We start from the raw sequence: 54577 nt of genomic DNA, 5'->3' as shown, positions 1-54577 counted from the left end.
TGGCGCTTCGCCAAGACGTTAACTGCCAAATCAACCTCTCCGGAGGGGCTGGTCGGCTCCCCCAGCTTCATGCTAAAAGGCGCTCACTTTTCCGCCATTTCGGGCGGGGTGTAGCTCAGTCTGGTAGAGCGCTTGCTTTGGGAGCAAGAAGTCGCTGGTTCGAATCCAGTCACCCCGACCATAATGGTCAGACGAAATCACGAGGACGGCCCATGACGACCAAGGCCCGGATTTACCAGCCCACCAAGACCGCGATGCAGTCCGGGAAGGCTCGGACCCGCCAGTGGGTGCTGGAATACGATACCGCCGACAGCCGCTTTGTGGAGCCGCTGATGGGCTGGACGGGCGCCGCAGGCACGCTGGGCCAGCTGACACTGCGGTTTGACACCAAGGAAGAGGCGGTCGCCTATGCCGACAAGCGCGGCATTCCCTACGAGATTGAAGAGCCGCAGGCGCGCAAAATGAACCGCCGCGCCTATGCCGACAACTTCGCGTTTACCAGAATTCGCTAAGACCGATCCGGCGGGGTGCCCAAGCGGCCGGCCTCGCCGGCCGTTTTTCGTTTTGGGCCGCAATGATCACGGGTGCCCTTAGCTCAGTTGGATAGAGCAGCCGCCTTCTAAGCGGCAGGTCGGTGGTTCGAATCCACCAGGGCACGCCATTTTCCCATCATTATCACGGCATTGGGCGCTCCGGCGCATTGCCCGGCCCGAGGACGCTCCGCTATCCTCCGCCATCCCAGAACAAGAAACACGAGGAACACCTGAAATGAGCAGCAACAAGGTTGCCCTGATTACCGGCGCGGGCACTGGCATCGGCAGGGCTTCAGCCATCGCGCTGGCCAAGGCGGGCTACAACGTTGTGCTCGCCGGTCGCCGTCTGGAAGCGCTGGATGGCACGGCACGTGAATCCGAGAAGCATGGCGTGCGCGCCGTCGCGGTCGCCACCGACGTGGGCGATCATGCGCAGGTGAAGGCGCTGTTTGCCAAGACCAAGCAGGCCTTCGGTCGCCTCGATGTGCTGTTCAACAATGCAGGCATGGGCACGCCGGCGATGCCGCTGGAAGATCTGTCCTACGAACAGTGGAAGGCTGTGGTCGACGTCAACCTGACCGGCCCGTTCCTGTGCACACAGGAAGCTTTCCGCATCATGAAGGATCAAGATCCGCGCGGCGGCCGCATCATCAATAACGGTTCGATCTCGGCCTATGCGCCGCGGCCGTTCTCGTCGCCTTATACCTCGACCAAGCACGCCATCAGTGGTTTGACCAAGGCGAGTTCGCTGGATGGTCGCGCCTATAACATCGCCGTCGGCCAGATCGATATCGGTAATGCCGCGACCGACATGACCGAGCGCATGAAGAACGGCGTGCTTCAGCCCGATGGTTCGACCCGCGTCGAGCCGCGCATGGATGTCGAGCATGTCGCCAATGCCGTCGTGCATATGGCCAGCCTGCCGCTGGATGCCAACGTGCTGTTCATGACCGTAATGGCGACCAAGATGCCCTTCGTCGGCCGTGGGTGAGCAGGGCAGATCCCTTCGATAGCCCAGACCGCATGGGGGGCGAGCCGCGCTCCGGCCGGGTTGATGAGGCCCAGACCCATCGGCACACCGATGCAGGCGAAGTCCAAGCCGTCGAGATCGATTTTATCCACAGCCTCGAGGCGGTCGGACACCCTGATGAAGGTGGCGATCTCTACAAACAGCCGTTTTTGCCGGTCATCTTCGTGAATTGCGGGCTGGCTGCGGTCCGGCAGGGCTGCTCATGGGGATCGCTGCCCTGGGATGCGCCGTATTGGGCCACACAGGCACTCCCCACGCGGTTGTCGGCGCCTCCTACGCCTTTAGAACAGCTTGGCGTGGGGTCTGGAGACGTCTAAGAAGGCCTTGCCGGGTACCCGCCCCGATCCGGCCGGCCAAGGCTTACCCCCGGAGGAACGGTTTTGAGTGATGCGATTACCCAGATGCGGGAGCAGATCGGGAAGCTCCAGGAGGAAAAAGCGCGGCTGGAAGACAATATGAACAGTTTGGCCAAGAAACGTCCGGAACTGGACAAGGCCATTCTCGATATCCAGGCCGCCTTACGTAACGCCAAGGGTCCGTCACCCCAGTTGCAGGCCGATCTGCGCAACGCCAAGGAGGCGTCCCAGGGTGCTGCCGCCGGCGGACAGGCCGTAAAGATGAAAATTGCGGAACTGTCTGGGAAGATTGCGGAACTAGAGAAAAACATTAAGATTGTCGAAGATTTTATGCGGCCGAAGAAATAGGCTGTATCAGTGCTCAGGCTGAGGGGGCTCGGGTAATGAACCCGATGGAAGTGGAAAAGATGCTTGCGCGCCACCGGGAGTGGCTGCTGAAGCGTCCCCGTGGAGCCCGCCTGAATCTCTCCCTGGCCGATCTGCAGGGCTATGATTTTAGTGGGGCAGACTTACGTGCCGCGAAGATGTCGGGCGCGAACCTGTCTCGTTCCGTTCTGGTCGAGACAAATCTCTCCGAAGCCGATCTGTTCGCCGCCAATCTGGAGCGGGCGGACCTGTCCCGGTCCGACCTGACCAAGGCCGATCTGCGCGGCGCATCCATGCGCGGCGCGACCCTGGCTGGTGCCCGGTTGATGGGCGTGGATTTCCGCGGTGGCGCGCTGATGCAGGCCTCCGATGACGGCGTGGGCTTCGGCGCAGCGGACAGCGTCACCGGCAAGAAACCGAAAGCGAATACCGGTGGCGCCGATCTGGCAGAAGCCAATCTGCGTGGGTCGAACCTGACCGGCTCCAACATGAACGGCGTGAATCTCGCTGGTGCCAATCTTTCGCGCGCCAACCTGACGAAGGTTTCGCTGCGCAAGGCCAATCTGGCCGGCGCCGATCTCAAGGGCGCATGCTTGCGCGGTGTCGACATGTCGATGGCGCTGATCGATGGCGCCGACTTCCAGGGCGCTGATCTGAAGGGTGCGATCTTGGAAGACGTGGATATGGATTCCGCGAACTTCACTGGCGCCGAACTTTTCGTCGATGTCTCCAGCTTTGGTGACACCGTGGCGAGCATCCTTCAGGAACACGAAAAGTGGATCAAGACGGATGGTCGTGAAGGTACGCGCGCCGATCTCGCCGGTCTGAACATGGAGCGCATCGATCTCACCGGTAAGGATCTGAGCGGCGCGAACCTGAAAGGCGCCAAGCTCGCCGGTGCGAAGCTGCAGAACACCACGCTGGTGATGACCGATCTTTCTGAAGCCGATCTTACCGGTGCCAATCTGATCGGTGCGCTGGCGAATGGCGTGAATATGGCGCGTGCAATCCTGCAGAAAGCGATTCTGCAGCGCGCTCAGCTGGGACAGGTGCCGCTGCGCGGTCCCGACGGCAAGCCGATAGGCCGTTTCTGGTCGGCCAGTCTGGCGGCTTGCGATGCGACCGAAGCCGATTTCTCGGATGCGTTGCTGAAGGGTGCCAACCTGATCGATGCCAAGCTCAATCGAGCGCGGCTCGTCAATGCGAACCTGACAGATGCCAAGATGGTCAATACGGACCTTAACGGCGCCGACCTGACGGGCGCGCAAATGCCGCCCAGGGACTAAATCAAAAACCAAAGTTGTGCAGGGTGTGATTAAGCGGCGCCGTATCAGATGCAGCGCTCGCCCATCCGGATATCAGCCTTCCATATTACGCACGCGCTCCATGCGCATGCGGCCGGCATGATCGATTGATTCCTTGAAGGATTCGGGTGCGATTTCCAGCAGCTTGTGGTTCAGGTTGCGGGTCATCTGCCATTCTTTCTTGGGCTCTGTTTTGCTGAGCAGAGCTTTGGAATTGAGGTTGGACAGAATGCGCTCCCAGAGCGTCTCGGCACAGAAGACCAGCCGACCTTCACCCAACAGGCGATTGAGTTTTTCCAGAATGGGATCGGGCTTGGCCGGCATGGCCAGCTTGCCGGCGGAGAGTTCGGCGAGAGCCATCAGCGCTTCGGACAGGCTATTGCGCGGGCCGAGGAGATCCTGGATCAGCGTCGTGGCATCCAGGCATGACGCGGAGGCTTCATCCAGCAGCGGCGCGAGGCCGTTCATCGGCCGCTCGATCATGTCGGTGAGATACAGATCAAGCCGGCCGGCATAGCTGGACAGGCTCTGGGTGACCTTGGCGGTCTGGAAAAAGAACAGGAAGCGCAGCTGGTCGTCCTGCACGCGATGCGACAGCCGTTCGTAGAGGCGGGCAAAGTCATTGTTCTCGAATGCCGGCAGGCCTTTTTCCGCCATGGCATCACGCGTGAGCTGGATTTTTTTGTCGAAGAGGGCTTCCAGTTTCTTGCTGCGCTCGCCTTGGCTCGGCAATCCAGGTTCGGTCTGGGCTCCGGCAAGAGCATAGATGCCGGCACGCATGAAATTGCTCATGTCATTGAGCTTGCGCTGATGCTGCGGCGAATGAAGCAACTCGATCGCCGTGGCGTTCTGCTTGTCGAGAAACTCGCGGAACACGGCACTGAAACCTTTTGCGGCCGGCCGGCGGGCCAGGTCGTACGGCGTCGCGCAGACCGGGAAGGGGCCTTTGAACGGACGTGTGGCCATCACCTTGGGCCGCACCGTCGCCGTTTTGTTGAAGATCTCCGACTGCGTCGTAAAGCCGTCCGAACGCGCCCGTGAGCGCAGCACCTTGACCGCCTGATAGTCGCCGAGATTGAGCAGGGCGTTCGCCTGGGCGACGGCTGATTTCTCCAGTTGTTCGTTGGCATGCTGGGTCATGCTGGACTCGCCTTCCAGACGCTTGTCTAGACGCCAGCGACCATCGACCTGTACATAGATTTCAAAGGCGTAGGCACGTCCGCCGCCGAACATCGACCCAAAAACCATTTTTCCCCCGCCGTCCCCCGGCTTATACGCTGTTACTCTACTTGACCGAATCTTTGCTTTCCGGGCGGCTTTTGGCAAGCCTTGTCCCTGCCAATGACTTTTAATCCTGCTGTTCGCGCCGCTGTTTTTCCGCGATGGCGCGCTGTTCAATGGTCTGCAACTGCTTGGCAAAGCGCTCGAAAGCCTGCGCCACCGAAAGTACGAACTGCCGCTGCTGGGGGTCCGGCATTTCCAGGGCTGCTTCAGAGAAGCGGCGGGACTGCTGCCAGGCGAGGCCTGCAGCGTCACGGAAGGCATCCACGCGGACCTGTTCGAAGGTCGACAGGATGCAGTGTCGGGTAATGCTTTCCTCGACCGTCTTGAAAGAGGCTTCCTTGACCATGCCGTCCTTCAGCAGGTCGAAAACCAGAAGCGTCTCCTCGGAAATCTTGTTGATTATGCCATCGACGCGCTCACGGTCGCGCGGCGTCGGAGTCAGATCAGGCTCCGCCGTGCGTTTGGTTGCTCGTTTTACGACACTGCGCCACATGGCGTTGGAAAGACGGTCCTTTCTGGCATCCGTCGAAGTCACTGCCTGCCACTTTCATAGTGCGACACAACTCGGAGGTGCGCCAGTAATTTTGTATGCAAATGGTTGCCCAAGGCTTAACCGGGACAACGCATCAATGGAAATTAAGAGCTGGTAATGCGTTTTTAAAATGTTCCGGCCTGCAAAAAATGAAAAAAGGCCCCGGTTTCCCGGGGCCTTTCCAGTCCGTGGTGGAACAGGCTCAGCCGCGCTTGCGCTGAGACGCCGCGATCATGAAGTTGTCGAAGGTATTCTCCGAGACGCGGAACCAGCTGACCTGCTCATCGCGGAACTTGACCCAGCTGTCGAAGACTTTCTTGAACTTCGGGTTCTTCCCGCAGGTTTCCTCATACAGCTCGGTGGCGGCCTTGAAGCTGGCCTCCATGACCGGGCGGGGGAAGGCGCGCAGCTGTGTGCCGCCAGCCAGGAGCTTTTTCAGAGCCGCCGGATTGACTGCATCATATTTGGCCAGCATCCAGACATTGGCTTCGGCGCAGGCCGCTTCCAGGATGGACTGGTATTCCTTCGGCAGCTTGTTATAGGCATCGACGTTGGCGATGCAGGAGAGCTGCGGGCCGCCTTCCCACCAGCCGGGGTAGTAGTAATACTTGGCGACCTTGTTGAAGCCGAGCTTCTCGTCATCATAGGGGCCGATCCATTCGGCCGCGTCGATGGTGCCTTTTTCCAACGACGGGTAAATGTCACCGCCAGCGATCTGCTGCGGCACGACGCCCAGCTTGCTCAGTACCTGACCGGCGAAGCCGCCAACGCGGAACTTCAGGCCATTGAGGTCTTCAACGGTCTTGATCTCTTTGCGGAACCAGCCACCCATCTGCGCGCCGGTATTTCCGGCCGCGAAGGGAATGCAATTGTAGTCTTTGAAGAACTCGCGCATCAGCTGCTGGCCGCCGCCGAAACCCATCCAGGCATTCTGCTGACGGGCATTCAGACCGAAGGGAAGAGCGGTATCGAAGGCGAAGGTCGGATCTTTGCCCACGTAGTAGTAATTGGCGGTGTGGCCGATCTCCACGGTGCCGGCCTGCACAGCATCCAGCACCTGCAGACCCGGAACGATTTCACCGGCAGCGAAGGTACGGATTTGGAACTTGCCGCCCGTCGAGGCCTCCACCCGCTTGGCCACGATATCGGCTGCACCGAAGATGGTGTCCAGGCTCTTTGGGAAGCTGGAAGCAAGGCGCCAGCGGATTTCCGGCTGGCTCTGCGCCAGCGCCGGCATCGGGAAGTTTGCTGCTGCAACACCGATACCGCTGACGCCGGCCAGGCCGGCGCCCTTAAGGAACTTACGTCTTTGCATTTGTTCTTCTCCCTGTTTGACCTTCCGGTCGCGGGCCGGACTCTCGCGGCCCGATACCGGTCACTCTCACGAACTGACGCCGCGATGAATGATTGATTGGGAGATTACGGGATTCGTTCGATCAGCGACAGATAAAGAAAAGCCCCGCAATGCGGGGCTTTTCCATCAATACGTAGGCTGACGGATGAATTCCGATCAGCCGCCCTTCTTCGGGGTAGCAGGCTTGCGCTGGCTGGCAGCCGACATGAAGTTGTCGAAGGTGCCTTCGGCCACTCGGAACCACAGCAGCTGGTCGTCGCGGTACTTGGACCAGCTGTCGTAGATCTTCTTGAACTTCGGATTGGCGGCGGACACTTCGGCATACACCTCGTTGGCGGCGTCGAAGCAGGCTTCCATCACCGGACGCGGGAACGGACGCAGCTGCGTGCCGCTACCGACCAGCTTCTTGAGCGCAACCGGGTTCTGCGCGTCGTAGCGACCGAGCATCCAGCTGTTGCATTCCGCGCTGGCGGCTTCGAGAGCGGCCTGATACGGCTTTGGCAGGCTTTCCCACTGCTGATTGTTGACGTACAGCGAGACCTGCGGGCCGCCTTCCCACCAACCCGGGTAGTAGTAGAACTTGGCGACCTTGTTGAAGCCGAGCTTCTCATCGTCATACGGACCGACCCACTCGGCCGCATCGATGGTGCCCTTTTCCAGCGCCGGGTAGATGTCGCCACCCGCGAGCTGCTGCGGAACGACTCCCAGCTTGGTGAGGATCTGGCCGGCGATGCCCGCGATGCGGAACTTCAGGCCCTTCAGATCTTCAACGGTCTTGATCTCTTTGCGGAACCAGCCACCCATCTGCGTGCCGGTGTTGCCGGCCGGGAACTGGACGATGTTGTAGTCCTTGAAGAACTCACGCATCAACTCCAGGCCGCCGCCGTTGCGCATCCAGGAATTCTGCTGGCGCACATTGAGGCCAAAGGGCAGGCAGGCGTCGAAGGCGAAGGTCGGGTCCTTGCCGACGTAGTAGTAGCTGACACTGTAACCGGCCTCGACGGTGCCAGCCTGCACGGCATCGAGCACCTGCAGACCCGGGACGATTTCGCCAGCGGCGAAGACGCGAATCTGGAACTTGTTGTCGGTCAGTTCAGCGACGCGCTTTGCGAGCTGCTCGCCACCGCCATGGATGGTGTCGAGGCTCTTCGGGAAGCTGGTCGGCATGCGCCATTTGATTTCGGGCAGGCTCTGGGCAATCGCGGGGGCCGGGAAGCTGGCGGCGGCGCCAACGGCACCGGCGCCGGCAACGGCCGCACCGGAGAGGAATTTGCGACGAAGCATGGTTTGTAATTCTCCCTAGAAGGTCGATGGCCCGCGTTCGAACAAGCGCAGACGCAACACGTGAGTACACGGAGAATCCGCATACGGTGCTGGAAAATACCCCCGGGGAGGGCGGGACGCAAGAAACGGGGGGTCAGACCAAGGTTGCGGGCGACAGAGTCGCGGGTGCTGGCTCTGCGTCCGGATCGAGACGGCGCCAACCCTCCTGGGTTAGGGCTTCCAGCGGGCGGAAGCGGCTCTTGTAGGCCATCTTCTGGCTCTCGGAAATCCAGTAGCCGAGATACACATAGGGCAGGCCCAATTCGTAGGCATTCTGGATATGCCAGAGAATGATCATGCTGCCGGGGCTGCGGTTTTCGAACTCGGGATCGAAGTAGCTGTAGACCAGGGAAATGCCGTCATTCATTTCGTCGATAAGGCAGACGCCCAGCAGACGGCCATCTGGCATGCGGAATTCGGTCAGGCCGCTGCGCACCGGGCTGTCCTCGACCATGGCCCGGTAGTCGGCGAATTCCATGTCGGCCATGCCGCCGCCATCGTGGCGGGCGGTCACGTAGCGCCGGAAGACCTGGTAATGCTCGCGAGTGGCATAGGCTGGCAGGCGGCGCGCCATAATGCCCGTGTTGCGGCGCAGCACGCGGCGTTGCGGGTGGTTGGGCTGGAATTCGGCGACCGGAACCCGGACCGGCACGCAGGCATTGCAGTTTTCACAGGCTGGCCGGTAGGCCAGGTCCTGGCTGCGCCGGAAGCCTGCCTGGCTCAGGGCGTTGTGCAGGCCATCGGGATCGTCACCCGCCAGTAAGGTCACGACCTTGCGCTCCAGCCGTCCCGGCAGGTAGGGGCAGGGCGTGGGCGGAGTGGCGAAAAAGTGCCGTAGGGGTATCTGCAGGCGATGTTTCACGTCGCAGTCCATCAATGATTCAAAAACAGATTAGCGTAATTGCCCCGGTTGGGGAGGGGGATTCTGTGTTTAATCACGCCCGACGGACGACGAAGGTGCCACAGAGCAGGTCATGCAGGCAGCGCCGGCGGTTACTGAACAGGGGCCAGAGCAGGATCAGACCGCTGGTGAAGCCGACCGTGACATAGAAAACAACAGTATGAAGCAGGGCCTGCAGATAGCCTGGTTTCCCGCCACTCCAGACACGAACCTCGATACCGAACATCCGCATGCCCAGCGTGGCCGAAGCAGGGCCGCCGATGGTGAGGGTATGATAGGCGGTCGGGATTACGGCACTCAGCAGCAGCAGGGGGGCCGTCAGCAGACCGAAAGAGATCACTGAGAGCATCGCCAGGGCGAAATAGTAGACCATGAACAGGCCGCCCAGAATGAGCAAGTCGACCAGATAGCCGAAGGCGCGACGCCAGAGCAGGCCTTCGAAGCGGCCTGGATCAGCAAAGGGATCGAGCAATGGTGCGCCGGCTGGAACCGGCTGCGTCGAGGACATCTGGGACGAGTCTGCCACAGTGATCAGCGGGTCGGCAGAATACGAATGGCACCATTGCTGGGACCCGGTCCGCTCAGACCTGGTGGCAGTGGCGGCGGCGGCGGCGGATTGCGCAGGGCACCCGGACGCGCCGGTCCGGCCTGGCCGCCAGGCTGGCCGCTGGCGGAACCGCCTGAACCACCTGCAGCAGCACCAGCCTTCGGCACATCGCTGAGCAGCAGTACTGCAATACGGCGATTCCGCGGGTCAAGCGGATTGTCCTTGATCAGCGGATCCTGGTCGGCATTGCCGGTGACCTGGCGGATGCGCTCGCTCGGCACGCCAGCTTCGATCATGGCACGCCGTGCCGCGTTCGCACGATCAGCCGAAAGCTCCCAGTTCGAATAAGCGCCCTGGCCACGGAAAGGCTGTGCATCAGTGTTGCCGCTGATCGCCAGCTTGTTGGGCAGCTTGGAAACCACCTGCGCGACCTGCTGCATCAGGCGGCGAGCCTTGTCATTCATGCCAGTGCCGCCGGACGGGAACATGGATGACTGTTCTTCATCGACGAGCTGGATGCGGAAACCTTCCGGCGTGTTGTCAAAGACGATCTGCTTCGACAGTTCGGCGAGTTGCGGGTTGCTGGCGATCGCCTGGCGAATCTGTTCCTCGGCCTCGCGGAAGTTTTCAGCTTCGGCCTGTGCGACACGCTCGCGCGCAGCCTGTGCATCGATCTGCTGCAGGTCGGTGATCTGCTGCTGGTCGGAGGCGCCAAGGCCGCCTTGCTGCGCCTGTTCGCCTTCGCCTTGCTGGGCGACGGAATTGGGATCCTGGAAGCGATCGCCCTGCCTGCCAGGTGCTGGCGGCGGTTGACGTGAATCCGGATATTTCTGGTCGTACTGCGGTTGATCAGGCTGGTCGGATTTTTCAGATGATGGGCCGACGATCACGGTCGGTAGACCGAAGCTGGAGATTTTGCCGCCGTCTTCCAGAATGGTGCGGCCGCCCATCACGCCGCCGGCGCCCGAGAAGCTGCGGCTGACAGAGGCGGGCGAGAAGTAATCGGCAACACCCTTCTTCTGCTCGTCAGTGGTGACGTTCAGCAGCCACAGCAGCAGGAAGAAGGCCATCATCGCGGTCACGAAGTCGGCATAAGCCACCTTCCAGGCGCCACCATGGGCGCCCGCTGCGGTCTTCTTGACCTTTTTGACGATGATTGGGCGTTCGCCCTCAGCCGATGCCATAGCTCAGTGTTCCCGGCCGGTCAAACTGACTGGACCTTACTGGTCGCTTCTTCAACCTCGTAGAAGCTCGGTCGCACATTCGAGATCAGCGACTTGCGCGCGAACTCGACCGACACGGCCGGCGCATAGCCCTGCAGATGGGCGAGTAGACCAGCCTTCATGCAGAGCATGTATTTCGCTTCATGCTCCATGGTGGCTTTGGCAGCCGCGGCCATGGGCGATACGAAACCGTATGAAATCAGAATGCCCGCAAAGGTACCGACGAGCGCACCACCGATCAGCTTGCCCAGCACTTCCGGCGGCTCGCTGATCGAACCCATGGTGTGAATAACGCCGAGCACGGCGGCCACGATGCCGAGCGCTGGGAAGCTTTCGCCGAAGGATGACAGGGCATGCGCGGCCTGATGATCCTCTTCGTGATGGACTTCAAGTTCCATATCCATGAGGGATTCCATCTCATGCGGATTCTCGCTGCCCAGAGTCATCAGGCGGAGGTAATCGCAGAGGAAGTCCATCGCATGGTGATCGGACATGAACTTAGGGAACTGGGTGAAGAGCTTGCTCTCTTCCGGCTTCTCGATGTGCTGTTCCAGCGCCAGCATGCCCTTGCTCTTTGCCAGCTTGAATACGCTATAGAGCATCGACAGCAACTCGAGGTAATCGTCTTTCGTGTAGCGGGGTCCCTTGAAGGCCAGCTTGAAACTGCCCAGCGCCTTTTTCAGGACCGGCTTGGGCGAGCTGATGATGAGGGCGCCGATGCCGGCGCCGAAGATGATGACGAACTCGAATGGCATCCAAAGAACTTCAAGATGCCCGCCACCCGCGACATAGCCGCCGATGACACTTCCGAGCACGATGATCGCGCCAATAATTGTCAGCATCTCAAACTTCTCCATGCCCGCGCCTGGCGAATCCATCCCGGCGCGTCAACCCAACCCCTGTTTATCGTATGCGAGGGGTAAATAGAATATTGAAAAGAAGTAATGGTTTACGGGGCCTGACGGCCTGTCAGGCGTAGGCGGCCCAGGGCCCCGGCCTCGATATCCCCAGGACGCAGTGACATGGGGACATACTGGTTGCCGCTCCAGGGGCCGGCAAAGTCGCGGTAATTCGGTGACAGGGCATGGCCGGACTGGCCGGTCGAGTGGATGAATTGCGAGCGGTTCAGGTCAGCCAGGTCGTAGATGGCCCGCAGGGAGGCCCCGTGGCGGTTGACGAAGGGTTCGGCTTCGTTACCGAGGTCGTTCTGGCCCGCATTGACTGTGAATGTATCGCCCGGGGTCGGCACGTTGATCTCGAAGAACCGGCGCAGAATTGCAATATTACTGAAGGGCCGATGCACAGCCTTGGAGTAATGGGCATCGCCCCAGCGCCAGCGACCGAGATCGCCCCCGTACCGACTTTTGAGATCGGTTAGCGCCAGATCCAGGGCTTCGGCGATCAGGTCGTTGCAGGGGCTGGCAATGCCGGTGGCGACATTCGAGCACCAGCGCGCCTGGCCGTTCTGGTTGGTGAGAATGTTCTTCATCAGCAGCGGTCGGGAACGCCAGAGTGGCTGAAAGGTCTCGCCCAATTCGTCCGCCAGCACCAGCCGGGTCAGTTCACGATACCAAGCCTGGAAGATTAACGGCTCGGCCCGGTTCACGGCCATGTTACCGTCCCAGGCAGCCAGCATGGCATGGGTGGCCAGCAGTTCGTTATTTATGGGTGTCTGTTTCGACGGCGCAGCCAGCATGAGCGGCAGGATGTCGGTCGCCATCAGCGAAAGGGTGTCTGCCTGAATCTGGCGGAAGCTCTCGACGGAATGGACGGAGCGTTCATTCAGCAGCTGCTCGATCCGACGCGCGCGATAGGGTTCAGCCCATTCCGTCGTGAGGAAATGCGGATAACTGTCCGAGACGATCTTGTGATTGGCCGTCACCAGAATGCCGCGTGGCGGATTGTAGCTGCGAGGCAACTGATCGAAGGGAATGAAGCCGATCCAGTCGTAGCGGGTATCCCAGCCGGGCGCCGGGGCAAGGCCCTTGATGTCATTGTCCGGGCGACGCACCGGAATAGAACCCGGCGCCAGGAAACCGATATTGCCCTCGCGATCGGCATAAACGATATTCTGTTGAGGTGCGACATAGCGCTCGAAGTTGCGGACAAACCCGTTCCAGTCCGCCACGGTCTCCATACCCAGCAGGGAGTCTGCCGTAGTATCGTCATCGCGTAATGCCGTCCATGCAAAAGCCAGCACATACTCGGCGCCTATGGAACGCTGAGCGATCTCATGCACATCGGAAATAACCGGGCCATGGCGGGTTTCGCGCACGGTGATCGTGACATCGTTTTCACCGCGTAGCTTGATGGTTTCCTGGCGCGTCGTGAAAGCCGCGCTGCCGGTCGGCGTGATGTAGCGCGAGGAATCCGCCGGATCAATTTTCTCGATGTAAATATCCTGCGTATCCGGTCCGGTATTGGTGAAGCCCCATGCTACGCGGCCGTTATGACCCAGGATGATGCCCGGGATACCCGGCAGGGTCGCGCCGATGATGCCGCTCGTCGGGGTGGTGAGATGGGCGAAATACCATACTGCCGGCGACGAGAGGCCGAGATGTGGGTCATTCGCCAGCAACGGAAGGCCAGTAACCGTGCGCTTGCCGTTGATCACCCAGTTGTTGGAGCCGAGCCCTTCGGGGGGTGGCGGTGGCAGGGCTTTCATCAGAGCGTCGACATCGACTGCCGTTGCGACTTGTTGATAAAGGGCGTCGAGTTCGGCCAGTACGACCGGGCCGTCGCCAGGGTAGGGCGGATAGAACTCTTCGATCTGCTGTTTGCTGAGGCGTCGGGCCAGATTGAGGCGTGCCAGTTCGCTGCCCCAGTTGCCGCTCAGGTCCCAGGCCATCATTTTTAGCCAGCCCAGAGAGTCTGCCGGTGTCCAGGGTTCCGGAGTCAGGTCGAAGGCAAGGAATTCCGGCGGCAGCGGCGCACTGCGATGGGTCAGAAAGGCATTGATGCCGTCAGCATAGGCCTGCAGGTAGCTTTGCGTTTCTGGCAAGAGGGCGCCGAATGCTGCTTCAGCCTTGCGACGGACGCCCAGCGTACGCAGGAATTTGTCGGTGTTCAGCGCCGGTGCGCCGAATATCTCCGACAGGCGGCCAGCCGCAATACGACGCTGGGTTTCCATTTGCCACAAGCGGTCCTGTGCATGCACATAGCCAAGGCCGAAGGCGGTGTCATTGCGAGTGGCGGCGCGGATATGAGGAATGGCATGGCGGTCGCGGAGGATGTCAACCGGACTGGATAGCGTCCGTTCGACCTGGACCTCGCCGTTCACACTGGGCAGCGACAGGCGGGCAATGACGTAAATGCTTCCTCCCGCAAGCGCGACGAGCAGGACTGCTGCCATAACCAGTCTAAAGAACCAACGCATACGTTTCCGCCCGACTACAAGACACGAGCAGGATTAACAGATTCGCCGATTGTTTGCAGGTTTGAAATGCGCTGGCGGCAATGCAGCCAGAGATGGCCGGCCTATATCAAGCGATGGCCAGTTCGCGTGCGCCGACGAGGGTATTCTGAACGCTGGCGAAGGCAGCGGTGGCAGCGCGGGCAACGCCGGAGGCCGCGGGGGCCGGAGCACTGCCCGTGGTGCTGTCGCCCTGTCCAAAGGTCACAGCCGGGGTCTTGGCGCTTTCGGCAGCCTTATCCTCCGCGCTACCGATGATGCGCGGCGCGTTGATATCGCCTGAATCCTGCTGACCACCAGATGCCTGGTTCTCGACGCGCAGATCGGAGTCATCAGGCAGGTTCTGCGCGTATTCGCGCACGGCTCGCGGGCTTGGATACTGCTGCTGGACTTCACCGGTCTGGCTGTTGCGGATTTCAACAATGGCCAGACGGGTCTTGATATCGACCCGGATAAAGGGGCTGACGTAAACAGCTGCGATCTGGGAGGAGGAAACGTCCACTTCTTCGCCACCGGTCGTGCCACGACGCGACGAAGCAGCCGCAAACCCTATGGTTGCAGCAGACGAACTTTCCGTACTTCGAGCAGTATTGCGGGCAATCGCACCGCTACTGCCCGACGCGGCGTAACTGCCGATAGTGTCGAGCGGCATGATGGGCTTCTCCCACGCCAGATAAAGTAACTGTCTTTGTTTACTATGTTTCCACCTGTCCAGCAAGTTGAAATTGTATGTGTCATGCAATCAAAACGCAGTATGGGAGAGTGCGGAAGCTGAGGGGGGATGATTGCCCCCGCCTGCAGCTTGAGGCAAACTGCTCCATCAAATGGGGTTTTAACCCTAACTATTTCAATATTCAGGATTTTTAGGGAGAAACGAATGGCAAAGGTGGCATTTATCGGTCTGGGCGTTATGGGTTTCCCCATGGCCGGACATCTGGTCAAGGCCGGGCATACCGTGACGGTCTGGAATCGTTCCCAGGACAAGGCCGATCGCTGGGTGGCCCAGCATAAGGGGCAGAAGGCATTAACCCCGAAGGAGGCCGCCGCTGGCGCCGAGTTCGTCATGGCCTGTGTCGGCAACGACGATGACCTTCGCTCGGTCGTCTACGGGGACACCGGCATCCTGGCCGGCCTGGCCAAAGGCGCCGTCTTTGTCGATCACACCACTGCCTCGGCCGATGTGGCCCGTGAAATCGGTGAGAAGGCCAAGGCCGCCGGACAGAGCTTCATCGATGCGCCGGTCTCCGGCGGTCAGGCTGGCGCGGAAAACGGCCAGCTAACCATCATGTGCGGCGGTGATGCCTCGACCTATGAGAAGGTTAAGCCGGTCATCCAGGCCTATGCAAAAATGCAGAACCTGATGGGCCCGACGGGCAGCGGCCAGCTCACCAAAATGATGAATCAGATCTGCATCGCCGGTCTGGTGCAGGGCTTGGCCGAAGCACTGGCTTTTGGTCGTGCCTCGGGCCTCGACCTCACCAAGGCCGTGGAAGTGATCTCCAAGGGCGCGGCTGGATCCTGGCAGATGGACAACCGCCACAAGACGATGATCGAAGGCAAGTTCGATTACGGTTTCGCAGTCGACTGGATGCGCAAGGACCTTGGCATCTGCCTGGCCGAAGCGCGCCGTAATGGCGCCAGCCTGCCGGTGGCGGCGCTGGTTGACCAGTTCTATGCCGAAGTGCAGCAGATGGGTGGCAACCGCTGGGATACGTCCAGCCTGATCGCGCGTCTGGAAGCGACCAAGACCGCCAAGAAGTTCTGATTGCTAGTGGTGCCGGTGGCAGCAGCCGTCAAGGCTGCTTGCCATCGGTGATCATGCGCGCGACGTCGCGCGCGAAGTATGTCAGCACGCCATCGCAGCCGGCACGTTTGAAGGCGAGCAGGCTTTCAAAGGCAACCTTGGTGCGATCCAGCCAGCCGCGTTCGGCGGCGCCGGCCAGCATCGCGTATTCCCCAGATACCTGATAGGCGAAGGTCGGCAGGCGGAAGGCCTGCTTCACGCGCCAGCAGATGTCGAGATACGGCATGCCAGGCTTGACCATCACCATATCGGCGCCTTCGGCCACATCGAGCGCTACTTCGCGCAGTGCTTCATCGCCATTGCCGGGATTCATCTGGTAGGTACGTTTATCGCCAACGCCAAGATTGACAGACGAGCCAACAGCATCACGGAAGGGGCCGTAGAAGGCCGACGCATATTTTGCCGCATAGGCCATGAGCTGAACATGCTGCACGCCTTCACGCTCGAAAGCCGTGCGGATGGCGCCGATGCGGCCGTCCATCATGTCGGACGGCGCGATGATGTCGCAACCGGCGCGCGCCTGGACCAGTGCCTGCTGTACCAGCAGTTCCACGGTCTCATCGTTCAGAATCCGGCCGTCGTTCAGCAGGCCGTCATGGCCGTGGCTGGTATAGGGATCGAGTGCCACGTCGCACAGCACGCCGAGATTCTTGGTGGCAGCCTTGATGGCGCGCACGCTGCGGCAGACGACGTTGTCCGGATTGAGGCCTTCGCGGCCGTCTTCGGTCTTCAGTTTCGGATCGGTAGCCGGGAAGAGTGCGATGGCCGGAATGCCGAGGGCCTCGGCTTCCCGAGCGGCTGCCACAGTTGCGTCGATGCTCAGGCGCTCAACGCCGGGCATTGAAGGGATGGCGGCGTTGGACTTGCCGTCATGAACGAAAATCGGCCAGATCAGGTCGTCGATGCCGAGACGGTTCTCCGCCACCAGTCGCCGTGTCCAGTCGGACTGTCGCAGACGGCGTGGACGCGAAAGGGGGAAGGCGGGGGGCGGGGTAATCGGCTGGTTGCTCATTCACAGAGCTTTATCAAACCGTTCCTGAAACGCAATCCAGACCCAGGGGGATGTGCCAAAAATCCGGCCCAGACGCAGGGCAAGCCCGAAAGAGATAGGCCGTTCGCCGGACAGGACCAGCCTGAGCAGTTTGCGGGGAATATGGGCTTCGCGCCGGAAATCGTCAGGATCGGTGCCGCGGGCTACGATTGCCCGTTCGAGAAGGACGCCTGGATGTATCGGCAGCATGATCGGACCTCACATACCGTGACGACGGCATCGAGAATCATGCGCCCCGTTGGTTAATGTCCCGTAACACCGCCGCCATTTCCGCGCGGCGGTCGTCCGGCGAGACGGTCGAACTGGCTGACCAGATTGGTGACATCCTTATCGAGCGGCTCAGGTGGCAACAGGGTGACTGCATCGTTGGCCGGCGGCGGCGCGGCGGCCTGCTGTTGATCGGCCAGCTTGGCCGTAAGCTCCACGTCTTCGCGGCAGCGCACGGTGAACCAGAAGGTCGACCCCTCGTTTAGCGCGCTGACCACGCCGATCTCGCCGCCCATCAGATGCACGAGATGGCGACAGATCGTCAGCCCCAGACCGGTGCCACCATAGCGACGCGTCATTGAGGCATCTGCCTGCGTGAACGGCTCGAACAGCTTGCTCTGCTGGTCGGCCGCGATGCCGATGCCTGTATCCCGTATGGCGCAATGCAGCATGAACTCGCCATTCTGCAGTGGTGTCGCCGTCATCGTAATCGTGACGCTGCCGTTTTCGGTGAACTTGATGGCATTGCCGATCAGGTTGATCAGAATCTGGCGCAGACGCAGTGGATCGCCGATCACATGCTCCGGTACATTCTCGGCCAGGTCGAGAGTGATCTGATTGTTGTTGTCGCGAGCCCTTGGCGCCAGCAGCGCCATGACATTGTCGATGCTGGGGCGCAGATCGAAGTCGACTGCCTCGATATGCAGCTTGCCGGCTTCCAGCTTGGAGACATCGAGGATGTCGTCAATCAGGCCAAGCAGGTCGCGAGCGGACTGATGCGCCACTTCCGCATAGCGCTTTAGCGCTGGCTCCAGTTCGCTGCGATGGATCAGGCTCAGCATGCCTAGCACGCCATTCATTGGCGTGCGGATTTCATGGCTCATCATCGCCAGGAAGCTCGACTTGGCCCGGTTGGCGGATTCAGCCGCATCCTTGGCCAGCACCAGCGCTTGCGCGGTTTCGGCCAGCTTGACGGACTGCTCCTCCAGCATTTGGCGTTGCCATTCAAGTTCATTCACCTGGCGGCGGATCTGGTCGACATCCTCAAGGCTGCCGGTCATGCGAACTGGACGGCCTGTTTCATTGCGCGAGACTTCTGCGCGTCCGAGAACCCATATGTAGCGGCCGTCGGAGCGCCGGATGCGAAACTCGATATCATACGGCTTGCCGTAGCGAAGGCTGTCTTCGGCATGCTTCTGCAGCGTGACGAGGTCATCGGGATGCACCAGATTATTAAACGCCTGGATGCTGGTACGGGAGGCCAACAGGTTGTTGTCTTTGTCGTCCTGCAGGTAATTGGCGATGATCAGCAGGTTTCCGCTGGCCAGGTCCCAGTCCCAGATACCCAGACGACTGCTGCGCGCCGCGGCCTGGAACAGGTTGTTGCTGGCCTCCAGCGCTGCGTGCGCATTTTCCATGGCGCGCTGCTGAAGCATGACGCGCACAGCCAGCGCCATCAGACCAGCGATCATGTAAGTGGCCACGAGACAGGCCATGAAGGACAGCGCCGGCACCAGGCGGTCCGATGTCGTGGCGACATTCGCCTGCCATAACACGAATGAGGCCAGGATGCCGCCGATGATGATGCTGGCCTGACCGACCAGTAACGCTGCAGGCGCGATGGATGCGGATGGATGATAGGTGCGGGCAGCGCCGGCCGCGCCAAGCAGCAGCAGCATGATCGCGCCATCGGGCAGGGCGGCGGCGTGCAGTGTCCAGTTCGGGCTCTGCGGCAGGATATCCAGCGCGCCGATGGTCAGCGTGAGCGCCAGCGCCAGCAGGGTCATGGCATTCGACCAGCCCAGCGGCACATTGCTGACGGTAGCCCGGTTGGCGGCAGGCACATAAAGACGGATGGCAGTCATCAGGAAGCCGAAGGCGACCAGCGGCCCCATATGGCCGGACCAGAGCGTGCTTATGACCGGAGGAAGAAACTCGCCAGCGTGCCGCAGGTCCTGATGCTGCAGGAAGGCGAAGGTGCTCACAATGGCTAGCATGGCGAGCGCCAATGCCAGAAGACGCGACAGTCGTCCGGCTGTGTCGCGCGTGAGCAGAGACAGAGCGGCCAGCACGGTGCCGGTCGCGATGTCGATATGAACGGGGGGGCGTCCCGGCAGCCAGGCGATCCTGCCGGCATCGCTGAAGAAGGCCGTTGCCAACAGGATCGTTGACAGACCGAGCATCAGGCCAGCCATGCCATAGGCAAGGCTACGCATCGGCCAGCCGATACCGATACCGGTGCCGGTATCCGGTAAAGCTGGAGGGGATGGCGATAGCGGCATCAGCGTAAGTGTCAAAAGAAGCTGGTTTATCCTGTCGCGAAACTAGCATGCGGACCAATCCCATGCGACTCTGTTGCGGACTGTTGACGCTGCGGCGGTGGCGTTGACGAGCGCGGAACGGGCGATTAAGACCCGTTTAAAGGGAGAAAACAGAATGCTGTTCGAGCTTACGGAGGATCAGCGGGCCATACAGGACACGGCTCGGCGCTTCGCGGCCGACCGGATGCTGCCCAATGCCGCACGCTGGGACGAGAACAAGCATTTCCCGGCCGACGAATTGCGGGAAGCCGCGAGCCTCGGTTTTGGCGGCATCTATGTTCATGAAGACGTCGGCGGTTCCGGCCTCAGCCGTCTGGATGCGGCGCTGATCTTTGAGGAACTCGCTGCCGGTTGCACCTCGACGGCGGCCTATATCTCGATCCACAACATGGCGGCCTGGATGATCGACCGCTTTGGCGGCGATGAGCAGCGGCGGAAGTTTCTGCCCGACCTCTGCCGGATGCAGACATTCGCCTCCTATTGTCTCACCGAGCCGAATGCCGGGTCGGATGCGGCGGCGCTGCAGACCAGAGCCGTGGATGCCGGTGATCACTATGTGCTGAATGGCACCAAGGCCTTTATTTCGGGTGGTGGGCGCTCGGATGTGTATGTATGCATGGTGCGGACCGGCGAACCCGGTGCGCGCGGCGTCACCTGTCTGGTGGTGGAGAATGGCGCGCCGGGGCTGTCCTTCGGCGCACAGGAGCGTAAGCTTGGCTGGAACAGCCAGCCGACCGCCATGGTGATCTTCGAAGACTGCAAGGTGCCGAAGGCCAATCGCATTGGCGCCGAGGGCGAAGGCTTCCGCATCGCCATGGCCGGCCTGGATGGCGGGCGGATCAATATCGGCGCCTGCTCGCTCGGTGCCGCGAAGGCCTGCCTGACAGCGACGCGCGAATACGTCGCCACGCGTAAGCAATTCGGCAATGCCATTGCCAATTTCCAGGCGACGCAGTTCAAGTTGGCCGACATGGCCACTGACCTGACAGCCGCCCGGCTGATGATCCGTCAGGCCGCGGCCATGCTGGATGCGAAGAGCCCGGAGGCCACCATGCATTGCGCGATGGCCAAGCGCTTCGCCACCGATGCCGGCTTCGCCATCTGCAACGAGGCGCTGCAGCTGCATGGCGGATATGGCTATCTGAAGGATTATCCGATCGAGCGATACTTGCGCGACGCGCGGGTCCATCAGATTCTGGAGGGCACGAATGAGATCATGCGGGTGATCATTTCGCGTGCGCTGCTCTCCGGTTCGTTTCACGATTGATCGCTTCCAACTCAAGGTTCCCATGACTCAGGACATTCTGTTTTCGGTTCAGAACGGCGTCGGCATTATCACACTGAATCGACCCAAGGCGCTGAACGCGCTGACCCATGAGATGTGCATTCCGCTGGAGCAGACTCTGCGGGCCTGGGCATTGGATGCTGCCGTGAAGGCGGTGATCATCAAGGGCGAGGGCGATCGCGCCTTCTGTGCCGGCGGCGATATCCGCAAGCTGGCCGATCGCAGCCCGGAGGGCGCGATCTATCGTAAGCGGTTCTGGCATGACGAATATCGCTGCAATACTTTGATTGGCGAATATCCGAAACCCTTCATTGCTTTGATTGACGGCATCTTCATGGGCGGCGGTGTCGGCCTGTCGGCGCATGGCAGTCATCGCGTGATCAGCGAGCATGCGCACTTCGCCATGCCCGAAACCGGCATCGGCCTTTTCCCCGATGTGGGCGGCACGTATTTCCTGCCGCGTTGCCCGGGTGAACTCGGCGTCTATCTCGGCCTGACCGGCGCGCGCCTGAAAGGTGCAGATATCATCACGGCCGGTATCGCCACCCATCATGTACTGCGCGAGCAACTGCCGGCCCTGGAGCAGGCGCTGATCGCGGCGGCCCCGGCCGACAAGGCGGCCGTGGATGCTGTTGTGGCGACATTCGCCAGCGATCCGGGCTCTTCGCCGCTGGTCAACCTGAAGCCGCAGATCGACAAGCTGTTCGCCGGCCAGAGCGTGGCAGAGATCATGGCGGCGCTGGAGGCTGAGGCTTCGCCTTTCTCGATTGAGCAGGCATCAGTCATCCGGGGCAAGTCACCGACTTCGGTGAAGCTGACCTTCGCGCAATTGCGGCGTGGCCGGTCGCTTACGCTGCGTGACTGCATGAAACTCGAATGGCGCATCTGCAATCATGTGGCGCTGGGCCATGATTTCTACGAAGGCGTGCGGGCCGTGATCATCGACAAGGATCACCGACCGAAATGGCAACCGCCGAGGCTGGAAGATGTCAGTGATGCCGACATCGAGGCCTATTTCGCGCCGATCCCGGACGGCGACCTCAAATTTGACTGAACAAGAAAAAGACCAAGCGGAGGATATCATGGCGAGTATCGGCTTTATCGGCGTCGGCAACATGGGCGGGCCGATGGCGCGCAACCTGCTGAAGGCCGGCCATACGGTGAAGGCTTTTGATTTGGCTGCCGATCTGGTGCAGAAGGTGGTTGATGCTGGCGGTGTTGCGGCCTCTAGTGCGCAGGATGCTGCCAGGGAAGTGGATGCGGTGGTGACCATGCTGCCGGCCGGCAAGCATGTGCTGAGCGTCTACACGGGCGAGAAGGGCGTTCTGGCCGTGGCACGGCCGGGTACGCTGTTCATCGATAGCTCCACTATCGATGTGCGGTCGGCGCGTGAGGCCATTGCCGCGGCTGAGGCCAAGGGCATGCATATGTTGGATGCTCCGGTTTCGGGCGGCATCGCGGGTGCTGAAAATGCCGCACTGACCTTCATGGTCGGCGGCACAGATGCCGCCTTTGCCAAGGCTAAGCCTCTCTTGGAAGCGATGGGCAAAAAAATCGTGCATGCGGGCGGTGCGGGGAATGGCCAGGTGGCCAAAATCTGCAACAACATGGTGCTCGGCATCACCATGGTCGCCATCTCGGAAGCTTTCGTGATGGCGGAAAAGCTGGGCCTGTCGGATCAGGCTATGTTCGACATCGTCTCCAGCTCATCCGGCGGATGCTGGGCGTTGGCCAACCATTGCCCGGTGCCGGGTCCGGTGCCGACATCGGCTGCCAACCGTGACTACAAGCCGGGCTTTGCCGCTGAACTGATGTTGAAGGACTTGAAGCTGTCGCAGGAGGCCGCCCGCAGCGCCAAGGTGCAGACGCCGCTGGGTTCGGAAGCCACCGCGCTGTACGCGGAATATGTGGATAGCGGCAATGGCCAGAGCGACTACTCGGGCATCATCCGGATGATCCGCAATCTGGGCTGAACGGGTTTAACTGCCCTGACGTTTCGGCGGGGTGAATTTCGCAAGGCCGCGGAGTTCATCCTTGCTGAGCGCCGTGACGAAAAACGCATCCGTATCCTTGCGCTCGAACCGGACCTGCTTCCATTCGACCTCGACCTTGTCTTCGGCCAGTCCAAGCAGTTTGTCGACACCAATGATCAGCGAGATCACATGGCCCTCGCGGTCCATGATCAGGTTGTCGACAGTACCCAGGGCCTCGCCATTTTCATGGCGCAGCTTCGTGCCGATGACAACGACCTGCTCAGTGCTGAGCTTGGGCATGTTCTCTTCAACTGAGAAGTCCGGCGCTTTGGTTTTTTCGCCTAGCGGCACACCGGGCTCCGCATTAGGGCCGGGCACAGCTGCGCGCGGCTGGCGTGGCTCTGGGGATTCCTGCTGGGGCGCCGGTGCCTGGGCGAAAGCGGCAAGCGGCTGTGCCAGCAGAATGGCGGTGGCTACAAGCGCGGCGCGCATCAGCGGCGCTCCACCGTTGCATTGACCGTGACGATTTTCGGCATGCTGTAGGGTTGTCCGGTCTGACGCAGGTCGTCGCCCCACAGGCTGACGGTTTCATGATGGCGAGGCGCAGTCTGAAACCATTCGTTGAAAGCCACGAAAGGCAGGGCGGCGATGCAGGCGGCAAACAGGATGAGAATGGCTTCGCGCATGGTTCTTTCTCCCTTGGGAGCATGGTGCCCGTCAGCGGGCGGCCAAGTGTGAACCAAACGTTAATGCTCTGAAGCGGTTCCTGGAGGGGCTGCGACAAAACCGTGAGAAAAGCCGGCATCAGGCCGGGATAACGGCCGTCGCTTCGATTTCGACCTTGGCGCGGTCTTCCAGCAGGGCGGCGACCTGAACCAGCGTCATCGCCGGATAATGACGACCCAGGATATCACGGTAGACCTTACCCAGATCGGCATTGCGGGCCATGTAGTCGCGCTTGTCGACCACATACCAGGTGAGGCGCACGATGTGTTCAGGCCGTGCTCCGGCTTCTGCCAGCACACGAACGATATTACGCAGTGCCTGCCGGGTCTGATCGACCAGGTCGTCGCTTTCAAACTTGGCGTCCGCGGTCCAGCCAATCTGACCGGCGATGAAGATGAGGCGCCCCTCGGCAGCAATGCCGTTTGCATAACCCTTGGGTTTGGCCCATTCCGCCGGATTGAGACTCTTCATGCTATGCCTTCGCTGCGGTATAATTGTTTTATATATAAAATATTATTGCCGGACAAGCCGATTCACGCCGTTTGTTTCCCCCAGGGAACCAGGGGCGGGCGGGATTCGGTTCAACAGATCAAAGTTGCATAAAGCTTGAGCCGGGTTGCAAAGCGATGGTAACAGAGACGTTATGTCACACGCGACAGGGAGCGGTGGCGGAGATGCAATCATCGAATTTCGTCGCGTCGGGGCGGCGTTGAAGGTGATTGCAGTCGATCCGGCAACCGGCATGGAAGTATCTGTCATCGGCGACCCGAGAGTGTCGCAGCAGGAACTTGCACGGCTGGCAGTCCAGAAACTCCGTTACAGGCTGGCCAAGCAGCAAAGCGACAACGGGGGATAATGGAGTATTTTCTTCAACAGTTGATCAACGGCATCACCCTAGGCGCGGTTTATGCGCTGATCGCCATCGGATACACGATGGTTTACGGCATCATCGGCATGATCAATTTCGCCCACGGCGAAATCTACATGATCGGGGCCTTTATCGCCGTCATCGGTTTTTCAATCCTGGGCTTGGTCGGCGTCACCTGGGTGCCTTTCGCACTGGTGATCGTGTTGATTGTCTCGATGGTCGTCACCGGCCTGTATGGCTGGACCGTTGAACGCATCGCCTACCGGCCATTGCGGGGATCGTCGCGCCTGGCGCCGCTGATCTCAGCGATCGGCATGTCGATCCTGCTGCAGAATTACGTACAGATCGTGCAGGGTGCCCGTATCAAGCCGCTTCAGCCTATGGTGCGCGGCGGCATCGAGTTGATGAAGGGTGAGACCTTCTCGGTCACCTTAAGCTACCTGCAGGTCATCATTGTCGTCCTGACACTGGCGCTGATGGTCGGTTTTTCCTGGCTGATCGCGGCGACACCGCTCGGTCGTGCCCAAAGAGCTTGCGAGCAGGATCGGACCATGGCGTCGCTGCTGGGGGTCAATACTGATCGTACGATCTCGTTGACCTTCGTGCTGGGTGCCGTTCTGGCCGCTGTGGCCGGTGTGATGGTGTCGCTCTACTACGGCGTGGTTGATTTCTATATCGGTTTTCTGGCGGGACTGAAGGCGTTCACGGCGGCTGTGCTCGGTGGCATCGGCAGCCTGCCAGGTGCAATGCTGGGGGGGCTGCTGATCGGTCTCATCGAGGCTTTCTGGTCGGCCTATTTCAGTATCGAATACAAGGATGTCGCGGTCTTCGGCATTCTGGTGGTGGTGCTGATCTTCCGTCCCACCGGGCTGCTCGGTCGTCCGGAAGTCGAGAAGGTGTGACATGAGCATCGCTGAACGCCTGCGCGATGCCGTCATGGCGGCAATCGTCGCCGCCATCCTCGCCCTGCCGCTGATGGGTTTCGAAACCGTCGATACCGGCGGTCCGCTCGGTATCAAGATGCGCTTCGACTGGGTCGCCTATGCGGCCATCGTTGTTTTCATCGGCCGCTTCGGCATGCGTTATGCCCTCGACTGGCGTCGGGCCTATCGTGAGAAGATCGCCCAGGACATCGCACCGGCCGATGCCGTCACGCGCAAGTCGCTGCTCAGCGATCTCGGCCGTAAGGCGGACAAATGGCTGATGCCGGCACTGATCGGTTTTGCCATCATCCTGCCGTTCCTGCCATTCGCCAGCCGCACCGTGGTCGATCTCGCGACCGTCGTGCTGATCTACGTGATGCTCGGCTGGGGTTTGAATATCGTGGTCGGTCTCGCCGGGTTGCTCGATCTAGGTTACGTGGCTTTCTACGCTGTCGGCGCTTATACCTATGCATTGCTGTCGCAGCATTTTGGGTTTGGCTTCTGGGCCAGCCTGCCGCTGGCGGGCCTGTTCGCCGCCACCTTCGGTGTCATTCTCGGTTTCCCGGTTTTGCGTCTGCGCGGCGACTACCTTGCTATCGTGACGCTCGGTTTCGGCGAGATCATCCGGGTGATCCTGCTGAATTGGCAGCCGGTCACCGGCGGCCCGAATGGCATCAGTGGCATCCAACGCCCGTCCTTCTTTGGCATTCCCTTCACCAGCACGCCGCCTGATGGCGTGAAAGCCTTCCACGAGATATTCGGCCTGGAATTCAGCTCGATCCACCGCATCATTTTTCTGTATTACGTGATCCTGGTGCTGGCGCTGATCACCAATCTGTTCACCATGCGCATCCGCAAGCTGCCCGTGGGACGCGCCTGGGAGGCGTTGCGCGAGGATGAGATCGCGTGCAAGGCGCTCGGCATCAATCCGACCAACACCAAGCTGACTGCTTTTGCCATCGGCGCGATGTTCGGCGGTTTCGCAGGCAGCTTCTTTGCCACACGCCAGGGCTTCATCAGTCCGGAAAGCTTCAGCTTCATTGAATCGGCCGTGATCCTGGCCATCGTGGTGCTGGGCGGTATGGGCAGCCAGGCTGGCATCGTGCTGGCGGCAGCCTTCCTGACGTTGCTGCCGGAAATCGCCCGTGAGTTCTCGTTGTTCCGTATGCTCGCTTTCGGCGCATCCATGGTGCTGATCATGGTCTGGCGTCCGCAGGGCCTGCTGTCGTATCGCGAGCCGACGATCCGCCTGTTGCCCCGAACGGCAGCCGGGGAGGCCAAATCATGAGCGCGGCCATCCTGCTGAAGGTCGAGCATCTGACCATGCGTTTCGGCGGCCTGATCGCGGTCAACGACGTCTCATTCGATGCGATGCCGAACCAGATCACCGCGATCATCGGCCCGAACGGCGCTGGCAAGACGACGGTGTTCAACTGCATTGCTGGCTTTTACCGGCCGACAGTCGGTCAGTTGCTGCTCGACAATAACGGCAAGCATTTCCATCTCGAGCGTATGGCCGGCAACGATATCGCCGGCAAGGCGCGGGTGGCGCGCACCTTCCAGAATATCCGCCTGTTCCCAAAAATGACTGTGCTGGAGAACCTGATTGTCGCTCAGCATAATCGGTTGATGCGCGCCTCGGGCTTCACGCTGCTCGGCTTGGTCGGTTGGCCGGGCTACGCCAAAGCGGAAGCCGAGGCAGTCGAACGTGCACGCTACTGGCTGGAGCGCACCAACCTGACGGCCGCGGCCGACGAAGAGGCAGGCAGTCTGCCTTATGGCGGTCAGCGCCGGCTCGAGATCGCGCGCGCCATGTGTACCGATCCCGTGCTGCTCTGCCTCGATGAACCGGCCGCCGGCCTCAATCCGCGGGAGTCGGCTGAGCTGAATGCCTTGCTGCGGTTCATCCGCGACGATCACAAATGCGGTGTGCTGTTGATCGAGCATGACATGAGTGTCGTGATGGAAATTTCGGACCATATCGTTGTGCTGGACTACGGCAAGAAAATCGCCGACGGCACGCCGGATGCCGTGCGTAACGACCCGGCCGTCATTCGCGCCTATCTGGGCGAACCTGAAGATGGTGCGGCCTCGGCGAAGGGAGTGGCCTGATGCTTAAGGTCGCTGGCCTGCATACATATTACGGCGCCGTGCACGCCCTGAAAGGCGTCGATCTAAATGTGGGGAAGGGTGAAATCGTTGCCCTGATCGGCGCTAACGGTGCTGGCAAGTCCACTTTGTTGATGAGTCTGTGTGGCAACCCCAAGCCGCGTCATGGCACGGTCCACCTGGCCGGTGAAGACATCACCGGTGTTGCGACGCATACACTGGTGCGTCGCGGCATGGCGCATGCACCAGAGGGGCGGCGCATCTTTCCGCGCATGACTGTGCTGGAGAATCTGCGCATGGGCGCAGTGGCCAGCAATCCCGCCCATTTCGATAGCGACATCGAACGCGTTTTCACGCTGTTCCCGCGCCTTAAAGAGCGTCGTGAACAGCGGGGCGGCACGCTGTCGGGCGGCGAGCAGCAGATGTTGGCGATCGGCCGCGCGCTGATGAGCCGGCCGCAACTGCTACTGCTTGATGAACCCTCGCTCGGCCTTGCGCCCCTCGTGGTGAAGCAGATTTTCAGCATCATCGAAGAGGTCAATCGTGAAGGCATGACTGTGCTGCTGGTCGAGCAGAACGCCTATCACGCGCTCAAGCTGGCCCATCGTGGCTATGTTCTGGTCAATGGCCGTATCACCATGAGCGGCAGCGGCGCCGAGCTGCTGGCCAACGAACAGATCCGCGCCGCCTATCTCGAGGGAGGGCACTAATGCTCAACGCCATCCTGGGCGAGAATGTCTGGGTCTTCCTGGGGTTGACCGTGGTGTTGGTGGGCGGTTGCGCCTTCCTGATGGGGCAGGCGATTGCTGCCACCTGGCGACCGTACTGGCAAATTCTGCCCTACAGCTTTGTGCTGGCCGCGGCGAACCGCTTTTTGGCCTTCTCGCTGTTCAAGGAACAGTTGCTGGCCGTCATACCCTACTTCATCGGGGTTATCGTTGTCTGGGCACTGGCCACATTGGGGTATCGCCTTACCCTGGTCGACCTGATGGTGCATCAGTATCCGTGGCTCTATGAGCGCTCCGGCCTGCTCGGATGGCGCGAAAAGCAGGGGGCACCCTAGGTTGTTGCCGAGCCCGGCCGGACTGATCTAGACTTTCATTCAGGGTTTCATAACAGGGAGAAAAAGATCATGCGTAAACTTATGACTGGATTGGCGGTTGTGGCGTCGATCGGCCTGTTCGCCGGCGCGGCCTCGGCCCAGATCAAGGTGGCGCTGAACGGTCCGATGACCGGCCAGCTGGCCAGCTTCGGCGAGCAGATGAAGCGTGGCGTCGAGATGGCGGTCGCCGATCTCAATGCTGCCGGCGGTGTCAACGGCCAGAAGCTGCAGCTGGTGATCGGTGATGATGCTTGCGATCCGAAGCAGGCGGTGGCTGTCGCCAACCGCGCGGCCCAGGAAAAGGTGGCCATCGTGTTCGGCCATTTCTGCTCAGGCTCCTCGATCCCGGCGTCGGATGTCTACAAGGAAGAGAACATCCTGCAGATCACGCCGTCCTCGACCAACCCGCTCTACACCGAGCGCGGCTACAAGAACGTATTCCGCGTCTGCGGCCGTGACGACCAGCAGGGCATCGTTGCCGGCGACTACATCCTCGACAAGTTCAAGGGCAAGAAGGTCGCGATCCTGCATGACAAGACCGCTTACGGCAAAGGCCTGGCCGACGAGACCAAGAAGCGTCTCAATGCCAAGGGCGTGACCGAGGCCCTGTACGAAGCCATCACCCCCGGTGAGAAGGACTACTCGGCGCTCGTCTCCAAGATGAAGGCTGCCGGCGTGGAACTGATCTACCTGGGCGGCTATCATCCGGAAGGCGGCCTGATCGTGCGTCAGGCCAAGGAGCAGGGTCTGAATGCTCCGCTGATGGGTGGCGACGCGCTGGTCGACAAGCAGTTCTGGGCGATCTCGGGCCCGGCGGGTGAAAACACGCTGATGACCTTTGACGCCGATCCGCGTAAGAACCCGGCCGCCAAGCCGCTGGTCGACAAGTTCAAGGCTCAGGGTTACGACCCCGAGGGCTACACCCTGTACAGCTATGCCGCCGTGCAGGTCTGGGCCCAGGCTGTGACCACCGCCAAGTCGATCAAGACCGCGGATGTCGAGAAGGTCATGCGCACCAGCAAGTTCCAGACGGCGCTGAACGAGATTTCGTTCGATGCCAAGGGCGACACCACCTCGCCGGCCTACAAGGTCTATGTCTGGAAGAACGGTTCCTACGACTATGTGAACTGATCCCTGCCAGTAGTCAGGGTGAGGAAGGGGCCCGGCGGGATGACCGTCGGGCCTTCTTTTTTGGGCCAAAAGTTCTTTTTTTGTTCCACACTCTTTAAGTCAGCCCCGGAAGGGGATACAGGCATTTCCTTGGTGGTAGGGTTGGCACCAGCCACCGGATATTGTAGGGTCCGGCCGTCTTCCCCCGAGGTGCGCTGTCCATGTCCAAGCCCACGGTTGCCTTTGCCGCCGATCATGCCGGTTTTGAATTGAAAAACCTGCTGCGGGATGAGCTTAAGGCCCAGGGCTATGCGATCATTGACCTTGGCACCAATTCCTCCGACAGCGTCGACTACCCCGATTTCGGCCGCAAGCTGGGCGAGACTGTCGCCAGTGGGCAGGCCCAGTTCGGTGTAGCCGTTTGCGGCAGCGGCATCGGCATCTCGATTGCGGCCAACCGTATTCCCGGCTGCCGGGCCGCCCTGTGCAGCGACAGCCTGATGGCCCGGTTGTCGCGCCAGCATAATGACGCGAATGTCCTTGCGCTCGGCGCCCGCTTGATTGGTACCGATCAGGCGCGTGACTGCCTGAAGGCTTTCCTCGATACCGGCTTTGAAGGAGGCCGGCACCAGCGGCGCGTCGACAAGCTCAGCGCCGCCTGACCCATTCAAACGATCAAGATCCGGAGTAAGCCGATGTCCAGCACCGCCGCCAAGCCCACCGTGACCCATGCCGGTTTCTTCCAGCGCACGCTGCAGCAGGCCGATCCCGAAATCTATAAGTCGGTGACCGACGAACTGGAGCGTCAGCAGAATCAGATCGAGCTGATCGCCTCGGAAAACATTGTCAGCCGCGCCGTCCTGGAAGCACAGGGCTCGGTGATGACCAACAAGTATGCCGAGGGTTACCCAGGCAAGCGCTACTACAATGGCTGTGAATTTGTCGACGTGGCTGAGACGCTGGCGATCGAGCGCGCCAAGAAGATCTTCGGCTGCAATTTCGCCAACGTGCAGCCTCATTCCGGCGCGCAGGCAAACCAGGCTGTGTTCATGGCCGTGCTGAAGCCGGGCGACACCTTCATGGGCCTCGACCTTGCAGCGGGCGGTCACCTGACCCACGGTGCCGCCGCTAACCAGTCGGGCAAGTGGTTCAACGTGGTCAGCTACACCGTGCGCAAGGAAGACCAGCGCATCGACATGGACCAGGTGGCCAAGCTGGCGCAGGAACACAAGCCGAAGCTGATCATTGCTGGCGGCTCTGCCTATCCGCGCTTCTGGGACTTTGCTCGCTTCCGCGAGATCGCCGACAGTGTCGGTGCGCTGTTCATGGTGGACATGGCGCATTTCGCCGGTCTGGTTGCCGGCGGCACGCATCCAAGCCCGTTCCCGCATGCGCATTTCGCCACCACCACCACCCACAAGACCCTGCGTGGTCCGCGCGGCGGCATGGTGCTGACCAATGACGAAGGGCTGGCGAAGAAGATCAATTCGGCTGTGTTCCCCGGCCTTCAGGGCGGTCCGCTGATGCATGTGATTGCCGCCAAGGCGGTTGCCTTCGGCGAAGCGCTGACCCCTGAGTTCAAGTCCTATGCTCAGGCTGTGGTCGACAACGCCAAGGCCATGGCGGCGGCACTGCAGGAGCGTGGCTACGACCTCGTCTCCGGCGGCACTGACAATCACCTGATGCTCATCGACCTGCGTTCCAAGGGTCTGAAGGGCAATGTCTGCGTCGAGAGTCTCGAGCGCGCCCGCATCACCACCAACAAGAACGGCGTGCCATTCGATACCGAGAAGCCGACGATCACTTCGGGCATCCGCGTCGGCAGCCCGGCTGGCACAACGCGTGGCTTCGGCGTGGCGGAATTCCGCCAGGTCGGCAACCTGATCGCCGATGTGCTGGATGGCCTGGCCAAGCAGACCAATGACAATTCCGACGTGGAGCGTGCCGTGGCCGACAAGGTCAAGACGCTCTGCGAGCGGTTTCCGATTTACTGATTTCCAGTTATCGATCTAGGGCGGGGGAATTTGAACTATGCGTTGTCCGTTCTGCGGCAATGACGACACCCAGGTGAAGGATTCACGGCCGACCGAGGATAACTCGGCGATCCGCCGTCGTCGCTTCTGCCCGAATTGCGGTGCGCGTTTTACAACATTCGAACGCATCCAGCTGCGTGAGCTGACAGTCATCAAGAAGAACGGCATCAAGGCGCCGTTTGATCGTGACAAGCTGGCACGCTCAATCATGATTGCCACGCGTAAGCGGCCGATCGATGCCGATCGCATCGAACGCCTGATCAACGGCATCGTGCGGCGCCTGGAAAGTTCGGGCGAGAGCGAAATCAAGTCCGATACCATCGGCGAGTTGGTGATGGACGGCCTGGCGGCACTCGACAAGGTCGCTTACGTGCGCTTCGCCTCGGTCTATCGCAATTTCCGCGAAGCCAAGGATTTCGAAGAATTCATCGGATCTCTGGCTGGTCCAGGCAGTGAAGATGACTGACAAAGCCGCCGCCGCCCGCGACGAACGCTACATGCGTATCGCGCTGGGTCTGGCGGCGCGGGGGCTGGGTAATACTTGGCCCAATCCTTCGGTCGGCTGCGTCATCGTCAAGGACAAGCGTATTATCGGTCGCGGCTGGACGCAGGTTGGTGGCCGGCCGCATGCCGAAACCATGGCACTGCAGCAGGCTGGTGAGGCCGCGCGCGGAGCTACGCTCTATGTCACGCTCGAACCCTGCAGCCACCACGGCCACACTCCACCTTGTGCAGAGGCCGTCATTGCCGCGGGCATTGCGCGATGCGTGGCTGCGCTGGAGGACCCGGACAGCCGGGTGGCCGGTCGCGGGTTTGCGATGCTGCGCGACGCTGGCGTTGATATCAGCGTCGGGTGCCTGGCCGATACCGCCGCCGATCTGAATGCTGGCTTTTTGATCCATCGCGAGCGCGGCCGGCCAGCAGTGACACTGAAGCTGGCCGTCAGCTTGGACGGTCGCATCGGCACGCATTCCGGCGACAGCAAATGGATCACCAGCCCGATTGCCCGCATGCGCGCGCATCTGCTGCGGGCCCAGCATGACGCCATCATGGTGGGTAGCAACACGGCGCTGCAGGACGATCCCGATCTGACCTGCCGGCTGCCGGGCCTGCCCAGGCGACAGGCTATTCGTGTCATCCTGGACGGTCGCCTCCGGCTTAGTCTGACGGCCAAGGTGGTGACAACGGCCAAGCAGGCGCCAACCTGGATCGTGACCCGCGAAGATGTCGATCCGGCCCGGCGCGCGGCCTTTGAGGATTGCGGCGTGGAGATCATTGCCGTGCCGGCCGACCAGGCTGGCTTCCCTGATCTGGTACCGGCTTTGGCCGAGTTGGGCGAGCGCGGGATTACTCGGATTCTGGTCGAGGGCGGGGGTAAACTGGCTGCCAGCCTGATCCGGGCGGATCTGGTCGACCGCATGATCTGGTTCCGTGCCCCCAGTGTGATCGGTGGTGACGGATTGCCGGCGATTGCCGGTTTCGGGATTGATACCGTAGCGGAAGCGCCGCGGTGGCAGCGGGTCAGGGCCGATATTCTGGGTGATGACCTGCTGGAAACCTTCGTCCGGCCCCTCTAAAACTACAGACATGTTTACCGGCATTGTTACCGACATCGGCACGGTCGTCTCCCGCGAAACCCGCGGCGACACCCATTTCCGCATCCGCACCAGCTACGACACCGGCACGATCGCCATTGGCGCATCGATTGCCTGCTCGGGGGTCTGCCTGACCGTCGTGCAGAAGGGCGCCGACTGGTTCGCGGTTGACGTCTCGGCCGAGACCCTGTCGCGCAGCATCCTGGGAGGATGGAAGGATGGCAGCGCTATAAACCTGGAGCGCAGCCTGAAAGTCGGCGATGAACTCGGCGGTCATATCGTTTCCGGCCACGTTGATGGCGTCGGCGAGGTGACCGGTGTACAGCCCGAAGGAGAATCTCTCAGGATCAGCTTCAGGGCGCCGGATACGCTTGCCGCTTTCATCGCCGAGAAAGGCTCGGCGACCATCGATGGTGTTTCACTCACCGTCAACGATGTTCAAGGCGCAGTCTTTGGCGTCAACCTGATCCCGCATACCCAGCAGGTGACCACGCTCGGCAAGCTCAAGGCTGGCGACAAGGTCAACCTGGAAATCGATGTGCTGGCGCGCTACGTGGCGCGGCTGCAGCAGTGGAGCAAGCTGTCGTGAACAGCATGGATGACATCAAGCGCTATATCGCCTCTTCGGAAGAGATCATTGCGGAGGCCCGTCAGGGCCGCATGGTGATCCTGGTCGACGAAGAAGACCGCGAGAACGAAGGTGATCTTTATATTCCGGCCGAAATGTGTGATGCGGCCGCGATCAATTTCATGGCCAAGTATGGTCGTGGTCTGATCTGCCTGACGCTGACGCGTCAGCGCATCGAGCAATTGGGCCTGCCGCTGATGGCGCAGAACAACGCCTCGCGGCATCAGACGGCCTTCACGGTTTCCATCGAGGCCCGCGAAGGTGTTACCACCGGTATCTCGGCCGCTGATCGTGCTCAGACCGTGAAGGTCGCCATCGACCCGAGCAAGGGCCCGCAGGATATTGCTGTGCCGGGGCATATCTTCCCGCTGATGGCCCGTGATGGCGGCACTCTGGTGCGCGCCGGTCATACCGAGGCCGGCGTCGATATCGCCCGCCTGGCCGGACTTAACCCGTCGGGTGTGATCTGCGAGATCATGAATGACGATGGCACCATGGCGCGGTTGCCGGACTTGGTGTCATTCGCCCAGCACCATAATCTCAAAATCGGCACTATTGCCGACCTGATTGCCTACCGCCGCCGACATGACAACCTGATCCAGAAGGTAGTCGAGGGCGAGATTGATAGCGTCTGGGGCGGCAAGTTCCGGATGCTGGTTTATCGCAACCGGGTTGAGTACGCCGAGCACATTGCCCTGGTGAAAGGTGATGTTGGTGACGGAAAACCGGTCATGGTTCGCATGCACGCCATGAATGTGCTGGAAGACGTCCTGGGTGACCATGGCGCCCGGTCAGGCATGCTGCATGGTGCGATGCAGATGATCGGAGAGACGGGGCGCGGCGTAGTGGTGCTGATCCGTGAACCCCGGCCGACGGCCTTGTCCGACAAGGTCCGCCAGAAAATGGGCGAAACAGTTGAAAAGTCAGCACAACTCCGGGATTATGGCATCGGGGCACAGATCCTCATCGATCTGGGGGTGAAAGACATGATCGTTCTATCGAATATTGAACGCACCATTGTCGGGCTCGAGGGCTACGGCCTCTCGGTTGTCGAAACCCGCCGCATCAAGACAGGCAGGGAGATCTGAACATGGTGGCGCGTAAGCCGGCTGGCAAAAAGAAAGCGGCGAAGAAGTCTGCCAAGACGCAGACGTTCTCCAAGAGCAAGACCCAGATGATGGGCGATCTGACGCTTGAGATTCGCAAGCCGCGGGTCCTGATTATCGAGGCGCGCTTCTATGAGGATATCGCCGATGCCTTGTTCGAGGGCGCGAAGGCAGTGATCGAAGCGTCCGATTTCGATTACGACCGGATCGATGTTCCCGGCGCGCTGGAGCTGCCGGCGGCAATCCGCTTTGCCATGAACCGCAAGGGCGAACGTGCCTATGACGGATATGTGGCGCTGGGCTGCGTGATCCGCGGAGAGACTGCTCATTTCGATGTCGTGGTCAATGAAAGTGCGCGCGGCCTGCAGCACCTTGCCATTGAGCACCAGCTCTGCATCGGCAATGGCATCATCACCGTCGAGAATGAGGAGCAGGCCTGGGAACGGGCCCGCAAGGATCGTCAGGACAAGGGCGGGCAGGCAGCCCTGGCTGCCGTTGCCATGATCGGTCTGAAGCAGCTGTTTTCGATATGAGTGAGGGAGGGCAGCGCCGGGGAACACGCAACGATCGACCAGCAGGACGCCGGTCGGTTGCGCGGTTGTTTGCGGTGCAGGCTCTCTATGAAGTCGAATTCGGCGGTGCCAATCCTGAATCCGTAATCGTCGATTTCCGTACCCATCGCCAGTCCGAGGAAATTGAAGGCGTGCAGATGCGCGAGGCGGATGCCGACTGGTTTTCCGAGATCGTGCGTGGCGTCGTGCGGCGCGGAGACGAGATCGACAAGGTCATCAAGGATGCCATGCCACGGTCCGATGCCCTGGATCGCATGGAGATCATCCTGCGCGATGCGTTGCGTTGTGCAGCTTATGAAATCATTGCCCGTATCGATGTACCGGCAGCCACGGTGATCGACGAATATATTGGCATTGTGCGGGCCTTCTTCGGCCCGCGTGAAATCAAGCTGGCCAATGGCGTTATCGATGCCGTGGCGCGCAAGCTGCGCCCCGGCGAGTTTACGGCCTGAGGCGATCATGGCCGGGCCGCGCCTCGGCGAATTCGATCTGATCGCCCGCTATCTGGCGCCCCTGAGCCGGAAGGCCGCCGGCAGTTTCAATCTCACCGATGATGCTGCGATCATTACCGTGCCCGAAGGCGCGGAGCTGGTCGTGACGACGGATGCCATGATCGAAGGCGTCCATTTCCTTGCCAAGGATGGTGCCGAACGCATTGCGCGCAAACTCCTGCGCGTGAATCTATCAGATCTTGCCGCCAAGGGCGCCGTGCCGCTGGGCTACCAGCTGGTGCTGGGGCTGCCGATGATCGATGAGCCATGGTTGGCGCAGTTCTGCGCAGGATTGGCGCAGGAACAGAGGGCTTTTGACATCGCTCTACATGGCGGCGATACGGTGCGCACCCCGAGCGGGATCATGCTGAGCGTGACCGCCTTCGGCCATGTGCCGGCCGGCCAGATGATCCGGCGCGGCGGTGCGCAGGCTGGCGATGATCTTTATGTCACGGGCAGTATCGGCGACGCGGCACTCGGCCTTGAAGTGAAGCTGAACAGTCGGCTGTTTTCATCGGCCTCGATGATGATGTTCGATGCACGCCTGCATCTGCCCACGCCGCGCGTTGCTTTCGGTCAGAGCCTGCGTGGCGTGGCGCATGCTGCCATGGATGTCTCCGATGGTCTGGTCCAGGATGCGGGGCATATTGCGGCTGCCGCCGGGCTACAGGCGGTGATCCATGCAGCTGCCGTTCCGCTGTCGCTGGCGGCGCGCCAGGCCATGGCGGATGACACCGATCTTATACAAACGGTGTTGACCGGCGGCGATGACTACGAGTTGCTGTTCGCCGCGCCGCCGGAGGCAGCCGAGCGGATCGCCGCTCTATCGAAAGCGGCCGGTCTGGCCGTTACCCGGATCGGCAACCTGAAGGTGGGAGGGGGCGTAATCGTGCAGGATGGCCAGGGCCGGCCGATTCCCCTCGATCGCGGTGGCTTTCAGCATTTCGGCAGTACGATAGACTAAGGCCCTGATTCGGGAGCGCTGTGGTGCGCAAGATTGCACTGATCATTATTGGCCTGGTCGTGCTGCTTACCCTGGCGGGGGGCGGTGCCGCGGTATATTTCCTGATCGTCGCCCCGAAGAATCAGGATGAGGCCAAAGTTGATCCGGCCGATCCGCCGCCGCCGCCGGTGATCAAACGGCCGGCCTTCATTCCGCTTGAGCCATTTAGCCTGTATGTGCATCCGGAAGGACAGAAGCCGCGCGAGATCATGATCATCCTGCATCTTGAAGTACCGCCGGATAATGTTCCCTCGGTGAACGACAAGATGTACCTGTTGCGCGATCGCTATGTACGTGAGCTATTGAAGGGCGATCCGGTCGAGGTGCCGTCACGCTTCACCACGCGCGACCTGTATCCGGTGCGCGACAGGCTGCGCGGCCCCACCGACGAAGTTTTGGGCAAAGACGTGGTGACGCAGGTCCTGCTTCTGAATATTATTGGCCAGTTGAAATAAGTAGAATCGAACTGGTCCTTCTCCCATGACAGTATTATCGCCGGCCGCTGCGAAGCGGAATGTGTTCATCCTTGCCGCTTGCATGGCCCTGGCGAATTCGGCGGTGACATTGCAGGTCACGCTCGGTGGCCTCGTCGGCTATCTGCTGGTCGAGGACAAGGCGTTGGCCACGCTGCCGGTCACCTTCGTTGTCGGTGGCACGGCGCTGGCGACCATCCCTGCCTCCATGCTGATGCGTCGCTTCGGCCGCAAGCTGGGTTTTATGACAGGCTGCCTGTTTGCCATCACCGGTTCACTAATTGCAGCGCTTGGCATTTACCAGGCGCATTTCTGGCTGTTCTGTCTCGGGACGTTCATCTTCGGCGGCTCCACGGCTTTCGTGCAGCTCTATCGCTTCGCTGCTGCGGATATCGCGCCGCAGGACATGAAAAGCCGTGCGATTTCCTGGGTCATGATTGGCGGCCTGGTCTCGGCCTTCCTCGGACCCGAGTTGGCGAAATACACGCGCGAGCTGCTGTCGCCACACCTGTTCCTTGCTTCGTATCTTGTTGCAGCGGCGATGCCGGTCGCCGTGCTGGCCATTTTGTCGACCATCAATATTCCTGCGCCCACTATGGCTGAAGTGCAGGAGAAGGGGCGGCCGCTGAGCGAAATCATGCGACAGCCGACATTCCTGGTCGCCGTCATCTCCGGGATGTTCAGCTACGGCGTCATGAACCTGATGATGACGGCCACGCCGCTGGCCATGCAGATCTGCGCGCATCCCTTCGCGGCGGCTGCGACCGTGATCCAGTGGCATATCGTCGGCATGTACGCTCCGAGTTTTGTGACCGGCAGCCTGATCGCCAGGTTCGGTGCTTTGCGCATCATTCTGACTGGCGCATTGCTCAACCTGGTTTGCATCGGCGTGGCGCTGGCCGGCATCGAGGTGCTGAATTTCCAACTGGCGCTGCTACTGCTCGGGATCGGCTGGAACTTCATGTACATCGGCGGCACGGCACTGCTGACCGAGGTTTACCGGCCGGCCGAGCGGAACAAGACCCAGGCAGTGAATGACTTCCTCGTCTTTGGTACCGTGGCGCTCGCCTCGCTGGGATCGGGCAAGATGCTCTACCACTGGGGGTGGGACTTTGTACCGCTCTCGGGCCTGCCCTTCATCCTGATGGCAGGCATGGCGGCCACTTGGCTGCTGCTGCGCCGACGCCGGGCCGCGTCACCCGCATAAGTTTCGGAAAAATAAGTCTTATTGCGCCAAAAGCGCATCTCTGGCATAACGATTCCGTTCCGCCCCGCGTCGAGTCTGGGGCCAATAATGGTAGCAGTCGCGTAACCCGCATGGGGCAGCGATGCCCGGTCGGGTTTTGTCTCGATTAAATAATCAGAGGAACGAAGGGAAACGCTCATGACGGAGTTGTGGTTCGCCATCGCCTGTGGCGGTTTGGCGCTGTTGTACGGCATCTGGACATCACGTTCAGTGCTGGCTGAATCCGCTGGCAATCAGCGCATGCAGGAAATCGCCGCGGCGATCCAGGAGGGCGCATCTGCCTACCTCAATCGTCAATATCGCACTATCGGTATCGTTGGCATCGTGGTCGCGATCATTCTGGGCTTCACGCTCGGTCTGAAAGTGGCCATCGGCTTCATCATCGGCGCGGTTCTGTCGGGTGCGGCCGGCTATATCGGCATGAACGTTTCCGTTCGCGCCAATGTCCGCACCGCTGAAGGAGCGCGCAAAGGCATGGAGCATGCCCTGAGCATTGCGTTCAAGTCCGGCGCCGTCACCGGCATGCTGGTTGTCGGTCTGGCACTGCTCGGCGTCGCGATCTACTACGTCGTGTTGCTCAAGATGGGCGCTCCGGTTCGCGAAATGGTCGATGCGCTGGTGGCGCTCGGCTTCGGTTCGTCCCTGATTTCGATCTTCGCCCGTCTCGGCGGCGGCATCTTCACCAAGGGTGCAGATGTGGGCGCCGACCTCGTCGGCAAGGTGGAAGCCGGTATCCCGGAAGATGATCCGCGCAATCCGGCGGTGATCGCCGATAACGTGGGCGACAATGTCGGCGACTGCGCCGGCATGGCGGCCGACTTGTTCGAAACCTATGCGGTGACCATCGTCGCCACCATGGTGCTGGCGTCGATCTACTTCGCCGCTGATGCAGCCCTGATGGCGAAGGTGATGGCCTATCCGTTGGTGATCGCCGGCGCCTGCATCATCACCTCGGTGATCGGGACTTACTTCGTGCGCCTGGGCAGCAGCCAGAACATCATGGGTGCGCTGTACAAGGGTCTGATCGTGACCGGTATCCTGTCGGCGATCGCGCTTTGGCCGATCACCGATTACATGCTGGGCATGAACACGAAGATGACCGCTGGCACCGCCACCTTCACGGGTATGAACCTGTTCTGGTGCGGCATCATTGGTCTGCTGGTGACGGCAGCTATCGTCTGGGCCACGGAATACTACACCGGCACCAACTATCGCCCGGTGAAGAGTGTGGCGCAGGCCTCGACCACGGGGCATGGCACCAACGTGATCCAGGGCCTGGCTGTCTCGATGGAGGCCACGGCGATGCCGGCGATCTTCATCGTCATCGGCATCATCTCCACCCACATGCTGGCGGGCCTGTTCGGCATCGCCATCGCAGTGACGACGATGCTGGCGCTCGCTGGTATCGTGGTGGCGCTCGATGCCTATGGTCCGGTGACCGACAATGCCGGTGGCATTGCCGAAATGTCGGACCTGCCCAAGGATGTGCGCAAGACCACCGACGCGCTCGATGCGGTCGGCAACACCACCAAGGCCGTGACCAAGGGCTATGCCATCGGTTCGGCCGGCTTCGGCTCACTGGTGCTGTTCGCCTGCTACACTGAAGATCTGAAGTACTTTTTCAAGAGCGTGACGATCGATTTCTCCCTGAGCAACCCATATGTCGTGGTTGGCCTGCTGATCGGCGGTTTGCTGCCGTATCTGTTTGGCGCCATGGGCATGACGGCGGTCGGCCGCGCGGCCGGTTCGGTCGTCGTGGAAGTGCGGCGTCAGTTCAAGGAGATACCGGGCATCATGGAAGGCACGGCCAAGCCTGATTACTCCAAGGCTGTCGACCTGCTGACCAAGGCTGCGATCAAGGAAATGATCATTCCCAGTCTGCTGCCGGTGCTCAGCCCGATCGTGCTGTACTTCATCATCAACCTGATTGCCGGCCAGGCTGCTGCCTTTGCCGCGGTTGGTGCGATGCTGCTGGGCGTGATCGTCACTGGTATCTTCGTCGCCATCTCGATGACGGCGGGCGGCGGTGCCTGGGACAACGCCAAGAAGTACATCGAAGAGGGTCATCATGGCGGCAAGGGTTCGGATGCCCACAAGGCGGCCGTGACCGGCGATACCGTCGGCGATCCTTACAAGGACACCGCTGGTCCGGCCGTGAACCCGCTGATCAAGATCACCAACATCGTGGCACTTCTGCTGCTCGCCATCCTGGCGCACAGCTGAGGCCTGCGAAAGTCGACATGGACAGGGCCGGGGAAACCCGGCCCTTTTCTTTTTGCTAGACGGCGACCATGACAGCGCCGATGGTCAGCAGCACGGCGATCTCGGTCACCTGCTGCGTGGCGCCCAGCACGTCGCCTGTATGGCCGCCGATCTGGCGCCAGGCCAGCAGTGCCATCCCCAGGGCCAGCAGCGCGGCGGCACCCAGCACATAGGCGAAGGTGAAGCCTGGCAGCAGGATGACGGCCAGGGCGGCCGAGAGCAGGATGCCGATGATGGCGGAGGCCAGCGGCACCACGCCACTACCGGCTGCCAGACCGTCGCTGCGCGCCGGTGGCAGCAGATACCAGACCAGCCCCATGGCGGCGCGCGACACCGCGCCGGAGATCACCAGCGCAATGATGATCGCGCCAGTATGGCTGACTGTCTCGTCCATCTCGTCGGTCACCGACAGCAGGTTGCTGGCGAGTTCCTGCAGGGCGGTAAAGCGCAGGCCAAAGGCCAACAGCAGGGCGACGACACCATACGTGCCGATACGGCTGTCGCGCATGATCGTCAGCTTATGTTCGCGGTCCCGGCCACCGCCAAAACCATCCGCCGTATCGGCGAGGCCGTCTTCATGCAGGGCGCCGGTCATGACGACCTGCCAGGCCAGGGCCAGCACAGCCGAACTCGATATTCCCAGACCGATCCTGTTGGCGAGTAGGAAGATCACGCCGCCGCCCAGGCCGACCAGGATGCCGACAATCGGAAACACCCAAGCCGCGCGGGCCACATTCCCGAGGACTGGCTCTGCGGTACGGGGAAGGGGCAGGCGGGTCAGCAGCATCAGGGCGAGACGCAGATCGCCGAACCAGCGCTGACGGCTGCGGGGCTGCTGGGAAGCGGATTCTTGATCAGGCATGATGCATTGCGATGAGGTCTGGGGTGGCTTATAGCACGCAGATGCGATGACGCGAAGCTGGGCAGGTCTGATAAATCGATGACTGACGCATACCGGGATTTTACCGCTATCCGCGCCGCGCTTCAGACCCTGCCCTCGCCTGATGCCGCCGCCATTACCGCCGCCCGTGGACGGGATGCGGTCCTGACCAAACCCGCCGGCGCCTTGGCCCGCCTGGAAGACTGCGTCTTTCATCTTGCTGGCTGGCAGCGTAGGGCCATACCCCAACTGGATCGCGTCCGCATTGTCATCTTTGCGGGGAACCACGGCGTTGTCGCGCGTGGCGTCTCGGCTTATCCCGCCGATGTCACCGTGCAGATGGTTGCCAATTTCGAGCGGGGCGGTGCGGCCATCAACCAGCTGGCCCGCCTGCATGGCGCCGCCTTGTCGGTGATTGCGCTCGACCTTGCCCGACCGACAGCGGATTTTACGACTGCTGCGGCCATGGATATGCCGGACTGCCTCGATGCTATTAACCGCGGCATGGCCGCCGTCACAGCGGATACCGATCTGCTGATCCTGGGCGAAATGGGGATCGGCAACACAACGGCTGCGGCAGCACTGGCGGCGGCCTTGTATGGCGGCGATGCGTCGTCATGGGTGGGGCCAGGCACAGGCGTCGCTGGTGCGGCACTGGCCGCGAAGATTTCAGCCGTCGATGCAGCACTCGGATTGCACGCGGAAAGCCTGCAGGACCCGCTGGAGGCGTTGCGGCGGGTCGGCGGTCGTGAAATCGCCGCGCTCTTCGGTGCATTGCTGGCGGCACGACTGCGTGGCATTCCGGTGCTGCTGGATGGATTTGTGGTGGGGGCGGCGGCAGGCGTTCTCAATCGTCTCGGCGAAGATGGACTGGCCAACTGTCTGGCCGGTCATGTGTCCGCCGAACCTGGTCATCGACGCCTGCTGGACAAGCTGGGCATGACGCCGCTGCTGGATCTGGGGATGCGCCTTGGGGAAGGTTCAGGCGGGGCTGTCGCACTGGGGGTGCTGAAAGCTGCAATCGCCTGTCACACAGGCATGGCGACCTTTGCGGAAGCCAGCGTCAGCAATCGCGATTAGCGGCCACTCGGTAGATTGGGGGCCGCACCGCTTGAATTGAAGCGACCGAGATTGCCGAAGACTTGTTCGAGGAAAGTAAGCTCCTTGCCGCGCGTCGGCGTCTCGCGATCCACGAAGGCAATCGGCTTGCCATCCTTCAGGCCGTAGCGCTTGACCTCTTTGACCTTGTTATCCTTGTCGAAGGAAATCGCCACCACCTGCTGATCGATCAGTTCGGGCGCAAGGAAGGCGACCGTCTCGGTTTCGCTGGAGATGTAATAGTAGGTCATGCCCCAGTCGGGGAAAGTCGAGATGGTCGACGGCGAACCGAGCAGCGCGCCAACCTGGGCTTCGGTGCTCTGCCCCACCTGAACCAGCTTCAGCTTGTCTTCATCCAGCAGACTGCCACGGTAGTCCTGTCGCGGCGCGCAGGCCGCGATACCGAGAAGTAGCAGGGCGGTCAGAAAGACCTTGATCCGGGCTATTTGGAAGAGACGCATCGACATCGCTGAAGACTCGCTATAACGCGGGTCGCATATTATCTTCAGCCGCCCTGAAACGCAAACGGCCGCCATTGCAAGGCGCATTTTATAAAACGAGTGCAAATGCTTAATCGTCTTATTTCACTTTTCAAGGGAGGCGCGGCGGACGATACCGCCGTTGCATTGTACCGCCAGATTGTAGCTCAGGCGCGGCAACCGGGATTCTATCTTGAGCATGCGGTGCCAGACACCCTGGATGGTCGCTTCGACATGATCGTGCTCCATGCCTTCCTGACCATGCGCCGGTTGAAGCGCATCGAGGGCCCTGAGGCCCAGGGCCTGAGCCAGCGGTTGTTCGATCTGTTGTTCGCCGACATGGACAGTAACCTGCGGGAAATCGGCGTGGGCGACCTCGGCGTGGGCAAGCGGATCAAGAAGATGGGTCAGGCCTTCTATGGCCGGGTCGAGGCCTACGAGGCCGGCTTGGCGGCTGAAGGTCCCCATGCCCTGGCAGAGGCACTCCGGCGTAATCTCTACGGCACCACCCAGGTTGCCGATGAGGTACCGATCGCCATGGCGGATTACCTGCGTCGGGCGGATCAGGCCTTGATCGGGTTGGACGATGCCGGAGTCATGACGGGAAAGCTGACGTTTCCTGTCATTTAATTAATAATTTCAATAACTTGTAAGGCAGTTGACCGTCCGGCCGCTTGCACTTATGTTCCGCCGCCTTGGCTGCCAGGTCTGAGTCGGTCGGGCCGAAAGAGGATTCACCGTGGCGAAAGACGGAATTGGCAATGAATTCAGCCATATCGTCGAACTCGACCGGGTTGGTCCGCAGGGTCTGACGCTCAAGCTGCAGGCCGGCGAAGCCGAGCGGGTTGCCTTGGCCCGACGCCTGAAAATTCCGGCCGTGCTGGAATTGACGGCAGAGGTCCGGGTTTCGCTCGATCCGGCGCTGAACGGCCATTTTCGGGTCAAGGGACGGCTCGCCGCCCAGGTAGAGCAGACCTGCATTGTATCGCTCGAACCGGTGCAGCAGCGGGTGGAAGAAGGGTTTGAGCGGCTGTTTGCCCCGGCAGGCAGTCTGAAGCCGGCCGAGGAGCTGGGCGAGGACGAGGCCGAATGGCTGGATCCGGATGCCGAGGATCCGGCCGATGCCATTGAGGGCGACGCCATTGACGTTGGCGCCGTGGTGGCGGAAGAACTGGCGCTGGGATTAGACCCTTATCCGCGTAAGGGCGATGCCGGCCTGCCGCCGGGGTATAAGCCGGATGCGGAGGAAGAGGCGAAAGTCAGCCCCTTTGCGGTCCTGGCGAAGCTGAAAAAGGATTGAGGCGAAAGAGCTTGGTCCCCGGGCGCGCCGAGAGTATATAGGCGGGGATTCTGGGGTGGTGTGTTAACGCGGATGGCGTCCGCCCCGCGCGAATTTTTGAGAGAGACTGTGTCATGGCTGTTCCTAAGAAGAAAAAGTCCAAGTCGAAGCGCGATATGGGTCGTTCGCATCACGCCCTGGCGCCGAGCGCCCATATGGAATGCTCGAATTGCGGCGAACTGAAGCGCCCGCATCATGTCTGCGGCGCCTGCGGCCATTACGACGGCCGTGAAGTGGTTGCCAAGACGGCCGCTGCCTGAGCTGATGCTTGAACGGTTAAGGGCAACGGTGTGACCGCGGCCTTTACCATCGCGCTTGATGCCATGGGTGGGGATCATGCCCCCGATATGGTGATCAAGGGCACCGCAGCTATTTTGCCGCGCTTTCCGCTGGTGAAGTTCATTCTGTTCGGTGATGCCGCACGGATTGAGCCGCTGCTGCGTCAATTTCCCGCCCTGAAAGACCGTTGCGAACTTCGCCATACCGCCGAGAAGGTGGGCAGCGAGGACAAGCCGAGCCAGGCGCTTCGCCGTGGCCGCAACACTAGTATGCGCCTTGCGATCGACACGGTCGCCAGTGGCGAGGCCCAGGCCATCGTTTCCGCCGGCAATACCGGCGCGCTGATGGCGATGGCGAAATTCGTTCTGCGCACCTTGCCCGGCATCGAACGTCCGGCGATTGCATCCTTCCTGCCGACCATGAAGGGCGAGACGGTTGTTCTCGATCTTGGCGCCAATGTCGAATGCGACGCGCGCAATCTGGTTCAGTTCGCCGTCATGGGTGCGAACCTTGCGCATTCGGCGCTTGGCCGGCATCGCCCGCGCGTAGGTCTGCTGAACGTCGGCGTGGAAGAGCTGAAAGGGCACGAGGAAGTGCGTGGCGCTGCCGAGTTGCTGCGCAATGTCACCAATCCGCCGTTCGAATTCGTTGGTTTCGTCGAAGGTGATGACATCACCAAGGGTGAGACCGATGTGATCGTCACCGACGGCTTCACCGGCAACATCGCACTGAAGACCGCCGAAGGTACCGCGAAGCTGATGTCGGGCTTGCTGAAGTCGGCCTTCCAGCGTTCCTGGCTCACCAAGCTGGGGTACCTGCTGGCCCGCTCGGGTCTGTCCATGCTGCGTGATCGCATGGATCCGCGGTTTTACAACGGTGGCGTGCTGCTGGGCCTGAATGGCATTGCCGTCAAAAGCCACGGCGGTACGGATGATGTCGGGTTCGCTGCAGCACTGGAAGTTGCCATCGACATGGCGCAGGATCGCCTGATCGATCGCATCAAGGCTGATTTCTCTGGTGCCTTCGCTGAATCTCTGGCGGCGCAGACGGCCGCTGTGAACGAACAACAAGCGTCGAGTGCGAGGGCATTATGATTCGCTCAGTCGTGGCGGGTGTAGGCAGTTACCTGCCGGAGCGGATTTTGACCAATGCCGACCTCTCCAAGATGGTCGATACCACCGATGAGTGGATCATCGAGCGGACTGGTATCCGTCAGCGTCATATCGCTGCTGAAGGTGAAAAGACGTCCGACCTCGCCCTGAAGGCGACGCAGGATGCCCTCCAGCATGCTGGCATCTCGGCCCAGGATGTTGACCTCATCGTGCTCGCGACCGCGACACCCGACGAAACCTTCCCGGCCACAGCCTGCCGCGTACAGGCTGCACTGGGCATGACGCGCGGTTTTGCCTTCGATGTGCAGGCGGTATGCTCTGGCTTCATTTACGCGCTGGCGACGGCTGACAATTTCATCAAGGCCGGCCAGGCCAAGACAGCCGTCGTGATTGGCGCCGAAACATTTTCGCGCATTATCGACTGGACCGACCGCACCACCTGCGTGCTGTTCGCCGATGGCGCTGGCGCGATCGTGTTGAAGGCGGAAGAAGGGTCGGGGCAGAATACCGATCGCGGCGTGCTTACCACGCATCTGCATTCCGATGGTCGTCATCATGACTTGCTGTATGTCGATGGCGGTCCGTCCAGCACGCAGACCACCGGTCATCTGCGCATGCTGGGCAAGGAAGTTTTCCGCCATGCCGTCGTCAATCTGGCTGATGTCGTCAAGGAAACGCTTGCAGCTGTCGGCATGAAGGCCGAGCAGATCGACTGGCTGGTGCCGCATCAGGCCAACAAGCGCATCATCGACGGCACGGCCCGCAAACTGGGCCTGGGCACTGAGAAGGTGGTTCTGACGGTCGATCGCCACGGCAACACCTCGGCAGCCTCCGTGCCCCTGGCGCTGGCTGAGGCGGTCAAGGACGGCCGTATCAAGAAGGGCGATGTACTGCTTCTGGAGGCCATGGGCGGCGGTTTCACCTGGGGCAGCGCCCTGGTGCGCTGGTAATTCACCCACAGGGGGTGGAAATGCTTCGGCATCCCCGATTCGGCTTATCCTCCGGCTAAGGTCTTGTTGACGCCCGCTTTTCCTTAAGTTAGCGTGCCTGCTATAAAATTTAATAATAAGGGGCGTTGGCGATGAGCGAGAATACCCTGACCCGGGCGCAACTGAGCGAAGCGATCTACCAGGAGGTGGGTCTCTCCCGCAGTGAGTCTGCACAACTGGTCGAAACGGTGCTGAACGAAATTATCGACAGCCTGATCGCCGACCATATGGTCAAAATCTCGTCCTTCGGCACCTTCCAGGTGCGTTCCAAGGGCGGTCGCATGGGCCGCAATCCCAAGACCGGTCAGGAAGTGCCGATCGATCCACGCAAAGTGCTGGTTTTCCGCGCCAGCCATGTGCTGAAGGAAAAGATCAATGCCGGCATGCATGCGGTGTCGCAGCAGACCAAGGCCGGCTCGTAATCCCACATTTTTCTTGGTGAATCCGAGGCATGGCCGATCAGCCTGAGCTGCAGGACAAGACCATAAAAAGCAAGACCGGCGCGGCCTTCCGCACCATCGGTGAGGTCGCCGACAAGCTGGACTTGCCGCAGCATGTGCTGCGCTTCTGGGAAAAGAAATTCCATCAGATCCGTCCCGTAAAGCGCAATGGCGGTCGACGCTACTATCGTGTCGAGGACATCGCGCTCTTGAGCGAAATCCGCGCCCTGCTGCATGAGCAGGGCTATACCATTAAGGGCGTGCAGAAACTGTTGCGAGAAGGCGGACTGGCCAAGGCCGTCCGCGCGCGCGCGCAAAACGAGAAAGGCGCGGCGCCCGTCGCTGAAGCGACGCCGGCACGCAAGGTGGCAGACACCCGCCAGATCGGCATGCCCTTTGATCTGCTGAACGACATGGGCAACATGAAACAGGCGCTGAAGACCTGTCTGAAGGACCTGGAGTCGATCCACGCCGACATCATGGCGCGGCAAAACCGCTGAATTTGCGCTTTTTCCAAGGGTTTCGCGCGGTTGCGCGTGACGGGGGCGGTGGCTATAGTGCGCGCCGCTTCGCAGCGCCGCCTGCTTACCCGGTAGCCCTGCTAAGCCCGGTCGGACTGTAGCGCAGTCTGGTAGCGCACTTGTCTGGGGGACAAGGGGTCGTGGGTTCAAATCCCGCCAGTCCGACCATTTCTCTTTTCATTTTACGACCGGTCAGGCTTCCAACTGCTCCTCGGCGAGGCGCGGCAGATGCCAGATTTCATGTTCGACCATGATACCGACTTCATCGCGCCACCAGCGCTCATCTGCGGCCGCACGGCGGGCGCTGGCTTGGTTCTGGCGGCCTTGGGATCGCGTGCTGTGGTCGGCATGGCGTTTGGTCATGGCAGGCCTCGCTTGGGGCGGGGGAGGGATGCAAGCCTAACCTGGCTCGGGCGGGGTCGTTCCGCTGCAGTGCGGGATGTCTCGGCAATGCCACATGGGTCACACCGCTTTCACGGAATAACACCGCAGGTTTTGCAGTCACGTTCCCGCCACCACCTATCCGGCTAAGGTGAAAATTAACCATTCCAGCCTCCACTGGTCACGGGTGGGCAAACAGGCGTGGGGGTAGGTGGTGCATCAGCATGCGACCGAACGCGAGGCGGCCGTCCGTCTGGGCGAGAAAGCTGATTTCGTGGATATACGGGCCGAGAACGGCATCCTGACCATTGATCTGGTTGGCGCGCCTCACGGCGACCAGCTCTATATCGGCCTGCAGCAAGGATACGAGCGGGGCTGGATCAAACTGCGGATGCAAACCCTGATCGATGTGACGGCTTTCCAGGGCACCATTGACTGGAGCGCGGTCAAGGCCATTGCAAAAATGGCCAACTGGGGTGGCCGTAATCAGGCGCCGCAGCGCGTGGCCTATGTCAGCGCCGATCCGTTCTTCGTTTTCGTGATCAAGGCCATCAACGTTATCTTTCCGCAGTCGTCGCACTGCCTGTTTTCAGATCGTGCTGCGGCACTGGGCTGGCTGCGCGGCATCCATCACTAAAAGGCTAAAACCGCCTTAGATCTTGTCGCTTTCGACGATGCCATAGCCAGCGTCCCGGATAGCATTGCGCACCACAGCCTGGCGCTCGGCCGGCAAATCCTTGAACCGTACCTGTCGTCGCTGCAAGTCGACCTCGAAGGCGAGACCAGGGGCGGCGAGGCCGATGGCATTGCCGATCGCCCGTTTGCAGGCATCGCAGGTCATGCCTTCGATCTGCAGGATATGCATGGTGAAACTGCTCCCGGCTGTGCTGTCCCGATTATAGGACGAGGCCGCCCTAACGGCTATCCCGGCTGCTGCGACCTGACAGCGCAGGCACTTGATATGGCTGGGCTTTTACCCGCCTGAAAGCCGTCCGAAAGAGGGCGCGATGCTTGCTTTTGGGGCGTCCCCGGCTATAGTCCGCCTCTCTCGCCGGCGGCAGGTTTGCCGTCAGGCTGCACATACACGACAGGGAGCGTTTCATGCTGATTTCTGAGGCCTATGCGCAGGCGGCCGGTGGCACCACCGACATGCTGACCTCGCTGCTGCCGCTGGTCCTTATCTTCGTCGTCTTCTACTTCCTGCTGATCCGTCCGCAGCAGAAGAAGATGAAAGAGCACAAGGCCATGATCGAAGCCGTTCGTCGCGGCGACGTGGTGACCACTGCCGGCGGCATTATCGGCAAGGTGCTGAAGGTGCAGGAAGACGGCCTGGTTCAGGTCGAAATCGCTGACGGAGTCAAGGTGAAGGTACTCAAGGGCACGATCGGCGAAGTCCGCTCGAAGGGCAGCGATACCGATGCCGAGGACAAGAGCGAAGCCAAGGCCGGCTGATCTCCCGACTGTTGCGAACGGCGCCGGATCCTACGGCGCCGTTTGTTCTTGAACGATACGATCTGGTGTAACGGCAATGATGTATTTCGCGCCCTGGAAGATTGCGCTGATCGCCCTGGTCTGTCTGGCCAGCGTGATCTTCAGCATTCCCAGCTTCTTCCCGGCAGCCACGGTGGCGACTTGGCCGAACTGGCTGCCCAAGCGGCAGATCAGCCTAGGCCTCGACCTGCGCGGCGGTGCGCATCTGCTGCTGGAGGTGGATACCAGCGCGGTGCTGCGTGAGCGTCTCGAAGCCGTGGTCGAAGGGGCGCGCAATGAGCTGCGCCAGGCTCGCATCGGCTACACCAATCTCGGAGTCTCCGGCAGCAATGGCGTGCTGGTTCGTCTGCGCGATCCGTCCCAGACCGAACAGGCGCGTCAGTTGCTGACCAAGCTGGGTAACGCCGTGCAGAGCACGGCCGGCCTCGGTTTCGGTGCGACGCAGACTGATCTGCAGATCACGACCACACCTGATGGCCAGATCCGCATGACCCTTTCCGAGGCCGCGCTGCAGGAGCGCGCCCGCAATGCCGTCTCGCAGTCCATCGAGATCGTGCGGCGCCGTATCGATCAGGTTGGCGTTTCCGAACCGACCATTCAGCGTCAGGGCGATAGCCGCATCCTGTTGCAATTGCCGGGCGTAAGCGATCCACAGCGCCTGAAGGAACTGGTCGGCAAGACCGCCAAGATGACCTTCCGCATGGTTGATACCGGCGCCGATCCGAATGCGCCGCCGCCCGGTTCGGAAGTGCTGGAAGGCGACAAGGGGCGTGGTGAACGCTATGTCGTGCGCCGCAAGGTGGAAGTGTCCGGCGACAATCTGGTGGATGCCCAGCCGGGTTACGACCAGCGCGGCGGTCAGCCCATCGTGTCCTTCCGTTTTGATACTACGGGCGGTAAGCGTTTTGCCGAAGTCACACAGCAGTCTGTGGGCCAGCCCTTCGCTATTGTACTCGATAACAAGGTGCTGAGTGCCCCGGTGATCCGCGAACCCATTCTGGGCGGTTCAGGCCAGATCAGCGGCAACTTCACCGTGACCGAGGCGAACGATCTTGCCGTGCTGCTGCGCGCCGGTGCGCTGCCGGCGCCGCTGAAGGTCGTGGAAGAACGGACCGTCGGTCCGGATCTGGGCGAGGATTCCATTCGCGCCGGCCTGATCTCGATTGCGGTCGCTGCGGCCCTGGTCGTGGTTTACATGGTGCTTGCCTATGGGCTGTTCGGCCTATTCGCCGACGTGGCGCTGCTGATCAACCTAGTGATGACGCTCGCGGCCATGTCTCTGCTGCAGGCGACGCTGACACTGCCGGGTATCGCGGGCCTGCTACTGACGCTTGGCATGTCGGTCGACGCCAACGTGCTGATCAACGAGCGTATCCGTGAAGAGGTCAAGCTGGGCAAGTCGCCGATGGCGGCGATGTCGGCCGGCTTCAGCCGCGCCTTCAGCACTATTTTCGACGCCAACGTCACGACGCTGATCAAGATGGCGCTGCTCTATTCGCTGGGCTCCGGCACAGTGAAGGGCTTTGCCGTCACCATCTCGATTGGCATCCTGACGTCCATGTTTACCGCCACTGTCCTGGTCCGCCTGATGATGGTGACCTGGCTGCGTCAGCGTCGTCCGACGCTGCTGCCGGTGTAAGGAGGCGACCCATGTACAAGCTCCGTCTTATCCCGGATAACACCACCTATCCCTTCATGAAGGGCCGCTTCCTCGGCCTCGGCCTGTCGGCCCTGCTGTCGGTCATCTCGGTGGTGCTGTTCTTTTATCCGGGCCTGAACTACGGCATCGACTTCAAGGGCGGTATCGTCATCGAGGCGCGCCTGCAGCAGGAAGCCGATTTCCCGGCACTGCGCGGCCTGATTGGCAATCTGAATCTCGGTCATTCCGCCCTGCAACAGTTTGGCGGACCGAATGACGTGCTGATCCGTCTCGAACGGCAGGGTAACGAAGATGCTGCAGCGCAGGTCGCGGCCGACAAGGTGCGTGGCGCACTGACCCAGGCCTATCCCGGCACTGAAATCCGCCGCGTGGAAGCCGTCGGCGCTTCCGTCTCCGAAGGTCTGTTCCGCGATGGCATGCTCGCCATGGGTCTGGCCCTGGTGGCGATGCTGATCTACATCTGGTTCCGCTTCGAATGGCAGTTCGGCATCGGCGCCATCGCCACCCTGGTGCTCGACGTCACCAAGACGATCGGCTTCTACGTGGTCACCGACATCCAATTCAACCTGGTCGCCATTGCTGCGGTGCTCACCGTGATGGGCTTCTCGGTGAACGACAAGGTGGTGGTCTATGACCGCGTGCGCGAGAACCTGCGCAAGTACAAGTCGCTGCCGCTGCGTCAGCTGATCGACAAGAGCATCAACGAGACGCTCAACCGCACGGTCAACACCTCGCTGACGGTGTTCCTCTCGACCATTCCGCTGGCGCTGTTCGGCGGCGAGGCGGTGCGGGAGTTCGCGCTGGTGCTGCTGTTCGGTATCGTACTGGCGACATCCTCCTCGATCTTCATCGCCGCACCGATCCTGCTGTTCCTGGGCGAGAACCGCCTGCGCCGCGGCCAACCGGCCGAACAGCCCGAGGCCAAGACGGCCGCACAACGGCCATAAGGGTAGGAGGCAGCCATGGATTTGCTGCCCCGCATTCCGGTTGATCGTCAGGTGATCAACGCCTATGGCGATGGCGGCTTCCGCATATCGGGCAAGCACTGGACGGAATCCGTGCTGGTCTTTCCGGGGCAGACGCTGTCCTGGGGCATCACCGACATCAAGGGTATGACGCTCGCCTCGCTGGAGCCGGTCTTTGCTGCGGGCGCCGAGGTGGAAATCCTGCTGCTGGGCTGCGGACCCAGCATGGCCTTCATCGACAAGGCGCTGCGGAGCGAAGTTCGCGCGCGTGGCCCTGTGATCGAGACTCTGGATACCGGGGCGGCCTGCCGTACCTATAACCTGCTGATGGGCGAAAGCCGCCGCGTGGCTGCCGCCCTGATCCCGGTCTAGGGGCCAGATATCAGGGCAAAGAAAAAGGGCGGCTGGTGACAGCCGCCCTCATTCGTTTTGACTGGAGTGGCGCCTTACCAGGCGCCGCCATTCTGCTGGGCGACCATGCAGTACAGCATGGGGATCGACAGCACGAAGTTGGTGCGCGAGGCCAGCATGGCGAAACGCGCCGCCTTGGCCTTCGACGCGTCGTCGGTCGGGACGATGCCCAATGCCTTCTTCTGGTTCGGCCAGATCACGAACCAGACGTTGATCGCCATGAACAGGCCGAGATACATGCCGATGCCGATGGTGCGGCTACCTTCCTGCAGGGCGAAGGCCTGGTGGCCGTAGCCGTTCAGGATCGACAGCACCAGACCGGTGACGACGGTCGCGATAGCGGCCCAGCGGAACCAGAACAGAGCTTCCGGCGCGATGAACTTGCCCACGGCGGGCTTCAGCTCGGCCGGAATCTTCGGCATGGTCGGAATCTGCACGAAGTTGAAATACCAGAGCAGGCCGATCCACAGGATGCCTGAGAGTACATGGAGCCAGCGGACGAAGAAGCTGGCGAAGGCCGCGTCGACGCTGTTGCGATGGACAAGGAGGAAGACGACCAGCGCCAGGACGACGCCAGCGCCGAGCGCCTTGTAGAGGTTTTCCAAAATCTTTGCCATGATGCTGGTCCTTGTTGTTCTTGTTCAGGCGTTGCTTGATGCGGTCCGCGGATCGGGCGCCCCGGAGGCGGGGCAGGGATGGGGCGAATCGATGACCCTGATCTGCGTGCAACATTCCCCTGATTCGCTGGCCGAACCGTACCATAAAACCGCCATTTCCACATGACCGAATCGCCCGATGACCACTGTGCCCGCGAGCTGAAGCGATACGATCCTGATCGCTGGCTGACCGCATTGTTCGCACCGGATGATCGGCGCGCCGGCCTGTTCGCGCTTTACGCGTTCAATGCCGAAATCGCGCGGGCGCGCGAGGCCGTGAGCCAACCCATGATCGGCCAGATCCGCCTGCAGTGGTGGCGCGAGGCCTGGGATGGCATCCGAGCCGGTATGCCGCGCCAGCATCCGGTCGTGCTCGCCCTGCATGCCTATTGCCGCGATCTGGATATCGAACAGGTGACGGCGCTGATCGATGCGCGCGAGCAGGACATGGAAGAGCGGCCGCCGGCAGATATGGCGGCGCTGTTGTCTTATGCCGAGCAAACTTCCGCGCCGCTGATGCGGCTGGCTCTGCAACTGCTAGGGAGCACGGCCGATGAGGCGCTGATCCGCGATGCAGGCATGGCTTATGCGCTGACCGGCCTGTTGCGGGCGACGCCGCATCTGATCGCGCAGCAGCGTATTCTGCTGCCGGCAAACCTGCTAGGCGCGCACGGATTGAGTCCGGATGCACTGCATCAGATCGACTACAGTGCGAAACTGCCGGCCGTACTGACTGAGCTGGCTGTTGAAGCCAGGCAGCGGTTGCAATCTGCGCAAAAAGCCAGATTGCCCCGTGCCGCGCTGCCGGCACTGCTGCCGGCAA

64 protein-coding genes and 3 tRNA genes (2 of these 67 running past the window's edge) are annotated in these 54577 nt (G+C 61.2%); 46 read left to right on the top strand and 21 right to left on the bottom strand.

The features are described 5' to 3' along the window. The 7 genes from AC1RRT_RS18780 to AC1RRT_RS18750 all read left to right on the top strand — a co-directional run. Positions 1-22, top strand: the 3' end of a protein-coding gene (locus AC1RRT_RS18780; protein WP_493015413.1) for a DUF192 domain-containing protein. Its footprint begins 458 nt before the window's first position; 22 of the gene's 480 nt are visible here — the last part of the coding sequence; the start codon falls outside the window, past its left edge; it ends in the stop codon at positions 20-22. An 82-nt stretch (positions 23-104) separates the two neighbouring features. Next, positions 105-181 (top strand) — tRNA-Pro (locus AC1RRT_RS18775). A gap of 31 nt (positions 182-212) precedes the next feature. Further along, a complete protein-coding gene (locus AC1RRT_RS18770) occupies positions 213-512 on the top strand; it encodes an ETC complex I subunit (RefSeq protein WP_493015412.1) in 300 nt (99 codons plus the stop codon). Between the two features lie 72 nt (positions 513-584). Beyond that, positions 585-661, top strand: a tRNA-Arg gene (locus AC1RRT_RS18765). Between the two features lie 107 nt (positions 662-768). Continuing rightward, complete coding sequence (locus AC1RRT_RS18760; RefSeq protein ID WP_493015411.1) at positions 769-1524, top strand: SDR family oxidoreductase; 756 nt, start codon at positions 769-771, stop codon at positions 1522-1524. A gap of 419 nt (positions 1525-1943) precedes the next feature. Further along, positions 1944-2267 (top strand): hypothetical protein, encoded by a 324-nt coding sequence (locus AC1RRT_RS18755; RefSeq protein WP_493015410.1) that lies wholly within the window; start codon positions 1944-1946, stop codon positions 2265-2267. A 35-nt stretch (positions 2268-2302) separates the two neighbouring features. Beyond that, entirely contained in the window at positions 2303-3571 is a 1269-nt protein-coding gene (locus AC1RRT_RS18750) for a pentapeptide repeat-containing protein (protein ID WP_493015409.1), read from the top strand. A 72-nt stretch (positions 3572-3643) separates the two neighbouring features. Here the strand turns inward: AC1RRT_RS18750 and AC1RRT_RS18745 are convergent, their stop codons facing one another. From AC1RRT_RS18745 to AC1RRT_RS18700, 10 genes are all read right to left on the bottom strand, one after another. After that, positions 3644-4837, bottom strand: a complete 1194-nt coding sequence (locus AC1RRT_RS18745; RefSeq protein ID WP_493015408.1) for a hypothetical protein — start codon at positions 4835-4837, stop codon at positions 3644-3646. Positions 4838-4937: 100 nt separating this feature from the next. Further along, positions 4938-5366, bottom strand: a complete 429-nt coding sequence (locus AC1RRT_RS18740; RefSeq protein ID WP_493015407.1) for a hypothetical protein — start codon at positions 5364-5366, stop codon at positions 4938-4940. Between the two features lie 241 nt (positions 5367-5607). Then, positions 5608-6720, bottom strand: coding sequence for a TRAP transporter substrate-binding protein (locus tag AC1RRT_RS18735; protein WP_493015406.1), 1113 nt, complete (start codon positions 6718-6720; stop codon positions 5608-5610). A gap of 195 nt (positions 6721-6915) precedes the next feature. Then, positions 6916-8043, bottom strand: a complete 1128-nt coding sequence (locus AC1RRT_RS18730) for a TRAP transporter substrate-binding protein (RefSeq protein ID WP_493015405.1) — start codon at positions 8041-8043, stop codon at positions 6916-6918. Between the two features lie 133 nt (positions 8044-8176). Continuing rightward, on the bottom strand, positions 8177-8956 hold the full coding sequence (locus AC1RRT_RS18725; protein WP_493015404.1) for an arginyltransferase: 780 nt from the start codon (positions 8954-8956) through the stop codon (positions 8177-8179). A gap of 61 nt (positions 8957-9017) precedes the next feature. Beyond that, a complete protein-coding gene (locus AC1RRT_RS18720; protein ID WP_493015403.1) occupies positions 9018-9491 on the bottom strand; it encodes an RDD family protein in 474 nt (157 codons plus the stop codon). A gap of 23 nt (positions 9492-9514) precedes the next feature. Continuing rightward, entirely contained in the window at positions 9515-10714 is a 1200-nt protein-coding gene (locus tag AC1RRT_RS18715; protein ID WP_493015402.1) for a flagellar motor protein MotB, read from the bottom strand. A gap of 20 nt (positions 10715-10734) precedes the next feature. After that, positions 10735-11595 (bottom strand): flagellar motor stator protein MotA, encoded by an 861-nt coding sequence (gene motA, locus AC1RRT_RS18710; protein WP_493015401.1) that lies wholly within the window; start codon positions 11593-11595, stop codon positions 10735-10737. 107 nt (positions 11596-11702) lie between these two features. Beyond that, positions 11703-14105: a penicillin acylase family protein gene (locus AC1RRT_RS18705; RefSeq protein ID WP_493015400.1), complete on the bottom strand. Its 2403-nt coding sequence runs from the start codon at positions 14103-14105 to the stop codon at positions 11703-11705. Positions 14106-14235: 130 nt separating this feature from the next. Then, entirely contained in the window at positions 14236-14817 is a 582-nt protein-coding gene (locus AC1RRT_RS18700) for a hypothetical protein (protein WP_493015399.1), read from the bottom strand. Positions 14818-14946: 129 nt separating this feature from the next. Here AC1RRT_RS18700 and AC1RRT_RS18695 point away from each other — a divergent pair, with 129 nt between their 5' ends. Beyond that, positions 14947-15930, top strand: coding sequence for an NAD(P)-dependent oxidoreductase (locus AC1RRT_RS18695; protein WP_493015398.1), 984 nt, complete (start codon positions 14947-14949; stop codon positions 15928-15930). Between the two features lie 28 nt (positions 15931-15958). On the opposite strand, the gene hemB is transcribed toward AC1RRT_RS18695, so the two are convergent. From hemB to AC1RRT_RS18680, 3 genes are read right to left on the bottom strand one after another with little or no spacing between them, the layout of a single operon-like run. After that, a complete protein-coding gene (hemB, locus tag AC1RRT_RS18690) occupies positions 15959-16981 on the bottom strand; it encodes a porphobilinogen synthase (RefSeq protein WP_493015397.1) in 1023 nt (340 codons plus the stop codon). Further along, positions 16982-17209: a helix-turn-helix transcriptional regulator gene (locus tag AC1RRT_RS18685; RefSeq protein ID WP_493015396.1), complete on the bottom strand. Its 228-nt coding sequence runs from the start codon at positions 17207-17209 to the stop codon at positions 16982-16984. It abuts the gene before it with no gap. A 53-nt stretch (positions 17210-17262) separates the two neighbouring features. Then, positions 17263-19443 (bottom strand): PAS domain-containing protein, encoded by a 2181-nt coding sequence (locus AC1RRT_RS18680; RefSeq protein WP_493015395.1) that lies wholly within the window; start codon positions 19441-19443, stop codon positions 17263-17265. 220 nt (positions 19444-19663) lie between these two features. On the opposite strand from AC1RRT_RS18680, the gene AC1RRT_RS18675 reads away from it, so the two are divergent. From AC1RRT_RS18675 to mmsB, 3 genes are read left to right on the top strand one after another with little or no spacing between them, the layout of a single operon-like run. Further along, positions 19664-20815, top strand: a complete 1152-nt coding sequence (locus AC1RRT_RS18675) for an isobutyryl-CoA dehydrogenase (RefSeq protein ID WP_493015394.1) — start codon at positions 19664-19666, stop codon at positions 20813-20815. Positions 20816-20837: 22 nt separating this feature from the next. Beyond that, positions 20838-21887 carry an enoyl-CoA hydratase/isomerase family protein gene (locus AC1RRT_RS18670; protein ID WP_493015393.1) on the top strand — a complete coding sequence of 350 codons (1050 nt, stop codon included), beginning with the start codon at positions 20838-20840 and terminating at the stop codon, positions 21885-21887. Positions 21888-21915: 28 nt separating this feature from the next. Beyond that, a complete protein-coding gene (gene mmsB, locus AC1RRT_RS18665) occupies positions 21916-22806 on the top strand; it encodes a 3-hydroxyisobutyrate dehydrogenase (RefSeq protein ID WP_493015392.1) in 891 nt (296 codons plus the stop codon). Positions 22807-22812: 6 nt separating this feature from the next. Here mmsB and AC1RRT_RS18660 read toward each other — a convergent pair whose 3' ends face one another. The 3 genes from AC1RRT_RS18660 to AC1RRT_RS18650 all read right to left on the bottom strand — a co-directional run bounded on the left by AC1RRT_RS18660 (position 22813) and on the right by AC1RRT_RS18650 (position 24003). Then, on the bottom strand, positions 22813-23298 hold the full coding sequence (locus AC1RRT_RS18660) for a PRC-barrel domain-containing protein (RefSeq protein ID WP_493015391.1): 486 nt from the start codon (positions 23296-23298) through the stop codon (positions 22813-22815). Beyond that, on the bottom strand, positions 23298-23492 hold the full coding sequence (locus AC1RRT_RS18655; RefSeq protein ID WP_493015390.1) for a hypothetical protein: 195 nt from the start codon (positions 23490-23492) through the stop codon (positions 23298-23300). The genes AC1RRT_RS18660 and AC1RRT_RS18655 overlap by 1 nt, the downstream gene beginning before the upstream one ends. A gap of 118 nt (positions 23493-23610) precedes the next feature. Then, positions 23611-24003: a RidA family protein gene (locus AC1RRT_RS18650; RefSeq protein WP_493015389.1), complete on the bottom strand. Its 393-nt coding sequence runs from the start codon at positions 24001-24003 to the stop codon at positions 23611-23613. A 172-nt stretch (positions 24004-24175) separates the two neighbouring features. Here AC1RRT_RS18650 and AC1RRT_RS18645 point away from each other — a divergent pair, with 172 nt between their 5' ends. The 19 genes from AC1RRT_RS18645 (at position 24176) to AC1RRT_RS18555 (ending at position 41014) form a co-directional block, all read left to right on the top strand. After that, the gene (locus AC1RRT_RS18645; protein WP_493015388.1) at positions 24176-24388 is read left to right on the top strand and encodes a DUF6898 family protein; all 213 of its coding nucleotides are present in this window, start codon (positions 24176-24178) and stop codon (positions 24386-24388) included. Then, entirely contained in the window at positions 24388-25302 is a 915-nt protein-coding gene (locus AC1RRT_RS18640; protein ID WP_493015387.1) for an ABC transporter permease subunit, read from the top strand. Before AC1RRT_RS18645 ends, AC1RRT_RS18640 begins: the two co-directional genes overlap by 1 nt. A gap of 1 nt (position 25303) precedes the next feature. Then, entirely contained in the window at positions 25304-26611 is a 1308-nt protein-coding gene (gene livM / locus AC1RRT_RS18635) for a high-affinity branched-chain amino acid ABC transporter permease LivM (protein ID WP_493015386.1), read from the top strand. Continuing rightward, positions 26608-27435 carry an ABC transporter ATP-binding protein gene (locus tag AC1RRT_RS18630; protein WP_493015385.1) on the top strand — a complete coding sequence of 276 codons (828 nt, stop codon included), beginning with the start codon at positions 26608-26610 and terminating at the stop codon, positions 27433-27435. The genes livM and AC1RRT_RS18630 overlap by 4 nt, the downstream gene beginning before the upstream one ends. Next, positions 27435-28142, top strand: coding sequence for an ABC transporter ATP-binding protein (locus tag AC1RRT_RS18625; protein ID WP_493015384.1), 708 nt, complete (start codon positions 27435-27437; stop codon positions 28140-28142). The genes AC1RRT_RS18630 and AC1RRT_RS18625 overlap by 1 nt, the downstream gene beginning before the upstream one ends. Further along, complete coding sequence (locus AC1RRT_RS18620; protein WP_493015383.1) at positions 28142-28495, top strand: DUF6867 family protein; 354 nt, start codon at positions 28142-28144, stop codon at positions 28493-28495. Before AC1RRT_RS18625 ends, AC1RRT_RS18620 begins: the two co-directional genes overlap by 1 nt. Positions 28496-28564: 69 nt before the next feature. Next, positions 28565-29665: a branched-chain amino acid ABC transporter substrate-binding protein gene (locus tag AC1RRT_RS18615; protein ID WP_493015382.1), complete on the top strand. Its 1101-nt coding sequence runs from the start codon at positions 28565-28567 to the stop codon at positions 29663-29665. A 200-nt stretch (positions 29666-29865) separates the two neighbouring features. Further along, positions 29866-30306 (top strand): ribose 5-phosphate isomerase B, encoded by a 441-nt coding sequence (rpiB, locus tag AC1RRT_RS18610; RefSeq protein ID WP_493015381.1) that lies wholly within the window; start codon positions 29866-29868, stop codon positions 30304-30306. 33 nt (positions 30307-30339) lie between these two features. Next, positions 30340-31638 (top strand): serine hydroxymethyltransferase, encoded by a 1299-nt coding sequence (gene glyA, locus AC1RRT_RS18605; RefSeq protein WP_493015380.1) that lies wholly within the window; start codon positions 30340-30342, stop codon positions 31636-31638. A gap of 37 nt (positions 31639-31675) precedes the next feature. After that, entirely contained in the window at positions 31676-32143 is a 468-nt protein-coding gene (gene nrdR / locus AC1RRT_RS18600; RefSeq protein WP_492983220.1) for a transcriptional regulator NrdR, read from the top strand. Further along, positions 32136-33254, top strand: coding sequence for a bifunctional diaminohydroxyphosphoribosylaminopyrimidine deaminase/5-amino-6-(5-phosphoribosylamino)uracil reductase RibD (gene ribD / locus AC1RRT_RS18595; RefSeq protein ID WP_493015379.1), 1119 nt, complete (start codon positions 32136-32138; stop codon positions 33252-33254). Before nrdR ends, ribD begins: the two co-directional genes overlap by 8 nt. A gap of 10 nt (positions 33255-33264) precedes the next feature. Then, positions 33265-33861 (top strand): riboflavin synthase, encoded by a 597-nt coding sequence (locus tag AC1RRT_RS18590; protein ID WP_493015378.1) that lies wholly within the window; start codon positions 33265-33267, stop codon positions 33859-33861. A gap of 5 nt (positions 33862-33866) precedes the next feature. Beyond that, a complete protein-coding gene (gene ribB / locus AC1RRT_RS18585; protein WP_493015673.1) occupies positions 33867-34988 on the top strand; it encodes a 3,4-dihydroxy-2-butanone-4-phosphate synthase in 1122 nt (373 codons plus the stop codon). 2 nt (positions 34989-34990) lie between these two features. After that, positions 34991-35539, top strand: coding sequence for a 6,7-dimethyl-8-ribityllumazine synthase (locus tag AC1RRT_RS18580; protein ID WP_493015377.1), 549 nt, complete (start codon positions 34991-34993; stop codon positions 35537-35539). Further along, positions 35536-36030, top strand: a complete 495-nt coding sequence (nusB, locus tag AC1RRT_RS18575) for a transcription antitermination factor NusB (protein WP_493015376.1) — start codon at positions 35536-35538, stop codon at positions 36028-36030. Before AC1RRT_RS18580 ends, nusB begins: the two co-directional genes overlap by 4 nt. Positions 36031-36037: 7 nt before the next feature. Next, positions 36038-37033 carry a thiamine-phosphate kinase gene (gene thiL / locus AC1RRT_RS18570; protein ID WP_493015375.1) on the top strand — a complete coding sequence of 332 codons (996 nt, stop codon included), beginning with the start codon at positions 36038-36040 and terminating at the stop codon, positions 37031-37033. A 23-nt stretch (positions 37034-37056) separates the two neighbouring features. Further along, a complete protein-coding gene (locus AC1RRT_RS18565; protein WP_493015374.1) occupies positions 37057-37527 on the top strand; it encodes a flagellar basal body-associated FliL family protein in 471 nt (156 codons plus the stop codon). Positions 37528-37588: 61 nt separating this feature from the next. Next, positions 37589-38752, top strand: a complete 1164-nt coding sequence (locus AC1RRT_RS18560) for an MFS transporter (RefSeq protein ID WP_493015373.1) — start codon at positions 37589-37591, stop codon at positions 38750-38752. A gap of 177 nt (positions 38753-38929) precedes the next feature. After that, a complete protein-coding gene (locus tag AC1RRT_RS18555; RefSeq protein WP_493015372.1) occupies positions 38930-41014 on the top strand; it encodes a sodium-translocating pyrophosphatase in 2085 nt (694 codons plus the stop codon). 55 nt (positions 41015-41069) lie between these two features. On the opposite strand, the gene cobS is transcribed toward AC1RRT_RS18555, so the two are convergent. Continuing rightward, positions 41070-41915, bottom strand: coding sequence for an adenosylcobinamide-GDP ribazoletransferase (gene cobS, locus AC1RRT_RS18550; protein WP_493015371.1), 846 nt, complete (start codon positions 41913-41915; stop codon positions 41070-41072). Between the two features lie 78 nt (positions 41916-41993). Here cobS and cobT point away from each other — a divergent pair, with 78 nt between their 5' ends. Next, positions 41994-43013, top strand: a complete 1020-nt coding sequence (gene cobT, locus AC1RRT_RS18545; protein ID WP_493015370.1) for a nicotinate-nucleotide--dimethylbenzimidazole phosphoribosyltransferase — start codon at positions 41994-41996, stop codon at positions 43011-43013. Here the strand turns inward: cobT and AC1RRT_RS18540 are convergent. Continuing rightward, positions 43010-43498, bottom strand: coding sequence for an outer membrane protein assembly factor BamE (locus AC1RRT_RS18540; protein ID WP_493015369.1), 489 nt, complete (start codon positions 43496-43498; stop codon positions 43010-43012). The genes cobT and AC1RRT_RS18540 overlap by 4 nt on opposite strands. A 99-nt stretch (positions 43499-43597) precedes the next feature. Between AC1RRT_RS18540 and AC1RRT_RS18535 the strand changes: the two genes are divergently transcribed. The 8 genes from AC1RRT_RS18535 to AC1RRT_RS18500 all read left to right on the top strand — a co-directional run bounded on the left by AC1RRT_RS18535 (position 43598) and on the right by AC1RRT_RS18500 (position 48358). Further along, on the top strand, positions 43598-44140 hold the full coding sequence (locus AC1RRT_RS18535; protein WP_493015368.1) for a ubiquinol-cytochrome C chaperone family protein: 543 nt from the start codon (positions 43598-43600) through the stop codon (positions 44138-44140). A gap of 109 nt (positions 44141-44249) precedes the next feature. Continuing rightward, on the top strand, positions 44250-44810 hold the full coding sequence (locus AC1RRT_RS18530) for a YceD family protein (protein WP_493015367.1): 561 nt from the start codon (positions 44250-44252) through the stop codon (positions 44808-44810). A 113-nt stretch (positions 44811-44923) separates the two neighbouring features. Next, the gene (gene rpmF / locus AC1RRT_RS18525; RefSeq protein ID WP_493015366.1) at positions 44924-45109 is read left to right on the top strand and encodes a 50S ribosomal protein L32; all 186 of its coding nucleotides are present in this window, start codon (positions 44924-44926) and stop codon (positions 45107-45109) included. Between the two features lie 30 nt (positions 45110-45139). Then, positions 45140-46222 carry a phosphate acyltransferase PlsX gene (plsX, locus tag AC1RRT_RS18520; RefSeq protein ID WP_493015365.1) on the top strand — a complete coding sequence of 361 codons (1083 nt, stop codon included), beginning with the start codon at positions 45140-45142 and terminating at the stop codon, positions 46220-46222. Continuing rightward, positions 46216-47190, top strand: coding sequence for a beta-ketoacyl-ACP synthase III (locus tag AC1RRT_RS18515; protein ID WP_493015671.1), 975 nt, complete (start codon positions 46216-46218; stop codon positions 47188-47190). The genes plsX and AC1RRT_RS18515 overlap by 7 nt, the downstream gene beginning before the upstream one ends. A 131-nt stretch (positions 47191-47321) precedes the next feature. Further along, a complete protein-coding gene (locus tag AC1RRT_RS18510) occupies positions 47322-47651 on the top strand; it encodes an integration host factor subunit alpha (RefSeq protein ID WP_493015364.1) in 330 nt (109 codons plus the stop codon). Between the two features lie 29 nt (positions 47652-47680). Further along, positions 47681-48169, top strand: coding sequence for a MerR family transcriptional regulator (locus AC1RRT_RS18505; RefSeq protein ID WP_493015363.1), 489 nt, complete (start codon positions 47681-47683; stop codon positions 48167-48169). 112 nt (positions 48170-48281) lie between these two features. Next, positions 48282-48358 (top strand) — tRNA-Pro (locus tag AC1RRT_RS18500). 24 nt (positions 48359-48382) lie between these two features. On the opposite strand, the gene AC1RRT_RS18495 is transcribed toward AC1RRT_RS18500, so the two are convergent. Beyond that, positions 48383-48553, bottom strand: coding sequence for a hypothetical protein (locus AC1RRT_RS18495; RefSeq protein WP_493015362.1), 171 nt, complete (start codon positions 48551-48553; stop codon positions 48383-48385). Positions 48554-48785: 232 nt separating this feature from the next. Between AC1RRT_RS18495 and AC1RRT_RS18490 the strand changes: the two genes are divergently transcribed. Next, a complete protein-coding gene (locus tag AC1RRT_RS18490; RefSeq protein ID WP_493015361.1) occupies positions 48786-49208 on the top strand; it encodes a hypothetical protein in 423 nt (140 codons plus the stop codon). 15 nt (positions 49209-49223) lie between these two features. Here the strand turns inward: AC1RRT_RS18490 and AC1RRT_RS18485 are convergent, their stop codons facing one another. Next, positions 49224-49436 (bottom strand): heavy-metal-associated domain-containing protein, encoded by a 213-nt coding sequence (locus tag AC1RRT_RS18485; RefSeq protein ID WP_493015360.1) that lies wholly within the window; start codon positions 49434-49436, stop codon positions 49224-49226. Between the two features lie 236 nt (positions 49437-49672). Here AC1RRT_RS18485 and yajC point away from each other — a divergent pair, with 236 nt between their 5' ends. From yajC to AC1RRT_RS18465, 4 genes are all read left to right on the top strand, one after another. Continuing rightward, positions 49673-50023, top strand: coding sequence for a preprotein translocase subunit YajC (gene yajC / locus AC1RRT_RS18480; protein ID WP_493015359.1), 351 nt, complete (start codon positions 49673-49675; stop codon positions 50021-50023). 76 nt (positions 50024-50099) lie between these two features. Continuing rightward, positions 50100-51701, top strand: coding sequence for a protein translocase subunit SecD (gene secD, locus AC1RRT_RS18475; RefSeq protein ID WP_493015358.1), 1602 nt, complete (start codon positions 50100-50102; stop codon positions 51699-51701). Between the two features lie 11 nt (positions 51702-51712). Continuing rightward, positions 51713-52669, top strand: coding sequence for a protein translocase subunit SecF (gene secF / locus AC1RRT_RS18470; protein WP_493015357.1), 957 nt, complete (start codon positions 51713-51715; stop codon positions 52667-52669). Between the two features lie 15 nt (positions 52670-52684). Beyond that, positions 52685-53059 carry an Mth938-like domain-containing protein gene (locus AC1RRT_RS18465; RefSeq protein ID WP_493015356.1) on the top strand — a complete coding sequence of 125 codons (375 nt, stop codon included), beginning with the start codon at positions 52685-52687 and terminating at the stop codon, positions 53057-53059. Between the two features lie 74 nt (positions 53060-53133). Here AC1RRT_RS18465 and AC1RRT_RS18460 read toward each other — a convergent pair whose 3' ends face one another. After that, on the bottom strand, positions 53134-53715 hold the full coding sequence (locus AC1RRT_RS18460) for a urate hydroxylase PuuD (RefSeq protein WP_493015355.1): 582 nt from the start codon (positions 53713-53715) through the stop codon (positions 53134-53136). Here AC1RRT_RS18460 and AC1RRT_RS18455 point away from each other — a divergent pair. Both AC1RRT_RS18455 and AC1RRT_RS18450 read left to right on the top strand, forming a co-directional pair. Further along, entirely contained in the window at positions 53714-53881 is a 168-nt protein-coding gene (locus AC1RRT_RS18455) for a hypothetical protein (protein ID WP_493015353.1), read from the top strand. The two genes, AC1RRT_RS18460 and AC1RRT_RS18455, sit on opposite strands and share 2 nt — an antisense overlap. Then, positions 53878-54577 carry the 5' portion of a phytoene/squalene synthase family protein gene (locus AC1RRT_RS18450; protein WP_493015352.1) on the top strand. 128 nt of this gene lie beyond the right edge of the window, so the window shows 700 of its 828 coding nt (coding positions 1-700); its start codon is at positions 53878-53880; its stop codon lies off the right edge, out of view. Before AC1RRT_RS18455 ends, AC1RRT_RS18450 begins: the two co-directional genes overlap by 4 nt.

It is taken from the genome of Ferrovibrio sp. GW821-FHT12B10, assembly GCF_058807515.1.
Note: the sequence above shows the minus strand (reverse complement) of the source record. Positions and strands in the feature narration are given on the sequence as shown.

Bases quoted from the DNA above. Each gene is read 5' to 3' on its own strand.
- AC1RRT_RS18650 (WP_493015389.1), bottom strand. From the start codon at position 24,003: ATGAAGAGTCTCAATCCGGCGGAATGGGCCAAACCCAAGGGTTATGCA.
- nrdR (WP_492983220.1), top strand. From the start codon at position 31,676: ATGCGTTGTCCGTTCTGCGGCAATGACGACACCCAGGTGAAGGATTCA.
- nusB (WP_493015376.1), top strand. From the start codon at position 35,536: ATGAGTGAGGGAGGGCAGCGCCGGGGAACACGCAACGATCGACCAGCA.
- AC1RRT_RS18640 (WP_493015387.1), top strand. From the start codon at position 24,388: ATGGAGTATTTTCTTCAACAGTTGATCAACGGCATCACCCTAGGCGCG.
- AC1RRT_RS18510 (WP_493015364.1), top strand. From the start codon at position 47,322: ATGAGCGAGAATACCCTGACCCGGGCGCAACTGAGCGAAGCGATCTAC.
- AC1RRT_RS18555 (WP_493015372.1), top strand. From the start codon at position 38,930: ATGACGGAGTTGTGGTTCGCCATCGCCTGTGGCGGTTTGGCGCTGTTG.
- AC1RRT_RS18770 (WP_493015412.1), top strand. From the start codon at position 213: ATGACGACCAAGGCCCGGATTTACCAGCCCACCAAGACCGCGATGCAG.
- glyA (WP_493015380.1), top strand. From the start codon at position 30,340: ATGTCCAGCACCGCCGCCAAGCCCACCGTGACCCATGCCGGTTTCTTC.
- AC1RRT_RS18540 (WP_493015369.1), bottom strand. From the start codon at position 43,498: ATGTCGATGCGTCTCTTCCAAATAGCCCGGATCAAGGTCTTTCTGACC.
- secD (WP_493015358.1), top strand. From the start codon at position 50,100: ATGATGTATTTCGCGCCCTGGAAGATTGCGCTGATCGCCCTGGTCTGT.
- AC1RRT_RS18730 (WP_493015405.1), bottom strand. From the start codon at position 8,043: ATGCTTCGTCGCAAATTCCTCTCCGGTGCGGCCGTTGCCGGCGCCGGT.
- AC1RRT_RS18675 (WP_493015394.1), top strand. From the start codon at position 19,664: ATGCTGTTCGAGCTTACGGAGGATCAGCGGGCCATACAGGACACGGCT.
- cobT (WP_493015370.1), top strand. From the start codon at position 41,994: ATGACTGACGCATACCGGGATTTTACCGCTATCCGCGCCGCGCTTCAG.
- AC1RRT_RS18725 (WP_493015404.1), bottom strand. From the start codon at position 8,956: ATGGACTGCGACGTGAAACATCGCCTGCAGATACCCCTACGGCACTTT.
- livM (WP_493015386.1), top strand. From the start codon at position 25,304: ATGAGCATCGCTGAACGCCTGCGCGATGCCGTCATGGCGGCAATCGTC.
- AC1RRT_RS18620 (WP_493015383.1), top strand. From the start codon at position 28,142: ATGCTCAACGCCATCCTGGGCGAGAATGTCTGGGTCTTCCTGGGGTTG.
- ribB (WP_493015673.1), top strand. From the start codon at position 33,867: ATGGATGACATCAAGCGCTATATCGCCTCTTCGGAAGAGATCATTGCG.
- AC1RRT_RS18535 (WP_493015368.1), top strand. From the start codon at position 43,598: ATGCTTAATCGTCTTATTTCACTTTTCAAGGGAGGCGCGGCGGACGAT.
- ribD (WP_493015379.1), top strand. From the start codon at position 32,136: ATGACTGACAAAGCCGCCGCCGCCCGCGACGAACGCTACATGCGTATC.
- AC1RRT_RS18740 (WP_493015407.1), bottom strand. From the start codon at position 5,366: ATGTGGCGCAGTGTCGTAAAACGAGCAACCAAACGCACGGCGGAGCCT.
- rpiB (WP_493015381.1), top strand. From the start codon at position 29,866: ATGTCCAAGCCCACGGTTGCCTTTGCCGCCGATCATGCCGGTTTTGAA.
- AC1RRT_RS18455 (WP_493015353.1), top strand. From the start codon at position 53,714: ATGATGCTGGTCCTTGTTGTTCTTGTTCAGGCGTTGCTTGATGCGGTC.
- AC1RRT_RS18750 (WP_493015409.1), top strand. From the start codon at position 2,303: ATGAACCCGATGGAAGTGGAAAAGATGCTTGCGCGCCACCGGGAGTGG.
- AC1RRT_RS18700 (WP_493015399.1), bottom strand. From the start codon at position 14,817: ATGCCGCTCGACACTATCGGCAGTTACGCCGCGTCGGGCAGTAGCGGT.
- thiL (WP_493015375.1), top strand. From the start codon at position 36,038: ATGGCCGGGCCGCGCCTCGGCGAATTCGATCTGATCGCCCGCTATCTG.
- AC1RRT_RS18580 (WP_493015377.1), top strand. From the start codon at position 34,991: ATGGTGGCGCGTAAGCCGGCTGGCAAAAAGAAAGCGGCGAAGAAGTCT.
- AC1RRT_RS18760 (WP_493015411.1), top strand. From the start codon at position 769: ATGAGCAGCAACAAGGTTGCCCTGATTACCGGCGCGGGCACTGGCATC.
- AC1RRT_RS18460 (WP_493015355.1), bottom strand. From the start codon at position 53,715: ATGGCAAAGATTTTGGAAAACCTCTACAAGGCGCTCGGCGCTGGCGTC.
- AC1RRT_RS18590 (WP_493015378.1), top strand. From the start codon at position 33,265: ATGTTTACCGGCATTGTTACCGACATCGGCACGGTCGTCTCCCGCGAA.
- AC1RRT_RS18495 (WP_493015362.1), bottom strand. From the start codon at position 48,553: ATGACCAAACGCCATGCCGACCACAGCACGCGATCCCAAGGCCGCCAG.
- AC1RRT_RS18720 (WP_493015403.1), bottom strand. From the start codon at position 9,491: ATGTCCTCGACGCAGCCGGTTCCAGCCGGCGCACCATTGCTCGATCCC.
- AC1RRT_RS18685 (WP_493015396.1), bottom strand. From the start codon at position 17,209: ATGCTGCCGATACATCCAGGCGTCCTTCTCGAACGGGCAATCGTAGCC.
- AC1RRT_RS18660 (WP_493015391.1), bottom strand. From the start codon at position 23,298: ATGCGCGCCGCGCTTGTAGCCACCGCCATTCTGCTGGCACAGCCGCTT.
- rpmF (WP_493015366.1), top strand. From the start codon at position 44,924: ATGGCTGTTCCTAAGAAGAAAAAGTCCAAGTCGAAGCGCGATATGGGT.
- AC1RRT_RS18735 (WP_493015406.1), bottom strand. From the start codon at position 6,720: ATGCAAAGACGTAAGTTCCTTAAGGGCGCCGGCCTGGCCGGCGTCAGC.
- AC1RRT_RS18680 (WP_493015395.1), bottom strand. From the start codon at position 19,443: ATGCGTAGCCTTGCCTATGGCATGGCTGGCCTGATGCTCGGTCTGTCA.
- hemB (WP_493015397.1), bottom strand. From the start codon at position 16,981: ATGAGCAACCAGCCGATTACCCCGCCCCCCGCCTTCCCCCTTTCGCGT.
- AC1RRT_RS18745 (WP_493015408.1), bottom strand. From the start codon at position 4,837: ATGGTTTTTGGGTCGATGTTCGGCGGCGGACGTGCCTACGCCTTTGAA.
- AC1RRT_RS18465 (WP_493015356.1), top strand. From the start codon at position 52,685: ATGGATTTGCTGCCCCGCATTCCGGTTGATCGTCAGGTGATCAACGCC.
- AC1RRT_RS18705 (WP_493015400.1), bottom strand. From the start codon at position 14,105: ATGGCAGCAGTCCTGCTCGTCGCGCTTGCGGGAGGAAGCATTTACGTC.
- AC1RRT_RS18505 (WP_493015363.1), top strand. From the start codon at position 47,681: ATGGCCGATCAGCCTGAGCTGCAGGACAAGACCATAAAAAGCAAGACC.
- AC1RRT_RS18645 (WP_493015388.1), top strand. From the start codon at position 24,176: ATGTCACACGCGACAGGGAGCGGTGGCGGAGATGCAATCATCGAATTT.
- yajC (WP_493015359.1), top strand. From the start codon at position 49,673: ATGCTGATTTCTGAGGCCTATGCGCAGGCGGCCGGTGGCACCACCGAC.
- secF (WP_493015357.1), top strand. From the start codon at position 51,713: ATGTACAAGCTCCGTCTTATCCCGGATAACACCACCTATCCCTTCATG.
- AC1RRT_RS18715 (WP_493015402.1), bottom strand. From the start codon at position 10,714: ATGGCATCGGCTGAGGGCGAACGCCCAATCATCGTCAAAAAGGTCAAG.
- cobS (WP_493015371.1), bottom strand. From the start codon at position 41,915: ATGCCTGATCAAGAATCCGCTTCCCAGCAGCCCCGCAGCCGTCAGCGC.
- AC1RRT_RS18670 (WP_493015393.1), top strand. From the start codon at position 20,838: ATGACTCAGGACATTCTGTTTTCGGTTCAGAACGGCGTCGGCATTATC.
- AC1RRT_RS18485 (WP_493015360.1), bottom strand. From the start codon at position 49,436: ATGCATATCCTGCAGATCGAAGGCATGACCTGCGATGCCTGCAAACGG.
- AC1RRT_RS18625 (WP_493015384.1), top strand. From the start codon at position 27,435: ATGCTTAAGGTCGCTGGCCTGCATACATATTACGGCGCCGTGCACGCC.
- AC1RRT_RS18630 (WP_493015385.1), top strand. From the start codon at position 26,608: ATGAGCGCGGCCATCCTGCTGAAGGTCGAGCATCTGACCATGCGTTTC.
- AC1RRT_RS18695 (WP_493015398.1), top strand. From the start codon at position 14,947: ATGATTGCCCCCGCCTGCAGCTTGAGGCAAACTGCTCCATCAAATGGG.
- AC1RRT_RS18655 (WP_493015390.1), bottom strand. From the start codon at position 23,492: ATGCGCGAAGCCATTCTCATCCTGTTTGCCGCCTGCATCGCCGCCCTG.
- mmsB (WP_493015392.1), top strand. From the start codon at position 21,916: ATGGCGAGTATCGGCTTTATCGGCGTCGGCAACATGGGCGGGCCGATG.
- motA (WP_493015401.1), bottom strand. From the start codon at position 11,595: ATGCTGACAATTATTGGCGCGATCATCGTGCTCGGAAGTGTCATCGGC.
- AC1RRT_RS18615 (WP_493015382.1), top strand. From the start codon at position 28,565: ATGCGTAAACTTATGACTGGATTGGCGGTTGTGGCGTCGATCGGCCTG.